Below are 55,957 nucleotides of genomic sequence, written 5' to 3'. Positions count from 1 at the left end.
GATGAAGCGCGGCAAGTAGGTCGCTCAGGCTCCGAGAGGGCGGATCGGATCGCTGCCGTCCCAGTCGACGGCTGCCTCGCGGACGAATTTGCCCATGCCGGAGGTGATTTCGTTGTCCTCCATGATCTCGATGACCTGCGAAACGTGGGTGGGCCCATTCGGCTGCTCGGCGTAGGCGAACCGCGTACCGACGTCCTCGTCACCGAGCCACACCACCGACCAGCCGGCATCCCGCACCGATGCCATCGTGGCGTCGAAATCGTCGGTCCAGTAAGCAAGTTGGTGATACCCGGGGCCACTGGCCGCCAGGAACTCGGTGTAAATGCTCGGGGTGTCACACTCCTGCTGGATCAGCTCGATCTGCATCTCCCCGCTGTTGGCCAACGCCATCGAGATCGTGACCTCGCACGGCTGGCCGCGGTAGGACGCGCGAATCGGGATTCCGCGCATGACGAAGAACGGGCCGACACCGAGGTCGATCCAGGGCCCGAGCACCGCATCCAGATCCTCGACGATGTAACCGATCTGACGGATGGGTCCAGGCAGGATGCTCACGAGCGACCGCCGGCCTGCACACGGGCGATGTTCGTTGCGCGGCGGGAGATTCGCCAGCCTTCGGACGTTCGAACGAGTTCATCGTCGTAATGCCCAAGCGCCTCAACCCAACTGCCGGGGTCATCGGGGACCGCTTGGAGAACGGCGTGAACGTAGGACCGTGCAGTGGCCCGATCCCCCTCGACGGTGATCGCGAAGTTCGTCAGCCGGTGGTACGTCGGCCCCATGGCGTCGTGCAATTGAGTCATGAGGTCGGTGATGGCGTCGACGCCCGAGTACCGCCCGACCTCGCCGTAGTCGCAGTCGACATCCTCGGTCCAGCAGGTACGCAGTAGCGCCCAGTCCTTGAAGTCGATTCCGGTGGCGTAGCGGATCAGAACGTCTGCGATCTGCGCTTTATCGGCGTCCACACGGGCAGGCTAACGCACGCCGAGGGTTTACAACGCCCGCAGTCTTCGTCAACTACCGCCACGATCGAGGCCGACATGCGCGGGCCGCGAGCAGGCCGCACCGCTGAAGCCCACATGGTTCTCTCTAGACGAGAACGTCATTTCCGATTATCGTCACCCCGTGTCCACACAGAAGGCGCTCGCCCCCGAGATCTCCACGTGGCCCGACGAGAACCCGCAGCTGATCGGCAGTCGCTGCGGTGCGTGCGGAGCGACCACATTCCCCGTCCAGCAGCGCTGCCCGAAGTGCAGCGGCGGCGACATGTCCGACGTGCGGCTTCCCCGCAGCGGCACGCTCGTCGCATGGACCACGCAGGGCTTCCCGCCCGGCGCCCCCTATAAGGGGCCCACGGGTAAGGACTTCGTGCCGTTCGGCGTCGGTCTGGTCCAGCTCGATGACGTGATTCGCGTCGAGGGTCGGCTCACCGAGAACGACCCCGAAAAGCTGCAATTCGGCATGCCGGTCGAGCTGACCATGGTGCCGTTCACCACCGACGACGAGGGCAACGAGATCGTCACCTTCGCCTTCCAGCCGGTCTAGAGAGGACTCTGGGGAATGACCAATGACGTTGCGATCATCGGGGTGGGACTCCACCCGTTCGGCCGGTTCGACAAGACAGCGATGGAGATGGGCGCCGAGGCGATTCAACTGGCGCTCACCGACGCCGGTGTCGACTGGAAGGACATCCAGTTCGGCTTCGGCGGCAGCTACGAGGTTTCCAACCCCGACGCGGTGACCCGTCTCGTCGGCCTCACCGGCATCACCTTCACCAACGTGTTCAACGCCTGCGCGACCGCGGCGTCGGCGATCCAACAGACAGCCGACACGATCCGGCTCGGCAAGTACGACATCGGAATAGCGATCGGTCTGGACAAGCACCCCCGCGGCGCCTTCACCGACGATCCCGCCAAACTCGCCCTGCCGCAGTGGTATGCCGAGAACGGCCAGTTCGTCACCACCAAGTTCTTCGGTATCAAAGCCAACCACTACATTCACAAGCACGGCATCTCGCAGGAGACGCTGGCCCGCGTGGCAAACAAGAACTTCCGCAATGGCGCGATGAACCCGAATGCGTTTCGCCGCAAAGAGATTTCGGTCGATGAGATCCTCAACTCGGCGGTGCTGAACTACCCGCTCACCCAGTACATGTTCTGCGCCCCCGACGAGGGTGCGGCCGCGGTGATCATGTGCCGCGGGGACATCGCCCACAAATTCACCGACAAACCGGTGTTCGTGCGTGCCAGCGAGATCCGTACGCGCACCTTCGGCGCCTACGAGGTACACGCCACGTCCGCCCCTCTCGACGAGGACCCCTCGCCGACGGTGTATGCGGCCAAGGCGGCCTACGAGGCGGCCGGCATCGGACCCGAGGACGTCGACATCGCCCAGCTGCAGGACACCGACGCGGGCGCCGAGGTGATCCACATGGCCGAGACGGGCCTGTGCGCCGACGGCGAACAGGAGAAGCTGCTGGCCGACGGCGCCACCGAGATCGGTGGCACCATCCCGGTCAACACCGACGGCGGGCTGATCGCCAACGGCGAGCCGATCGGCGCGTCGGGTCTGCGCCAGGTTCATGAGTTGGTGCGCCAGCTTCGTGGCGAGGCGGGCGAGCGCCAGGTCCCAGGCGAACCGAAGGTCGGGTTGGCGCAGGTCTACGGCGCGCCCGGCACCGCCTCAGCGACCATCCTTTCGGTCTGAGCAAGATCGCGCATTCGGCACACCATGCGGAAACATGGTTCTAAAATTCGGGGAATGAAGTTTCCGGCGGCAATCCGTGTTTCGAGGCCCAGAGCATTGCTCCGCCTCGCCTCGGCAACCGTTCTGGCCGCCTCGTCCGTCGCCGTCGCGAGCGTGCCGGCGCACGCACAGGGTCCGCTGCGCAACGTCAAATACACGGTGTTCACCGAGGGACCCGCGTACCTGGACATCTACTACCGCGACGTTGACCCGCCTAACTGGGCCGATTACAGCCACAACCCGTACGCGTACACGCCGAAGGTCGAGGCCGACGTCGGACCGAATCAGCAGTGGAATCTCGATGTGCAACTGGCGAATCCCGACGACTGGGCGATGGTCGTCGCAGCCGGCGAACCAGGCCTGTCCCCCAACGTCCACTGCGTCCTCGCGGTGGACGGGGTCGTCGTCGCGACCGATCAAGGTCCCAAGGGCGCGCTCTGCTCGATTCGCAACTGGTGACAGCTGATTCACGATCAGGCGTCCGGAAGTGGCTCACCCTCCAGGCGGCGAATCCACTGCTCGCAATACGCGAACGTCTCGGCGTGACCAGTGGTCATGCCCAGCGCGCGTTCCATGACCAGGCCCTGCGACACGCTGGTCGCAAAGACCGTCCACACCACCGGCGGCACATCACTGGATGCGACACCATAGCGCGCGAGCGCGGCCCCGATCGCCGCGTTCTGTTCCTCCCGGAAGCGTTCCGCGTAATAGACGATCTCGGCTCGCAATGCCTTGCGGTGGTTGGCCAGCCCCATGAACTCCATCGTCAGCCGGGTGGCCTCGGGTTGGGTGCTGAACCTCCACAGCGACCACAGCGGCTGAGGCGAGGCCAGAGCCGTCTGGAGAACGCTCAGCCCGGCTTCGGCCATGCGGCGGAACACGGCGAGGAACAGATCCTCCATGGTCCGGAAGTAGTAGTGGACGAGCTGGGGCTTCAGCCCGGCCTTCTCGGCGACACGGCGCGATGTGACCGAGGCGTATCCCTCCTCGAGAAGCAGCTGCTCTGCGGCATCGAGCAGCACCCCGCGATTCTTCGCCTCCGGCGCCCCGATCCTTCGCAGCCCCGAGATCTCGGCCATGCCATCAATCCTCTTCCCGATGTCAGTTGCGACACGCCGATCGTAGTGGCGAAGGGCGCGACGATCTTGACCCTGACCTTAACGCCATGCTAAGCAGGTGCTCAGCATATTCGGCCAACCGGCTCGTCCGCGCGGCCGTTTCAGCCACAGCCGCTACGCGGTAAGCGCCGACTTCGAAGGGCTCACAAGACGATGACCACAGATTTCGACTCGGTCGACTACTTCACCGATCCGTCGTTGGTGCCCGACCCTCACCCGTATTACGACCATGTGCGCACGAAGGATCCGGTGTGCTGCCCGATCAACAACGGCGTGCTGGCGGTCACCGGCTGGGAGGCGGCGAACGCCGTCTACAAGGACACCGAGAACTACTCGTCGTGTGTCGCGGTGATGGGACCGTTCACGCCACTCCCCTTCACGCCGGAGGGCGACGACATCTGTGCACAGCTCGAAGAGCACCGCACCGAGATCATCATGCACGAGCACATGGTCACGATGGATCCCCCGCATCACACCGACGCACGATCCGTTCTTTCGCGACTGCTGACTCCCAAGCGCCTCAAGGAGAACGAGGATTTCATGTGGCGACTCGCCGATCGTCACATCGACGAGTTCATCGCCGCGGGTGAGTGCGAGTTTCTCAATGCGTACGCCAAGCCGTTCTCGCTGTTGGTCGTTGCCGACCTGCTCGGTGTGCCCGAGGAGGACCACGAGGACTTCCGGCAGGCATTCGGCGCCCAGGGCGAGGGAACCAACATCGGCAGCCTCGACCACGAGGTGATCGCCGTGAACCCGTTGGCGTGGGCCGACGAGAAGTTCTCCCAGTACATCGAGGAGCGCCGCGAGTCACCCCGTGACGACGTGCTCACATCGATTGCGACGGCGAAGTATCCCGACGGCTCGACTCCCGAGGTGGTCGACGTTGTCCGGACTGCGACGTTCCTGTTTGCCGCCGGCCAGGAGACGACCGCGAAGCTGCTCGGTGCGGCGATGCGGGTGCTCAGCGACCGGCCCGACATCCAGCAGCAGTTGCGCGACGACCGCACCCTCATCCCGATCTTCGTCGAGGAGTGCCTGCGCATGGACAGCCCGGTGAAGAGCGTCTTCCGGATGGCCCGTAAGACAACAACACTGGGCGACACCACGGTCCCTGCGGGAACCACGGTGATGGTCAGCCCCGGCGCCGCCAACCGCGATCCCCAGCGCTTCGATAGCCCCCACGAGTTCTCACTCGAGCGCAAGAACGTGCGCGAGCACATTGCATTCAGCCGGGGTATCCACTCCTGCCCGGGCGCCCCGCTGGCGCGGGTGGAGGGCCGGGTGTCGATTGAGCGACTCCTTGACCGGTTGGCCGACATCACCGTCAGCGAGGAGAAGCACGGCCCGATCGACGCTAGGCGATACGTCTACGAGCCGACGTTCATCCTGCGCGGGCTGACGGAGATCAACATCGAGTTCACGCCGGTCGGCTAGCGATCACGGGGCGGGGCGAAGCTGTTCTCCGCTTTCCCATCTCGGGAATCCGTCCTCGCGCGTGACGCAGCTGAGGAACATGCCGTCGGGGGCTTGGGCGACCTCGCCGTCGAAGCCGGCGCAATCGCTCATGTAGTCCTTGATTCCACGCATCTCCGGTGACCGGAACCAGCGCGGTTCATAACGCCTCGGCGTTCCGCAGAACACCAGCCGCCCCCACGACGTCACGCCGAATGAGTAGTACTTGGTGTTATTGCAGTACGAGCCAAGCACCACACCCGGCATGATGCCGGGTACACAGCTGGGCTCGTTGCACAGGGTCGGTCCTGCCGACGCCGGAGGCGACGCGATGATCGAACCTGCGGTCAGGACTGCAGCAAGCACTGCGACGGTGGATCGCACGGGACTATTCTCACATGCATGGGAATCAAATTCTCGCTTTTGAAGAGGATCGCTCCCGGCCAAGATAGGGTTTAGAGCCATGGGTGGACACAAGATCGCCGCGGGCGTGGTAGCCGCAATGAGCGTCGCCGCGACGCTGAGCGCCACCCCGGCGGCGCACGCATCGGATTTCGGCGTTGAACTGAACGGCACCTACCGGTACTACGCGAACGGCGATTTCGCCTTGGTCAACGAGGTCCGAAAAACCATGCCGACGATCGACGAGACGTGGACGCTGTCCTCCAGTTGCGTCAGCCCCATCGAATGCGAGGGCACGGCAACGAGTTCGGCCGGTTGGAGCGCTCGACTGTGGTACGGCTACCCGAACGCCTACTGGGTCGTCGATCGCAACATTCCCGAGTGGCAGTTCTGCCCCGGTGGGGCGATTGCCCCCGGCGAGCAGCGGTTTCAGTTCTGGGGATTCGACCCGGTGTCCACCGAGCGCAGGATGAACATCACGAATTTCCTGGTGGGCCGCCAGCGGACGAACAGTCCGAGCGGCTCATGCGGCACGAACCAGCCCCTCGTCGTCGAGACACCCATGAAGCTGGAGCAATTGTCCTAGCGCCGATTTAGATCGGCATCAGGTCTTTCCACGACTTTGGTGCATGTCCGGCAGCAATATTTGTCAGCGTCTGCACCTGCCCGTCGGGCGTCACGAACTGTCCGGTGTTCGGGTCGTACGGCACCGCAGCAACCGACGGGCCGTCGGATGCGTTGCCGTTGAACGCACTTGGCGCTGCGGGCACGCCACCGCCGTGCGGCACCTCGGTGGCCGGCGCTGGTGCGGCAGGCGCGATGGGTACGCCGTTCAATGAGTTCCCTGCGGGCGGCGCCGGTAGTGGCAGTGGGGCCGGTGGCGGCGGAGGCAGCGGAGGCGCCGCCGGAGCCGGTGTGATCGGGGTATACAGCGGATTGGGAATTCCTGGCGGTGTCCCCGACGGCGCGGCGCCCGGTGGTAGGGGTGTGCCCTCGATCGGTGCGTAAATTCGTTCCTGGAAGTCGACCCGGTCATCGACCGGGAATCCCTGCGCGACGATGTTCGGGTCGAAGGGGTACGGGCCGGTCGTATGCTGCCGCAGCGCCGTGGGTTTGAAGCCCTCGGAGTCGTTGCATAGTTCCACGGTCGGGGCACGTTTGCCCGGGTGGCCCATGCACGGGTAGTTACGGGCGCCGCGCACCCCGATCGGGGAATCCTGAGGCAGCTTGCAGTACAGGTCATCTGGCGTGTCGATGACGGTCGTGTCGGCGGGCGAACGCCACTGTGACGGCGGCAGGAAGCCGACCGTGCACGGCACCGGATCTGAAATGGTCAACGAGAAATCGCTGATCGCAAGTCCGGTGGGATTGTTCTTCCCAAGGCCGAAGCCCTGCTGGGCGGACAACGCATTGGGAAAGACGACCAGGAGCTGCTCCAGCGAGGGGTTGTACGTGACGAGGATCTGCCCCAGTGTCGTGAGATTCGCCAGGAGCAGCGGCAGTGTCGGCTTGACCTGATTCAGCAGCGTCGAGACCTCTTGTGCGAAGCCCGGGCCCTGCTGCAGGAGCGCGCGTATCTGAGGATCGTTCTGCGCGAGTTGCGCGGTGACCCCTTCCAGACTGCGCGCCCACGTCCGGATGGAGTCGGCTGTCTCAGCTTGCGAATCCAGCAGTGGCCCACTGTCATCGATCAACCCTCGCGTCTCGTCGGAGACGCTGTTGAGTTGTTCGGCCAGCGTCGCACCGGAGTCGATCAGGGAGCTGAAGTCGGGCCCCGCACCGTTGAACGCCTTGAAGGTTTCGTCGAGCAGATCGGAGATCCTGTCCCCGGGAATGCTGTCCACCAGTGTGCTCACCTGGTCCAGCATCGGGCCGACCTGCTGCGGGATCGTGGTGTTGGACACCGGTATCCGTGAACCATCCTCCAGATACGGTCCGGAGTCGGTGCGAGGGCGCAAGTCCACGTACTGCTCGCCGACCGCTGACACACTGAGCACGTTCGCCTCGAGATCTGCGGGGACCTTCGGCGACGTGTTGAGCGACAAGACCGCTTCGGCACCGGTCTCGGTGAGCGAAACCGATTTCACTTTGCCGATCTGCACGCCTCGGTACGTCACGTTCCCGAAGCGGTAGAGACCGCCTGCGGCAGGCAGCTCCAGCGTGACCGTCAGGCGCCCGACGTTGAGCAGAGTGGGCAACTGCATGTAGGCGAACAGCATCACCGTCACGCCGACGATCGAGGCGATGGTGAAGATGATCAACTGGTTGCGGACGAAGCGGGTCAGCATCAGCCACCACCTCCCGCCGGCGGTGCCGGCAATTCAGGCGGAGCCGGCGGTGCCGGCAATCCAGGCGGAGCCGGCGGTGCCGGCAATTCAGGCGGAGTCGGCGGTGCAGCCGGCGCGGGCGCCCCCTCGGCACCGAACGGACCGGCGAAGATCTGCGACTCATTCAGCTGTGGCTCGGGTCCGAACTGGGGTCTGGCAGGTGGTGGCGGAACCATCGGCAACACGGGGCCGAACATGGTGGTTACCGGCTGGCCCGGGGCCGCCTGCGGTGCGGGAGGAAGCTCAGTGGGTGGCGGCGCGACACCGACCATGATCGGGTCGTACGCGTAGTTCATGAAATAGGGATCGCCGGGTGCGGGAATGAGTTTGGCGTTCTCGTCGCCCCAGCGGGTGCCGAGCAGGATTCCACGCTTGAGACGCGGGTACGTGAGGTCGAACGTGGCGAGCAGGTTGATGTAGTCACCCTTGGCGATCTTGTCGGCGAAGGCCGGACCGTAGGGGAACGCCGTCGCGAAGATGAGCGCCTGGCTGATATCGGGACCGATCTCGGCGAGCGATTTCAGCGCCGGCTCGAGGCCCTGCAGGTTCTTCACCAGATCGTCGCCGCTGTCGTTGACCAGCTGGGTGGCGGTGTCGCTGAAGGTTCCGAGCTTCTCCAGCGCCGTGGTCAGATTCGGCCGTTCCTTGATCAGTACATCGATTGCGGGCGGAATCTCTTTGAGCGCCCGGTCGATCACTTCGCGTTGATTCGCGAAGGTTCCGGCCACGCGGTTCAACTGCTTGATGGATTCGATGATGTCGTCGCGCTGCGCATCCAGCGTGCCGACGAATTCGTCGAGCCGGGTGAGCAATTCACGGATCTCGGGCTCGCGTCCCGACACGGCGGCGCTGAAGTTGTGGATGATGTCGCCGATCTGGCCCAGCCCGCCCCCGTTGACGATGGTCGACAACGAGGCCAGCGTTTGCTCCGTGGTGGGGTAGGTCGACGACTGGTTCAACGAGAGGGTGGCACCCGGCTGCAGCTGTCCGCTCGGCTGTTCACCCAGCGGCGGATTCAGTGCGAGATGCATCGATCCCAGAAGGCTGGTCTGCCCCACGGACGCCACCGCGTTCGACGGCACGACGACATCGGGCTTGACGGATATCTCAACGTTCGCGTGCCAGGCGTCGACGGTCATCTTGCCGACACTGCCGACGATGACGTCGTTGATCATCACCGGCGAATTCGACTCCAGCGTCGCGACATTCGGGACCTGGACGGTGTAGGTCACCGCGTCGGGCCCGCGTCCGACAGCGCCAGGAAGAGGCAGTGAATTCACCCCTTGATAGGCGCAGCCCGTCATCGCCAGGGCCACGCAGCACCCCGAGACGACCAGTGCCTTCACGCTATTGCGACGGATCATGATGGCGGCGTCCCTTCCGCGGGCAACAACGGTCCTGGAGGTGGCGCGGAGGGCGCGGGCGTTGGCGGAAGCAGCATGTCCTGAACGGACGACACCGGGCCCGGCTGGATGTTGGGCGGTCCAGGGATCGGCGCGCCAGGGAACAGCGCGGGTGACGGCGTGGCAGGCACTTCGTCGTGTCCGTACAGGCCCGGCGGCATGGCAGGCAGTCCAACGCCCCCATACCCGGGCGGCGGCGCGACATCCCCGGCGCCGGTATAGGCCGAGACCGCGGGCGGCGGCTCGGGCGGATCACCCGGTCCCGCACCTCCCGGCGCGAGCTTGGGGTCCGTGTAGATCAGGCTCTCCGGCTTGGGGCTGGGCCTCAGGTAAGGGTTGATCGGCAGCGGCAGGTTGTTGAAGTTGAGCAGCTTCAACGCCGGACCGAGGTACTGCTCGCAGAGCTTCGCCGTCTCGGGCGCGGTGGTGTTGGCGACGGCGCCGATCATGCCGCAGACGAAATACACCGGGTTGGAGAAGTTGACGAACGAGAACGCCCCGGTCACGCCGCCCGCAGGCGGGTAGTAGATGTTCTGGTAGTTGGCGATCGCGTTGGGCGCCACGTGTAGGACGTTCTCGAGTGGCAACCGGCTGTCGACCAGGTTCTGGGTGACGGCGGCCAGGCTTCTGATCTGCTCCGATGTCTGCTCGCGGCTGCCCGCGACGAAGCGTTGCACCTCGCCGATCGCGACCGAAAGATCCGACAGCGCCGAGTCCAGATCGGACCTGCTGTTGTTCACCACGCTGGACAGACTCGCCAGCCGGTTCTGGAACATGACGATCTGCGCCTTGCTGTCGCGCAGGGCGCTGACGAAGGTCTGCAGGTTCTTGATGATGTCGACGATGTTGCCGCTGCCTTCGGCGAAGATCCGTGCAACACCGGACAATTCGGACAGCGTCGAGCGAAGTTTCTCACCGTTGCCGTCCATCGCATTGGCCGCGCTGTCGATGAACCTGCCGATGGACGTGTCCGTGACACCGCCTTCCGAGCCGGGCTTGGGCCCCAATTCGGTTGCCAGCCGCATCAACTGGGTCTTGACCTCATCCCATTCCACCGGTACCGCCGTGCGGTCGCTGGGAATTACCGCGTCGTCAGCCATCGTCGGCCCGTCGCCCTGCCGGTACGCCGGAGTGAGCTGGACATAGCGGGCCGCGATCAGGTTCTGCGCGACGATCACGGCCTTGGCGCCCGCGGGCACCGGTACGTCATGGTCGACCTTGAGAACCAGTTTCGTCTGGGTGCCCTCGGGTTGGATGCTTTCGATGGTGCCGACCTCGACGCCGGAGACCCGCACCTCATCACCGGGGTAGATGGCCGTCGCGGTGGGGAAATAGGCGGTGATGGTTTTGGGTCCGAAGAACACCTGGCGCACCAGGAAAACCGCGCCCGCCGCCAGTACGACGGCCAGCACCACCGCGACCCACGTCGCGAGACGCTTACGGGTTGCCATCATCGGGGAGGTCTCCTGGTTGTGGAATCCCGTTGACGGGGAAGGGAAGTTGGGCGCGTGGCCCGGCCGTGTCCGGTGGTTGCCCGATGTTGGTGCCGTTCCTGAACCCGAATGCGTAGTCCAGGAACGGCTGCAGGAGCTGCGCCGGCTGGATGTTGGGGACCAGCGCGTTGTAGTAGGCGCCGTTGGCCACGATCTCGCCCTGGGTCACCTCGTACTTGCGCAGGCCGGCCAACGCCTTGGTGACGTTGTCGCGGTTCTTCTCCAGCATCTGGTTGACCGCGTTCATCTTCTCCAGCGCGGGCGCGAGTTCCTGTTCGTTCTCGGCGACCAAGCCGGTCAGATTCCGCGAGAGGGCCGAGGTGTTCGCCAGTAGACCCACGATCGCCTGGCGCCGGTCGTCGAGCACACCGATGAGGTCGTTGGCGTTGAGTATCAACGCGTTGACCTGCTCGCTGCGCTCGGACAGTATCCCGGTCACATCGCCCGCGGTTTTCAGCAGTTCAGCGAGGCTGTCGTTGCGTCCGTTGAGCGATCTCGATACGCGCGAGAGGCCGTCGAACGTCGGCCCCAACTGCGGAGCGACCTGATCGAGCGTCTCGGCCAGTGTGTCCAACGACTGGTTGAGAGAGTCGGTTTCGGTGTCCGCGGTGTTCGCGGTCAGCTCACTGACCGCCTCGGTCAACGAATACGGTGACGACGTCCTGGTGGCCGGGATGACGTGGTTGGGCGGCAACGTGCCGCTGCCTTCGGACTCCAGCGCCAGCACCCGCTCCCCCAGCAGGGTGCCGGTGCGGATGTGCGCCGTGGTGTCCGAGCCGAGCGCGTATTTGCCGTCGATCGTGAATCCGACCAGCGCATCGCCATTCTCGAGTTTGATCGACGAGACCGAGCCGACCTTGATTCCGGAGACCGTCACATCGTTGCCGACGCTCAGGCCGCCGCTCTCGGTGAACAGCGCTTGGTAGCGCAGTGCGGTCGCCCAGGACACCAGACGCTCCGGCTGCAGCCCGATCGCGATCACGAGAATGATCAGCACAACGCCGATGAATCCGGCTCTGATAAGAGATGCTCCGCGGTACTTGTTCATTCGTCCCGGCACCTTCCCGTCTCTTGACGGATCCAGGGGAACTGAACGGTGCGACCCTCGAGATCGCTGGCACGGAAAGCGATTCCACAGATGTAGTAGGGGAAGAACGCGCCGTAGGAGCCCACCCGAGCCAGCTTGCGGTAGATATCGGGCAGTCGCTGAAGCGTGGCGTCGAAGGTGGCCTTATCCGCATCCAGATATGTTGCGAGGTCCTTCACCTGGTCGATGGTGCCGTCCAGCGGTGGTCGCGCCTGACCGAGTAGATCCGAAAGGGAGGCGGTGCCGTTGTCGAGCGCGGTGATGGCCTCACCGATCGGGTCACGATCCTCGGAGAGACCGCGTACGAGTTGCTCGAGCTTGTCGATTGCTCCGGTGAATTCGTCACCGTCGTCGGAGATCGTTTTCAACGTGGTTTTGAGCTCGTCGATGAGTTGCTCGATCACCTGATTGTTGTCCGCCAGCGCATTTGAGAACGACGATGTCCTGGAGAACAGCGATTCGATGGTGCCGCCCTGGCCCTGCAGTATCTGCAGCAGCGATGCCGAAAGTGCGTTGACATCCTGCGGATTGAGGCCACGGATAACCGGTTTCAGCCCGCCGAGGAGAAGGTCGAGGTCCAGCGCGGGCGCGGTGCGCTCGATGGGTATCCGCGCGCCCGCCGGCATGATCTTCGTCGATCCGGGTGCATCGACGAGTTCCAGATAGCGGTCGCCGACCAGGTTCAGATACTTGATCTGAGCCTGGGTACCGTCGGTCAGCTTGATGTCCCGCCCGGCGTCGAACTTCACTTCGACGTTGCGATCGGCGTTCAACGAGACCTCCTGCACGGTGCCCACCCGGATGCCGGCGACCCGCACCGTGTCCCCGGTTTCCAGCCGCGAGGCGTCGGTGAAGACCGCTGAGTAGTCGTTGGTAGAGCCGGTTCTCACTTCGGCGAAGGTGGCGAAGAGGAACGCCGTCAAAAGGACCATGACGACGGCGAAGATGCCGAACTTGATGAATGTTCCCCGCATTCGCCTCACCCCGGCATTCCGGTCATCGCGCTGTTCCGGGGCGGTCCCGGTATCGGCCCGAACAGCCATTGTTTGAGCCCGTCGGAATTGAGCAGCAGGCCCTGATTCCCGTACTTGAACGGGTTCGACCCGGTGTCAGCCACGAGGAACGGCGGCCGGAACTCCGGTGGGACGTCGGGCAGACCCAGTTCCGTGCAGAAGGACCGGCCTCCGGTGGAGGCCGCGACCTTCGGCAGGTCCTCGGGGTAGCGGTAGCGCTCGGTACCCAGCGTGAGGCTGGCGTTGAACAGGATGTGCGAATACTGATTGATTCCTCTGACGAACGGGACGAGACCGCCGATGGTGCAGCCCAGCGTCTCGTGATACAGACCTGCCAGGGTCGTCGTCGGCACGAGCACGCGCAGGGTGTCGGACAGAGCCTGCCGATTGCCGCCGATCACATCGTTGCCGACGTCAGCCAAACCGATTGCGCTGAGGAGAAATTCGTCGAGATTCTGTTGCTCTTCGACGATGGAATTGCTGAGCCGGATGGAATTGTCGATGGTGCCGATCAGATCGGGCGCCGCGTCGCCGTAGGCGGTGAATGTCGGCACTGCCGCTTCGATGTCGTGGGCGAGGTTCGGCAGGCTCGGATTGATCTTGGCCAGAAATGCGTTGAAGTCCGCGAGACTCTGGCCGATCTTCTCGCCGCGACCGTTGAAAGCCGTCGCCACCGCACCAAGGGTCTCGTTGAGTTTCGCCGGATCGATCTTGTCCAGCACGGTGACGAGCTGCTGGAAGACGGTGTTGATCTCGGTGGTGACGTGTTGGCCCTCGATCACCTGTCCTCCGCGCAGGTTCTGCGGCGAGGGGTCCGTCGGCGGGACGAGTTCGACGTACTTGGCACCGAACACCGTTGTCGAGGTGATGTCCACCCCGACGTTGGCGGGAATCAGGTGCAGTTGCGACGGGTTCATGTCCAGCTTCAGCACGGCCTGGCCGTCGGGCTTCGTCGCGATCGAGGCGACCCTGCCGACTTCCACACCCCGCATCTTCACCTTGGCGTCAGGGTTCATCACCAGACCGGCGCGATCCGAGACCACGGTCACCGGAACGGTTTCGGTGAAGCTGCCCCGGAACAGACCGATCGCCAGCGCGATGATCGCAACGATCGCGACGATGGCGGCCAGACCGGCGAGTGCGCGCGTCGTGGTTGAGTTCATGGCTGTCTGTCGCTTATCCGGAGAGGTTGAAGTTGCCGTTGGAACCGTAGACGGACAGTGACACGAGCAGGGTGACCGAGACGACGACGATCAGGCTGGTGCGCACCGCGTTGCCCACCGCGACACCGACGCCCGACGGTCCGCCGGTGGCGAAGTAGCCGAAGTAGGTATGGATCAACAGGATCGTGATCGCCATCAACACCGCTTGCAAGAACGACCACAACAAGTCGATCGGGTTGAGGAACGTGTCGAAGTAATGGTCATACAGGCCACCGGACTGACCGAACAAGACCACCGTCGTGAACTGCGACGCCACGAAACTCAAGATGACCGCGATCGAGTACAGCGGGGTGATCGCGATCATTCCCGCGATGATGCGCGTGCTCACCAGATACTCCACCGGCCGGATAGCCATCGCTTCCAGCGCGTCGATCTCCTCGTTGATGCGCATCGCCCCCAACTGAGCGGTCACGCCCGCACCGAAGGTGGCCGCCAGGCCGATGCCTGCCACCACCGGCGCGGCGATGCGCACGTTGATGAATGCGGCAAGGAATCCGGTCAGAGCCTCGATGCCGATGTTGCCCAGCGACGAGTAGCCCTGCACCGCCAGTGTGCCGCCGGCGGCCAGCGTCAGGAAGCCGACGATCACGACGGTGCCGCCGATCATCGCCAACGTCCCGGCACCCATGGAGATCTCGGCGATCAACCGGATGATCTCCTTGCGGTAGTGCACGAAGGCGTGCGGGATACCACCCAACGACTTCAGGTAGAAGATCATGTGGTCGCCGATACCGCTCAACCACGCCACCGGGCGCCGCACCCCGGCGGTGGCCCGCGGATACCTCGACTTCAGGATCGTCGTTGTCCCCATCCCGCTATCCCGTCGTCATCCGGATGCCGATGGCCGTCACGAGCACGTTGATCACGAACAACGCCATGAACGCATACACCACTGTCTCGTTGACCGCGTTACCCACCGCTTTCGCGCCACCGCCGGTGATGCTCAGCCCCCGGTAGCAGGCGACCAGTCCGGCGATCAAACCGAACAGCGCGGCCTTCACACACGAGATGACGACCTCCGGCACCCCGGTCAACAGCGTGATGCCGGCGGCGAACGCACCCGGGTTCACGTCCTGCACGAACACCGAGAAGAAATAGCCGCCAAGGATGCCGATGATCACCACAAAGCTGTTGAGCAGCAATGCGACCAGCCCCGCCGCAAGCATCCGCGGAGTCACCAACCGTTGCACCGGGTTGATGCCCAGCACCTCCATCGCGTCGATCTCCTCGCGGATCGTCCGTGACCCCAGATCCGCACAGATAGCGGTCGAACCCGCGCCCGCCACGATCAACACGGTCACCAGAGGGCCGACCTGCGTCACCGCGCCGAACGCAGCGCCGGCACCCGAGAGGTCCGCTGCACCCAACTCACGTAAGAGAATGTTCAGCGTGAAGCTGACCAGCACCGTGAACGGAATCGCCACCAACAACGTCGGCGCCAACGCCACTCGGGCGATGAACCAGCACTGGTCCAGAAACTCGCGCCACTGAAAAGGCCGGCGAAACACAAACCGCACCGCATCGGCCGACATGGCGAAGAGACCACCAACGGCCTGCATCGGACCCGCGAAGCTGCTCAACTGCGGCAACCCCGGCGACCACCGCTCCGGCCCGCTACCCCGCGCCATAGGTGGCTCCTCCCGCGACGGTCACTGCCGACACCCCCGCCGACCGAAAGCGATTGTGCACCAAGCTGATCTGCGCTCCGTACCGATCCCCCGCCGAAAGTCGCCACCGTGGCTTTGGGTCACCAACCGTGCGCGCAGGCGGTACCCCTGTACGGCACCGCACGTGGGTGCCGGTCGAAGCGACGTAGGGCATGGGCTGTGTCCCTCTGGTCTTAGGTGACGGCCCCGGCCGTCTTCAGTTCGATGATTCGGTCCCAATCCAGTCCGAGTTCCAGCAAGACTTCGTCAGTTTGCTCCGCGAACCCTGGCGCCGGGCCGGATTGAGGCGCACTGACGTCAAATTGCACCGGGTTCGCGACCAGTTCGAGCTCACCCGCGGGCACCAGGTATTCGTTGGCACGGACCTGCGCGTCTTCGACCGCCTGCAGGGTGTCCTGCACCGGGGCCCACGGTCCGAGCAGCGTTGCGAAGCGCTCGCTCCACTCCACAAGTGGCCGCTTGCTCATCGCCGCCTTGAGGATTTCGGCTGCGACTTCGGTGTTCTCGGCGATCGACTCGACAGTCGCAAAGCGCGGATCGTCGGCCAGCTCGTCGAGGTCCATGTGTTTGCACACATCGGCCCAGAATTTGGTGGGCTGCATCATCACAAAGGAGATGTAGCGGTCGTCGGCCGTCGCATAGAGCCCGACCAGCGGATTGATCGGCGATCCGTGCACACCGGGAGGGAAGGCCTCCATTCGCTGACCGAGGTGTTTTGTCAGTGCGACGGTGTGTCCGAGCGACCACAGCCCGCTGCCCAGTAGCGAGACGTCCACCACCGACGGCTCGCCGGTGCGCTCCCGCTTCAGCAGCGCAGCGGCGATCCCGCCCGCCAGATTGGTGCCCGAGATGGTGTCGCCGTAGGCGGGTCCGGGAGGCCCGACCATGCCCGGCGTTCCCGGCGGCGTGATGGTGGCCGCGGTGCCGGCCCGGCACCAGAACGCGGTCATGTCGTAGCCGCCCTTGACGGACTCCTCGCCGCGCGGGCCCAGCGCACTGCCCCTGGCGTAGATGATCTTCGGGTTGACGGCGCGGATGTCGTCGACGTCGATGCCGAACTTCTGGCGGTGCCCCGGCAGGAAGCTCGTCAGGAACACGTCGGCGCGCTTGGCCAACTCGAACAGCACCTCTTTGCCCTCGGCCACCGTCATGTCCAGGCCGATGCTGCGTTTGCCACGGTTGGCATGCTCGATGTTGGGATTGGGGTCGCCCTCGACCCGAAGCAGCCCGGTCTGGCGCAGGCCGCGCTGCGGGTCACCCGTCACCGCGTGCTCGACCTTGATGACGTCGGCGCCCCACTCGCGCAGCACGGCGCCTGCCGAGGGTACGAAGCCGTACATCGCGACCTCGAGGACGCGGATTCCGTCGAGAGGCCCGCTCATGAACCCACCCCCGGAAGAACTACAGCGAACGTCTTGGACTCGAGAAACTCCTCGAGCCCTGCGGTGCCCATTTCGCGTCCGATTCCGGATTGCTTGTAGCCGCCGAACGGACTGTCAGGGCTGAAGTAGTTGCCCCCGTTGATGGAGAAGGTGCCCGTCCGAATGCGGCGGGCCACCGCGAGCGCGCGGTCCTGGCTGCCGAACACCGCGCCCGACAGCCCGTAGATCGAGTTGTTGGCGATGCGCACTGCGTCGTCGTCGTCGTCGTAGGCGATGACCACGAGGACCGGGCCGAAGACCTCTTCCTGGGCGATCTCGCTGTCGGGGTCAACGTTGGTCAGCAGGGTGGGGGTATAGAAGAAGCCGGGATCGACCTTCTCGCCTCCGGTCACCAGCGTGGCGCCTGCCTCGACGGCGCGTTTCACCATGCCGTCGACCTTGTCGCGCTGCCTATCGCTGATCAGCGGACCCATGTACGTGCCTGCGTCAGCGGGATTTCCGTAACGCACCAGCCCGAAGTTGTTCTTCACCAGTTCGACGATCTCGTCGTGCCGGCTTCTGGGCACGAGTAGCCGAGACGTCAGCGCGCAACCCTGTCCGGCGTGAGTAACCATGCTGAAGGCCGAGAACAGCGCGGCGGTGTTGAAGTCGGCGTCGTCCAGGACGATCGCCGCCGACTTGCCGCCGAGTTCCAAGAACACCCGCTTTAGGGTGTCGCTGGCCGCCGACATGATCCGGCGACCGGTCGGCGTCGAGCCGGTGAAAGTGACCATGTCGACGTCCGGGCTGGTCGTCAGCGCGGCACCGACCTCAGGGTCGGCGCCACTGAGTACATTCACGACGCCGGCGGGGATGTCGGTGTGGTTGGCGATCAGCTCACCAAGCGCGAGCGTGATCAGCGGGGTGTCGGGCGCGGATTTCAGGACCACCGTGCAGCCGGCGGCCAGTGCGGGCGCGAGCTTGGCCAGCGCCAGCTGGGTGGGATAGTTGTAGGCGATGATCGCGGCGACGACGCCGCCCGCCTCTTTCTCCACCCAGCGGTGGTGCTGCATACCGCGGCTCTCGATGTTTCCGAGGTCTTCGGTCATCGAATAGGTCTTGAGCAGGTCTGCGTAGTAACGGACGATCGCGATCGGCTGGTCCAGCTGGGCGCCCTGACACAGCGCTTCGGTGGCGCCGACCTCGGCGATGGTCAGTGTGGCGAGCTCGTCGCGGTGGCCGACCAGCGCCTGATGGAACTGCTCGAGGCAGCGGATGCGCAATTCGGTATTGGTCGACCAGTCGGTCTCATCGAAGGCGCGCCGCGCGGCGGCGACGGCCGCTTCAGCGTCGCCGACGGTGGCATCCGGTGCATGGCCGAGCACCTCGCCGGTAGCTGGGTTGAGGGTGGAAAACGTCCGCGACGTGTCGAGTAGCTTGCCGCCGATCAGCAGCTGCCGGTCGGCACCGCGCGTGGCGGTGTCGGTGGTGGTTCCCCCACTCGAGATGGTCGTTTCCTGCATCATCCTCCTCAGCACCCAGCCCCATGTGATGGAAACTTCATTCTCATCACCGGCGAATCATACATTCGTCTCAAGAGAACTCAAGGAAAAGGCCGGAACTCCGGCTGCCTGCACCTAACGGTGCGACAATCACCAATGAAACGTCTCACCAGTGCGAATCTGACCTCTACCGTGTCTTGCGGGATAGCAGCGCACGAGAGTACGGTTCTCATAATCGGAAGGACGATTCTTAATGCATGACCGGCAGGTGTGGAGTTGAAGAACGCTGTCGTGACCGGAGGCGGCTCCGGCATAGGACAGGCCGTCGCGCACCGGTTGCGCGCGGACGGCATGAATGTCGCGATTCTGGACCTCAATCCGTCGGACGTTGACCACTCGTACGTCGCCGACGTCACCGATCGCGCCCAAGTCGACGCGGCGCTGGACGCCGTGCGCGCCAAGCTCGGTCCGGTGACCGTTCTGGTGAACGCCGCGGGCCTGGAGAAGTTCAAGCGATTCACCGACATCTCGTTCGACGAGTGGCAGCGGGTCGTCGATGTCAACCTCAACGGCGTCTTCCACTGCATCCAGGCGGTCTTGCCCGACATGATCGAGGCCGGCTGGGGTCGCATCGTCAACATCTCGTCATCGAGCACGCATTCCGGCCAGCCGTACATGTCTCCATATGTGGCGGCCAAGTCTGCAGTCAACGGACTGACCAAGTCGCTTGCGTTGGAGTACGGCCCGAGCGGCATCACCGTCAACGCCGTGCCGCCCGGCTTCATCGACACCCCGATGTTGCGCAAGTCCGAAGAGCGCGGCTACCTGACGGTTCAGCAGAGCATCGACTCGACGCCCGTGCGGCGCATCGGCAGGCCCGAGGACATCGCGGCCGCCTGCGCATTCCTGGTGTCCGAGGAGGCCGGCTACATCACCGGACAGATCCTGGGCGTCAACGGCGGCCGGAACACGTAACCAAACAGCAGAATCGAAGGGACATCTCAGTGGGACGAGTACAGGGCAAGGTCGCTTTCGTCACCGGTGCCGCGCGCGGGCAGGGCCGCAGTCACGCGGTTCGGCTCGCCGAGGAAGGCGCCGACATCATCGCCGTCGACCTCTGTCAGGACATCGCAACGATCGGTTACCCGATGGCGACGCCCGAAGACCTCGAAGAGACCGCCAAACTTGTCGAGAAGACCGGCCGCAGTGTCTTCACCGCGCAGGCCGACGTGCGGGAGGCCTCGCAGCTGCGGGCCGCGCTCGAGGAGGGCATCTCGCAATTCGGCCACGTCGACATCGTCGTGGCCCAGGCAGGGATCGCGGGTATGAAAGGCGAACCGCCGCTACAGGCTTGGGTAGACGTCATCAACACCAACCTCGTCGGAACGCTCAACGCGATCAACGTCGCACTGCCGCATCTCACGGAGGGCGCGGCGATCGTGGCGACAGGTTCGACCGCGGCGCTGATGGACACCCACAACAAACCCAACCCCGGCGGGGACCCGGGCGGTATGGCCTACGTCCACAGCAAGCGGGCGCTGTCGGCTTATGTGCACGACCTGGCGACCGAGCTCGCACCGCGAGGAATCCGTGCGAATGTGGTGCACCCGACCAACTGCAACACCGACATGCTGCAGAGCGAGCCGATGTACAAGTCGTTCCGTCCCGACCTCGAGAGTCCGACACTGGCGGACGCCGAACCCGTTTTCTATGTCCAGCAGGCCATGAAGGTGCCGTGGATCGAACCGGTCGACATCAGCAACGCCGTGTTGTGGCTGGCATCGGACGAGGCCCGCTACGTCACAGGAATGCAGGTTCGGGTGGACGCCGGCGGCTACCTCAAGTGGTACGACTACCACAACTGACCCTAAGGCAGGAGGACACCGTGAAGGTTTTCGTCGACTCGGGACGCTGCCAGGGCCACACGCTGTGCTCGATGATCGCGCCAGATTCCTTCGAGCTCAGCGATATTGACGGCACCGCCTCGCCGGTGCACGAGGTGGTGCCGCCCGACCAGGAGGACGCGGTACGCGAAGCCGTGCAGTCGTGCCCCGAGCAGGCCATCTCGATCGAAGAGTGAGACAACCGGCGCCGGCGGTGCCGGCAATTCAGCCCCAAGTGCAGGGAGACAAGTCTTGAGTGTCGACGACATCCGCGCCGCCGACAACGAGCGGAAGAAGAATCGGTACCACTTCGACCGGCACACCCCGGAGTATCGGGTGCAGTTCGAGAAGATCACCGAGGAGATGCAGTCCAAGTGCCCGATGGCCTGGACCGACGTCTACGACGGGCATTGGGTTGCCGCCGACAGCAAGCACGTGTTCGAGCTGGCGCGTTGTCCGGTGGTGTCCAACGATCACGACATCAACGGAGAACGCAAGGGCTATCAGGGGATAACCATCCCGAAGGCGCAACGAGCGACGGTCGTGCGCGGCGGCATCCTCGAGATGGACGAACCCGAGCACGGTACCTATCGCGGGGCCTTGAACCCCTACCTCTCCCCCGCGGCGATCAGGCGCTGGCAACCGTTCGTCGACGAAATCACCCGGGCGGCGCTCGACGAGAAGATTGAATCAGGCCACATCGATTTCGTCGACGACCTCGCCAACATCGTGCCCGCCGTGCTCACCTTGGCGATGATGGGCATCGAGCTGAAGAAGTGGCCGGTCTACAGCGAGCCCGCACACCTGTCGGTATCCACTCCGGAACACTCGCCCGACGCCGCGCGCGTCGCCGAGATGAACCGGCAGATGGGCATCGACATGATCACCACCATGATGGAGGTTCGGGAGAACCCGCGACCCGGGCTGATCAATGCGCTGCTGCAGTTGCGCATCGGCGGCGAACCCGCCCCCGACCTCGAGATCCTCGGCAATCTCGGTTTGATCATCGGCGGCGGCTTCGACACCACGACGGCGCTCACCGCGCACTCGCTGGAGTGGCTGTCGGAGAACCCGGACCAGCGCGAACTTCTCAGCCGCGAACGCGACACCCTGCTGAACCCGGCCACCGAGGAGTTTCTGCGCTTTTACACACCCGCGCCGGGCGACGGCCGCACCTTCGCCGATGACGTCGAGGTCGAGGGCACAAAATTCAGAGAAGGCGAGCGACTTTGGATCTCCTGGGCCATGGCCAACCGCGACCCGTCGGTCTTCGAGAAGCCCAACGAGCTCATCATGGACCGGAAGGGCAACCGCCACTTCAGCTTCGGCATCGGTGTACACCGTTGCGTGGGCTCCAACGTCGCCCGCACGGTCTTCAAGTCGATGCTGACCGCTGTGTTGGACCGCATGCCCGACTACGTCTGTGACCCCGAGGGCACCGAGCACTACGAGACCATCGGTGTCATCCAGGGCATGAAGCACCTGCCCGCGACGTTCACGCCGGGCAAGCCACTGGGCCCGGGGCTGGACGAGACGCTGGAGAAACTTCAGCGGATCTGCGATGAACAGCAGCCGGCCAGGCCCATCACCGAACACAAGGACGCAGTCGTCATCGACTGATCTCCGACCGAGATCTCCATCGAGGTGGTTTGATGAGCACCGGCAAACGCAATTGGGAGGCCATGACGGCGATGACGAAGCCCATCAAGGTCCTGACCGCGGCCGTCGCCGCCGTCCTGGTGACGCTCGCGACGGTGGTCGCGCCTCCTGCCCAAGCGTTTTGGCATCCCGGCAACTACGACGTGATGACCAACAGGTACGAACGGGCGTCGTGGTACTGGTTCGTCGCGAGGTGCACTCCTGTTCCCACGGAGGATTGCCGGTATATCAGCGCGGCGCCACGGCTGAAGTTCTACAACTACTACAAGGGCAACGCCTACCTGGTCAACGGCCAATGGACGCTGAAGGTCGACGTGTCCGACGGTCTGCAGTGCCTTCCCGGTTACGCCATGCCCACCCACGAGACGTGGGTGTGGGACGACAACACCTTGGCCGGCACCATCACCTCGGACTACGACGTCGGCTGCTTCAACGGCCCGCCCGGACAGCAGTTCTGGACGTTCAGACTGCAGCGGCTCTAGTGGTTTCGGTGCGCTAACGTTCGCTCAGCGATCGTACGTGCGCCGAAATCACAACACGTAGCGCTGCCGAATTCCGTTGAATCGGGCCCACATCTGCGCGACGCGCTCAGCGGCGGTAACGGTCGCCGTGTCCGGCGGCAACGCATCGGCCAGATGCGCGCGTTTGACCACACGCGTGTGCAGCTCGGCGGGCGCTCCTTCGAGCATGTGCCGGTAAGTGATGTTGCCCCGCTCGAAACCCTGGGTGTCGATCCAGTTGTGATATCCCGGGTCATCGTGGGCCAGGACCAGCCGAACCTTGCCGTCGCCGTCCACTGCGGTGCGGCTCGGCGTGTAGCTCACCGGCCGGTAGAGGTAGTCCATGCTGTTGAAGAACACTCCCATGCTGGTGAACATCCACAGGCCGTCATGCGCATCGAACTCGATGACCAGCGCCTCGTCGGCGGATAGCACCCAGTACATATTCACCGCGGCGCGACCGCGTTTCGCATCCGGTCCGGTTGCGGGGGTTTGCGGAAACCGGTTGGGGTTGTCTTCGTCTACCCCGCCGTAGCGGAACGGGAACTCAGGCCAGTCATCCATCAATCCGGTGACGAAGCCACCCGCCCAGTCCATCGCATCGATCATCGACGCCGGCGTCGGCAACGGTTTCGGGGCATCCATGCCGACACGCTCGATCCGCATGCGGGCCGGCTGCTCGTCCCAGCAATCGAAACCCTGGCGGATGAACAACTTCCGTGAATCTCCGGTGGTGGGTAGCCAGTTCGCACCACGGCTTTCACCGCCGACGTAGACCTCGAACCCGCCGTCGGCTGCGGTGGTGAGTTCTTCGCCGAACAGGTTCGCCTCCGGCACATCGCCGAACGGCTCGTGGAGTACGCCCGAACCGTCGGAGCGCGGTCCCTGCACGGTGATATTGAGGAACCGTGCGGTGCCGCGGTCCCCGACAATGCGATATGTCGACTCGCCGTCGATCCATGCCTGCTGATAGATGAAATCGGCACAGTCACCACCGAGCTTGCGCGTGGGATTGCAGAAGGTGTGGATCGCCGGATAGCGGGTGTCCTTGGTCTCCAACGCCAGGTCGAACGCCTGGCCGAGGTTCTGGGTGAGGAACCGGAAGCCGTCGGCGCGCTGCCGACCCGACGCGGAGTTGTGGTCCTTGAAAACCCGCTCGCCCGCCGCCTTGAGACGTTCGCAGAACTCGGTCCACGCCATGTTCAGCGCGGCATCGTCAGTGCCGTCTCCGAAAGCCATCGCGTATTCCCCTATGCACCGCTTCTTTTCAGCATCGTCGATACCGTCTCACAGGCCCGGCGCGCTGCCTCGACTCTGCCCTCGGCCTCGATTCGCGGGCCGATCAATTCCAGATCGAAGCCGTGGGGGTAGCCACCCGCCAGTATCTGCCGGAGGAACTGCTCGATGGGAATCGCCCCGTCGGCGGGGACCGCACGTCCGGGTAGCGCGCGATCGCCGAGAACATAATCGCTCAGCTGGATCTGGACTGTCCGCGGCAACGCACGTTCGACGAGGCCCGTAAGGTCGGCTTCTGCCCAGCAGTGAAACAGGTCGATGCAGACGCCGACTCCCGCCATCTCGGCCAGGGTGATCGTGTCCCTCAGGGTGTGGGCGAAGTGGATGTCGGCATAGAGGGCGGAGGCGTTTTCGATCGCCAATGCCACGCCCGCCTGCTGTGCCTCGCGCACGCACGGCGCGATCGCGGCGCTGAAGCGCTCGGCCGCCTGCTCCCAGTTCGATTCGCGCCGGCCTCCGGTCAGCATGTAGACCACGCGGGCGCCGAGCACGGCGGCGGTCTCGATGACACGGGACAATCCATCGCCGGACTCGAACAGGTGGTAGACGGTGTCCACCGAGTACCCGTTCTGATCGATCAGTCGCGCGAGTCCCGGCTCGCCGAGCTGAGAGTCGATCAGGCTGAGGCGCGTGAGCCCGAGCGATTGCCAAACTGAGTGTTGCTCGGCGAGTGGCATGCCCAGAAACGTCACACTGTGGACCGACAGCCGGTCGTGCATGATGCTCACCCCCGCTGTTCGATCGCGACACCGAATCGCTCACGGAACGGCCGGAATTCGTCATGCAGCGCGTTGAGGTCCTCACCGATGTCGGTGAGCAACTTCGTCGAGTAGCGGAACTTTCCGTGCCGGTCGCCGGGATTGTTCGTCAGGTAGGTACGCATCTCCGTCTGGGCCTGGGCGCTCAGTGTCCGCCCGCAGAACTCGTAGTAGCGGCCGACGGTGCCCACCGGATCGGCGAGGAAATCGGCGTAGCGCACGTGCATGATTCGAGGATCGTCGGTGAGCGGATTGGTCATCGTGTTGGCGACGGAAGTCCGCGTCAGCTCGAGATGCATTTTCGCCGCGGCCTGCAGGTCGACCGGACCGACGATGCCCTCGAGAATGTCGGCCATCATCATCGTGCGCGACGCCGCAACCTGCACGGGGTCGCGGTGCAGCCAAAGCAGGCTGGCGTCCGGATAGCTGTTGAAGAACTCCTGCAGACGAAACCCGTGAAATCCCTTCAGAACCCACTGTTTCGGCTGGCGGCCGTACTGAAACTGCTGCAGCATCGCCCGGTGGATACGGTACTGAGCAGCATCGTCGGTGGGCAGACCCCCGACGACCGTCTGCATCGGAACCCGCCACCACGCGGTCGGCGTCATGACGCGAAAGTCGAACGCCCAGGTACGTTCGTCCTCAGGCAGTCCGTCGCCAAGCATGTCGTTGTAGGGGTGGCTGTGCAGCCATTTCGGCATCTTGGCGTTGATCTCGCGCCAGTCAACATCGGCGCGTGCCCGGCGGGGGTCATTGTCTCCGGCGATGCCGGGCGGCGGCGAGGGATACATCACCTCCCAAAACCGAAGTGCCCGCGCATCGGGATCCACCGACATCAGAGCGTGCATGAGGGTCGTTCCCGAACGTGGTTCACCGGTCACGAACATGGGCCGCTCGATCACTTCGGCGGCGACCGGATATCGATTCCGGTCCTCGAAGAACTTCAAGCGTGAGGTGAGCAGCCAATGACATACGTCCTCGGCCCGCCTGCGCCCATCGACATCCATACCCATGCTGTTGAGAAGGTCTACGGCCGTCGCGAATCGCTCGGGCAGGGTGGGATCGCCGTAGTCCGTCAGTCCGGTGCGAGCCTGGGCCCGGTCCAACATGTCCGCCGCGTTCAGCGCGATGCTCATCGAATGTCTCCGCATAGGCGCATCAGCTCGTCCTCCACGTCGCGGACGTTGTCGGCCGACGCGGCGGAGTACGAGAGTCCAGCCATACCGCCATAATCCAGGATCTTCGGCACCCGCAGGCCCGCGTCCACATAGTTCTTGATCTCCTGGGCGACCTGCGCGGGCGTGCCGTGCGGGACGACCGCAAGGATCGCTTCGGGATCGACGCGGTCGAGGAACTCGACGACGCGCTCGCGGGTCAACGTCGCCGGGTCGATGTCCTGATATCCGCGCCAGTTCTCCCCCATCGGATGCTCATAGCCGAGGCTTGAAAGCAACTCGGCCGACACCTGGAGGAGGAATGCCTTGACCAGCGGCGCGTCCAGAATGTCGGCGAGGGCCGCGTCGTCGCGGCCGATCAGGCACACCTGGATATAGCACGGCGTGATGGCCATCGGATCGCGACCGGCCCGCTCCGCCGAAGCCCGTACGGTGGATAGCTTTTGGGCGTAGTCGTCGGGATCCCACGCGCCGGTGGGCCACCACCCATCCGCGTGCCGTCCGACGATCTCCAGTGTCCGCGGCCCACTCCCCCCTATCCAGATCCCGGGGGTCGTGCCCTCATACGGTTCGGTGTCGAGGCGAGCATGGTGCAGGTGATAGAACCGGCCGTCGAAGTCGACCGGACCGTCGCTGTCCCAGAGCAGCCGGATGACCTCGAGTGCTTCCTCGAATCGGCTCACCGGTTTGGTGAAGTCGAACCCATAGGGAACGGTGTTCTCGGTCTCGCCGCTGCCAAGGCCGAGAACGAACCGGCCCTTGGCGAGATGGTCGATGGTCAGCGCGCTCTGCGCGAGCAGCGCCGGATGGCGGCGCACGGTGTCGACGACGCTGGTGACCAGCGGTACGTTCTCGGTCAGCACGGCCGCCGCAGCGGCGACTGCCATGGCGTCCAGGTGGCGGTGCGGCGATGGCGAAACCGTTGCCAAATCGGTGAATTCAGGGGTCCAGATCGAATCGGGCCAGAAGCTCACCATGTGATCGGGCAGCCAGATCGAGTGGTAGCGCCCGCCGTCGAGCACCTGCAGCTGCGACAGATCCAGCGGAAGTGTCGTCCGCAGATACGCGGCGGGCTGAACCCTCACAGCCAGCCGATCTCACGCAGGAAGGGCTGCGTGTGCGCGATGCGACCGGTCAGCGTCTTGGGATCGCCCGTGCACAACGTGAAAGCGGTCTGGGTGATCAGCGCGATGTCCTCGGTGTCGGTCTTGGCCAGGTCGAGTGCACCGGCGCCTTCGGTCGCGACCGGGTTCGACGGTGCCGCCGCGTTAACGGCGATACCGTCGCCGTACAGCTCGGCCGCAAGGCTTTTCGTCAACCGATTCAGCGCGGCTTTGACCGTGCCGTAGATGCCGAAGCCCGCTTCGCGGTCGAATTCAGAGAAAGGCGGTCCGTCGGGCAGATCGCCGCCGACCGATGTCACATTCAGCACCCATCCGCGCTGCCGCTCGCGCATGGCGGGGATGGCCAGTTGGGTGAGGTGCAGCGGCGCCATCACGTGCATCTCCATCATCAGGCGCACACGCCGGTCGGGGAACTCGTCGAGCGGGCGGAGGAACGTGACGGCCGCGTTGTTGACGAGAATGTCCGGGGCGCCGATCTTCTCGACTACCTCGACGAAGAGTCGTTCACGATCCTCGCGTTGGGAGAGGTCGGCAGGGACGGCGATCGCCGAACCGCCGGATTGCTCGATCTCCTCGAGCGTCTGACGCAGCGATCCCTGATACTTCGGGTCGGGTTCGGCGGTGCGAGCGGTAAGTGCCACCGTCGCCCCCTCTGCGGCCAACCGTTTTGCAATGGCCCTGCCCAATCCGCGACTGGTACCCGTCACCAGGGCGACCTTGCCGTCACACGTCATTGTGGACCTCCTAGGTGCGCGGAATGCCTGCGAGCTTTTCTGCGAACTTGGCTTCGGCTGCTTCCCGCAGCCGCAGCAGATGCTCGGACGGGAATGCGTCGGGTGCAGGTTTGACGTCCTTGAGTAGCAGCCGTGCCAGCGTCACCTTATGCACCTCGGTCGGCCCGTCAGCCAGTCCGAGCACGAACGATTCCGTCATGTATTGCACGAACGGCATCTCATGCGAGGTGCCAAGCGATCCGTGTAATTGCAGGGCGCGCGCGGAGACGTCGTGCAGCACCTTCTGCATCATCGCCTTCACCGCCGAGATGTCGCCACGCACCGCCTTGTAATCGTTGAACTTGTCGATCTTCCAAGCTGTCTGGAGGGTCAGCAGGCGGTAGGCTTCGATCTCCATCCAGGAGTCCGCGATCATCTCCTGAACCATCTGCTTGTTGGCCAGCACCTCGCCCTGCGTGTAGCGCGAGACGGCCCGTTCGGTCAGCATGTCGAAGATCCGCCGCACCAGACCGACCGTGCGCATTGCGTGGTGAATGCGGCCGCCGCCCAGCCGCGTCTGCGCGACGACGAACGCGCCGCCGCGCGGCCCGAGCATGTGGTCGGCGGGGACCCGGACGTTCTCGTACCGCACGTATCCCTCGCGCCCGCCACCCAACGGCTGGTAGCCGAGTCCGACATCGCGCAGCACGTTGATGCCCGGGGTGTCACCAGGCACCACGAACATCGAATAGCGCTGATACGGCGGTGCATCCGGGTCGGTCATCGCCATGACGATGATGAACGACGCCATCGATGCGAACGACGAATACCACTTCTCGCCGTTGATCACCCAGTGATCGCCGTCGGCCACCGCCGTGGTGGTGAACACCTTCGGGTCGGCACCGCCCTGCGGCTCGGTCATCGAGAAGCAGGAGATTATCCTGTTGTCCAGCAGTGGCTCCAGATACCGCGCCTTGAGGTCTGATGTGCCGTAGTGCGCAAGAATCTCACTGTTGCCAGAATCGGGCGCCTGGGACCCGAAGACTATCGGCGCGCATTCCGACCGGCCGAGAATCTCGTTGAGCAAGGCCAACTTGACCTGTCCGAACCCTGGACCACCGAGATGCGGGCCGAGATGGGTCGCCCACAGGCCGCGCTCCTTGACGATCTCCTGTAGTGGCGGGATCAGCGCCTGGCGCACCGGGTCGTTAAGGTCGTGCGACTCTTTGACCACGTAGTCTATGGGCTCGCATTCCTCGCGAACGAACTGCTCGACCCACGCCAGCTGTTCCGTCCACTCGGAGTCGGTCGAGAAGTCCCACGCCACTATCGAATACCGTCCATCCGTCTCGGGATCACTTCGGCCGCCGCCGTGCCTGCGCTTCGTCGGTCGCATGGCTGAGCACCTGGTTGCGATTCTCCAGTTCCAGCGCTGCGCCCAACCCCGATGCGTCGGTGTTCACCTGCAAGGCCCTTTTCGTCAACTGTGTACCGAACGGCGGCAGGTCGGCGATGGCACGGGCGAGCTCGAGTGCCCGCTGCATCAACTGTTCTGAGTCGACCAGCTGGCTAACCAGACCGCGACGGTCGGCTTCGGACGCGGGCACCGTCCGGCCGGTCACCATCCAGTCGGCGGCCACACTCGTTCCGACAATCCGGGGCAGGTGATAACTCATGCCCATCTCGGCGCCGGACAATCCCAACAGGATCGCGCCGTTTCCAAAGGTGGCCACCGTCGAGCAGATCCGGATGTCAGATGCCAGGCACAGCGCGAAGCCCGCCCCGACACAGGGCCCGTTGACCGCAGCGATGACGGGTTGCGGCAGATTCCGGATCGCCTGCGGCAGTGCTGCCATCGCTTCCTGGAAGCGCAACCGGTCGATCGCGGGGTCGGATGCCTCGAGTGCCCGCGGCGAGAAGTTGCGCACATCGATACCTGAGCAGAACCCGCGGCCCGCCCCGGTGATCACCACCGCATGAACCGATGCGTCGGACCCGATGGCCGAGAACGTCTCGATCAGCTCGTCGCGCATCGCTTCGTTGATCGCATTGAGCTGCTCAGGCCGGTTCAGTTGCAGCACAACGACACCGGCGTGGGGCCGGTCGATGAGCAGCGTCACCGGGTGGGTTGGGGTGGGAGCGGACTCGGTCACCGGTATCAGCGCCGCGGCAGACCGAGCACCTGTTGCGCGATGATGTTGCGCTGGATCTCCGACGTGCCGCCTGCGATGGTTCCGCCGAAGCTGCGCGCATACCGCTCGAACCAGCTCACGAAGTAGTGGTCGAGATTCATGTGCTCATACGGCCCGGTCGTCGACGGGTGGGTGAGCCCGTCGGAGCCCGCCGCGGTCAGAGCGTTCTCGAATGCCTGACGCTCCGCCTCAGAACCGAAGAGCTTCAGTACCGATACCGACGCGGTGTCCATCTCGCCGCGCGCAGCACGAGCCAGTGCCGCCGAGCCCATGGCCCGCAGCGCCTGGTAGTCCATGATCGTCGTCGCGTACTGGTCGCGTTCCAACTCTGTGCGCGGCCGAAAATCGGCGATCATGTTGTCGATGCGGTCGGCGAAGCCGAGCCACATCATCGTGCGCTCGTGCCCGAGTGAGCCATTGGCCACGGCCCAGCCGCCGTTCAGCGGTCCGACCAGGTTCTCGGCGGGCACTCGCGCGTCGGTGAAGAACACCTCGTTGAAGTCTTTGTTCTCCTCACCGCACATGTCGGCGAAGGGCCGACACACGACGCCGGGGGTATCGGTCGGGATGATCAGGACACTGATGCCTTTGTGTTTGGGTGCATCGGGATCGGTGCGTACGAAGGTCAACAGGAAGTCGGCGTCGTGCGCGCCCGATGTCCACACCTTCTGGCCGTTGACAACGAAATAGTCGCCGTCTTGAACCGCACGGGTGCGCAGCGACGCGAGATCCGATCCCGCGCTCGGCTCGCTCATCCCGAGGGATGCGGTGAGCTCACCCCGCAGCACAGGCACCGCCCACCGATGTTTCTGCTCGTCGGATCCGAACGAAATCAACGATGCCGCAATGATGTTCACGCCTTGGGGGTTGAAACTGTGGTAGATCCGGCGTCGACACAACTCGTCGAGGTGCACGAACTGCTGCACGACGTTGGCGTTGCGGCCACCGAACTCCGGTGGTTGCGCAGGCAGCAGCCAGCCGTTGTCGAACAGCAGTCGCTGCCAGTCGCGCGCCCACTGCGGCATGTGCGACACCGATCTCGGCCGCTCCTGGGTGACGGCGTCCGACGGCAGATGCTCGTCGAGGAAGGCCGCGAACTCGGCACGGAACTGTTCGACGTCGGAATCGAATGTCAGCTGCATTTTCGTCTAGCCCCGGTATTCCGCGGCGATCAGGGCGCGATGCTCAGCCGCCCCGCCGAGTAGCAGTTCACCGGCCTTCGCCCGCTTCAGCGCGAATTGCAAGTCGTTCTCCCACGTGAATCCCATGGCCCCGAACAGCTGCAAACCGTGCCGGAAGACCAATGCCTGCGCCTCCCCCGCCGATGCCTTGGCCATCGCCGCAGCGAGCCGGCGACGCGGATCATCGGCCGCAATGGTCAGCGCGGCGAAGTACGACAGCGCGCGGGCCCGCTCGGTCGCGACGTGCATGTCGACGGCCTTGTGCTGAACAGCCTGAAATGTTCCGATCGCGACACCGAACTGCTGACGCTGCTTCACGTGCTCGAGGACCAGGTCGAGGATCCGTTGGCACGCGCCGACCATCGTGATCGCCATCCCGGTCAGCGCGACGTGCCTGGCTCGTTCCGTGTCGACGTTCACGCGGTCGGTGTCGGGGACGGGCGTGCCGGCGAAGGAGACCTCCGCGATGTGCAGCACCGGGTCGAAGACGGCGCTGCGCCGGGTGACAGCCAGACCGGCGTCGACGACGAAGACGCCCGCCTCGGTGACCACCGCGAGCTTCTCGGCGCGGTCGCCGTCGAGGACGTGATGGGCCGTTCCGTTGAGCACCCAACCATCGGCGTCGCGATGTGCGGTCACTCCGCTGTACACGGCCGTGCCGGACATCTGCGGGTCGTACCGGTCCCCGGCGAGCGGGCCGAACTGGGTCAAGGTCGCCAGATACGGTGTCGGATCGGTGGCCCGGCCCAGTTCTTCGGCCACGATCGCCAGCTCGACCGCGTTCTCCGGGTCGGTCAGCTCGGTCCAGCCGGCGTCCACGTACGTCTGCCAGAGTGGCGTCGGGTCCTCACCATTCTCGGCCACTCCGCGCACCAGCGACGCCGGGCAGGCCTTGGTCACAGCGTCCCGCACGGTCTCCTGCCACAGCCGCTGATCGGCGTCGAACTCCAGTAACACGAGTGGCCTCCTGTGGACCTCGTCAGTACCCCGTCGGTAGGCACGAGAATAGCATTCTCCTTAGACGCTGTAACCGTTCTCTGGATTCGACTACCCCGTTTCGTCAGCGGACCGCCAAGCGACTGACCAGCGCACACCCTGACCTGCGAAGAGGTAAGCGTTCCGCTGGAGAACACAATTCTTGCCTTTGAAGAACAAGCCTTTACTATGGCTTTATGTCCGGCCCCGGAGCATGTTGCAGCCCCCCGTGTGTCCCGGCCGTCTGTGCGGACTCCGGAGGCTTTGCGTGATCACACATCCCGACGGGACGACGACCCCCGTCATCGACGCCAGCGTGCACATCTTCAGCAAATCGAACAAGGATCTGCGCGGGTTCATGCGCGAGCCGTTCAAGAGCCGCGGGTTCCCGGACTACGAGATGGACTGGTACGGCGCCCCCGGCGGCGAGTACGCGCCGAACACCGAGGGCGAACGCCGCTACCCCGGGTCGGACGCCGAGTTCGTCGGTCAGCAGTTGTTCGGCGAACGTGACGTCGACATCGCGATCCTGCACCCGATGACGCGGGGCACCATGCCCGACCGTCATCTGGGCACCGCGATCGCCGCCGCGCACAACGAGCTCATGGTGACGCGCTGGCTCGAGGACAACCCCTATGCCGATCGGTTCCGCGGCACGATCCGGGTCAATCCCGACGACATCACCGGAGCCCTGCGCGAAATCGCCAAGTACGCCGGCCACCCGCGTGTAGTGCAGATCGGGGTGCCGCTACAGTCGCGAGAGCTCTACGGCAAGCCCCAGTTCTGGCCGTTGTGGGAGGCCGCCGCCGAGGCCAATCTGCCGGTCGCGGTGCACATCGAGGTCGGTGCCGGCGTCTCGTTCGCGCCGACACCGAACGGGGTGCCGCGGACCTACGAGCACTTCGTCAGCTTCATGGCGCTCAACTTTCTGTACCACCAGATGAACCTCATCGTCGAAGGGGTATTCGAGAAGATGCCCACGCTGAAGTTCGTATGGGCCGACGGAGCCGGCGACATGCTGACGCCGTTCATGTGGCGGATGGACTGCTTCGGTCGCCCCCACCTCGAGCAGACCCCGTGGGCGCCGAAGATGCCCAGTGACTACCTGCCCGGCCACACCTACTTCATTCAGGGCGCGATGGACGGGCCCGGCGACGTCGAATTCGCCGGCGAATGGCTCGACTTCACCGGCAAAAACGACATGGTGATGTACGGGTCGAGTTATCCGCACTGGCAGCTCAACGAGCTGAAGGTGCCCTCGTCGTACTCGCAAGAACAACGCGACAAGCTCTGCTGGCGAAACGCCGCAGGGCTGTACGGCATAGACGTCGGGGCCGACGTCAGCGCACAGTAAGAGAAGACTTCGCAACAGAGGAGGCGACCATGACGGTCACAGTGAAAGAGCGAAAGGCGGCGGCAGAGCGCATCGCTGTTCGCTGCGTCGACTCCGATGTGCATCCGACGCCGAAGGCCGGCGAGCTGACGCCGTACATCCCGGAGCCGTGGCGCAGCAAGTATTTCCTGACGCGCCGGGTCGGGGACCAGATCTACTACGACGCGCCGGATTACGCGCATGCGTACGCGATGCGCCTGGACACCTTTCCTTCCGACGGCAACTTCGCGGGCAGCGACCCCGATCTGGCGTTCAAGCAGCTGATCATGGAGGCCGGTGCCGACATCGCCATCCTCGAGCCCGCCGCCTACCCGGCGCGCTTTCCCGAGGTGAACCACGCGATGAGTTGCGCGCTGAACGACTGGCAGGCCAACCACTGGCTGGACAGCCACAACAACTGGCATGAACGCTGGCGCGGTTCCGTCTGCGTCGCGATCGAGACTCCAGACGACGCCGCCCGCGAGATCGACAAATGGGCCGGCCACCCGTACATGGGGCAGGTCCTGATCAAGGCCGAGCCGCGGCCGCCGTGGGGCGATCCGAAGTACAACCCGATCTGGGAAGCCGCCACCCGCAACGACATCACCGTGAGTTGCCACCTCTCGCGCAGCCACCACGAGGAACTTCCGATCCCGCCGGTCGGGTTTCCCAGTTACAACCACGATTTCATGGTCACGTACTCGCTGCTGGCCGCGAATCAGGTCATGAGCATGGTGTTCGACGGCCTCTTCGACCGGTTCCCGACACTGCGAATCGTGTTGGTGGAGCATGCATTCACCTGGATCCTGCCGCTGATGTGGCGGATGGATGCCATCTACGAAGCCCGCAAGTCGTGGATGGACATCAAGCGCAAGCCATCGGAATACGTCAAGGACCACATCAAGTTCACCACCCAGCCGCTGGACTACCCGGAGGACAAGACGGAGTTGAGCCGGGCATTCGAGTGGATGGAGTGCGAGAAGATCCTGCTGTTCAGCAGCGACTACCCGCACTGGACATTCGACGACCCGCGCTGGCTGGTCAAGCACCTACCCGAACACGCCCGCGAGGCGATCATGTTCCGCAACGGCATCGCGACATATCACCTGCCCGAGACGGTTCCCGCCCTCGAGGGCCAGGTGCGGGTGTTCTGAGTTGAGTGAAGAAGAGAAGGCGGCACCGGCTGTCCCAAAACGACTGGCACAGGGGCGCGAGCACGTCGTCGCCACGGTCGACGAGATCCCGCCGGGTAAGCACAAACTCGTCCCCATCGGGCGGCACGGGGTGGGCGTCTACAACGTCAACGGCGCGTTCTATGCGATCGCGAACTATTGCCCGCACGAGGGCGGCCCGCTGTGTTCGGGCCGCCCGCGCGGTCGCACGATCGTCGACGACGATGTTCCCGGCGACGCGGTGATGGTGCGCGACCTCGAGTTCATCTACTGCCCTTGGCACCAATGGGGTTTCGAATTGGCGACCGGCACCACGGCGGTAAAGCCCGAGTGGAGTATTCGGACCTATCCCGTCCGGATCGTCGGCAACGATGTCATGGTGCAGGCATGACAACAACGGAGTCCTCGGGGCTGCAGCTCAAACCCGGCGAAAAGACCCTTGAGTACAAGGGCGGTCGCGTCGTATACGAAATCCTGGGCAACGACGGCGAATTCATCGCCCTGACGCCGGGTGGCCGCTTCAGCAAGGACATCCCGGGCCTGCGGCCGCTGGCGGAGGCGTTGGCCGACGGCGGTTACCGCGTCCTGCTGTGGGACCGGCCGAACTGCGGCAAGTCGGACGTGCAGTTCTACGGCAAGAGCGAATCGCATATGCGCGCCGAGACCCTGCACGCCTTGATCACCGGGCTCGATGTCGGGCCCTGCATCATCGCGGGTGGTTCGGGCGGCGCGCGCGACTCCATGCTGACCACGATGCTGTACCCGGAAATCGTGCGAAAACTGGTGGTGTGGAACATCGTCGGCGGGGTCTACGGGTCGTTCGTGCTCGGCGGGCACTACGTGGTGCCGAGCATCCTCGCCGCCAAGGGCCTGGGCGTCGAAGGTCTGCTGCACGTCCCCGAGTGGAAGGAACGCGTCGCCGAGAATCCCGACAACGAGGCACGCTTCCGCGCGCTGGACGTGGACGAGTTCCTCAAGCTGATGCGTCGCTGGCTCAACGCATTCGTGCCCAAGCCGGGCCAGACCATTCCCGGTGTCGAGGACGAGATGTTCGACAACATCACGGTTCCGACGTTGATCATCCGCGGCGGCGAGAACGACTGGGACCATCCCAAGCGCACTTCGCTGGAGGTGAGCTGCCTCATCAAGGGCTCCACGCTGATCGACCCGCCGTGGCCGGAGGACGCCTGGGAGCGCGCCGGTGAGAGGTTCGCGGCCAGCGGCGGAAAGAACTTCTGCCTGTTCGACACGTGGGTGCAGGCCGCGCCCGCGATCCTGAAGTTCCTGGACGGCTGATGGGCGAACGTGGGACACCGACCGTCGCGTGGGCCCCCGCGCACGCTGGGGATGTGCGGATTGATACGCCCTCGGCGGCGAGTCGCGTACGAAACCGCACACTCGCGCCGGAGTCGGCCGATCACACTGTGCGGATATGGACTTCGCAGTTCAGCGACGCCTCGAGCGCGGTGTGCACACGGCTCTCGGGAACACGTTCGAGGTCGGTCTTGCGCAGCGTCACGTGGATCACGTCCCAGCCGTCGTCGCCGGGAACGCGCTCGATGTCGCCGGTGAGCCCAAGCCCGGCCAGTACGCCATGGGCGTCGTCGTCGGTTCCGCGACTGATGAAGGTCAGCACGCCGGGTACCGGTGTCGTGCCGAACGCGTTGGCGCACAGGCTCACCGCCATCCGCTCAAGTTCCGTGGCGTCGTCACCGGCGATCAACAACTCCACCTCGCGTCGCTGTGGCGGCAGGCCGGCGAGGTTGTTCTCCACGATCTCGACGCCCGCTGCATCGGCCGACTCACGGAGGCGTGCCATGCCGGCGGTTAACTGCGTCGGCGTGAGTTCGCCGGCCAGATCTACGCCGACGCGCACCACAGCAATCCTCATGACCGTCAGCCTATCCAGTGGGGATTCCCGATGACCTCCACCGCAACCGAGCTCACCATCGCCGCGTGGCCCGAGTGCCAGCCGCGACTGCTTCGGCCCGCTCAGGTGAAAGCCGAGGAGCTTGCCGGCTATGCACAGACCGGTGGCTATAGGCCACTGGATGACCCCGACGCGCTGCTCGAGCAGATCGACCTCTCCGGTCTCCTCGGACGCGGTGGTGCGGCCTTCCCGCTGGGAACCAAGCTGCGCACCGTGCGCGACGCAGGCCGCCGCGGCGTGCAGACGGTCATCGTCGCGAACGGCGAAGAGGGTGAACCAGCCTCGATCAAAGACCGCTGGCTGCTACGTAACCGGCCGCACCTGGTGCTGGACGGCCTGCGCCTGGCCGCCGCGATCGTCAACGCGAGTCGCGCGTATGTCTATGTCTCCGATCAACAGTCGGCCCTCGCCGTGAACAGTGCACTTTCTGAACTGGACTCGCAGGTGTTCGGAGCAATGGACGTCGCCGTGCTGGCCGTCGAACCCGGCTACGTCGCGGGTGAGGAAACCGCGGCGGTGCGCCGTATCAACGGCGGACCCGCCAAGCCGACCGACAAACCACCCCGGCCGTTCGAGGAGGGGGTGTCGGCGCTGCCGACGACGGTCAGCAATGTCGAGACGCTCGCGAATCTGCCCCATATCCACCGGCACGGCTCGCAGAGTTACCGCGCGGTCGGCACGCCGATGTCGCCGGGAACGTTCCTGGCGACCGTCACGGGCGGCGGCAAACCCTCGGCTCTTTACGAGATTCCCCACGGCGCCGCGTTTTCCGACCTGCTGACGTTGCACGGGGTCACGTTGGACTCGGTGCGCGGAGTCTTGATGGGCGGCTACTTCGCCGGTCTGGTCAACACCGACATCCTCGATGCGACTCTCGACCACGAGACGATCCGTCGACTCGGCAGCGGCCTCGGCTGCGGCGCGATTTCGATCCTCACCGACGACTGCCCGGTCGCTGTCGCGGCGTCGGTGATGTCCTACTTCGACCGTGAGAACGCCGGCCAGTGCGGCTCATGTTTCAACGGCACGGCAGCCATGGCCGCCGTCGTCTCCGCGCTGCGTGACGGTGCCGCCACCCAAGAGGATGTGACACGCCTGGAACGCTGGTCGGTGGTGCTGCGTGGCCGCGGCGCCTGCGGCACCCTCGACGGCGCAACAAACGTCGCCGCGAGCCTGCTGCGTCAGTTCCCGCAGCTGATCAGCAGCCACCTCGCCAACGAATGCCCGTCCTGCCGAGCCGGCGCGTTCAACGCGGTGCGCCCTTACGAAGTGGAGGCGGTCGGGCAATGAGTGACGGCTTGAGGATTCGTCTCGATCGGACTATGTGCGACGGTTTCGGCATCTGCGCCAAGCACGCACCGGAGTACTTCTCGCTCGACGACTGGGGTTACGCGTCGCTGATCGGCGACGGCACCGTGCCCGAGAAGGATCGAGACGCGGTGATGCGGGCGCTGCTCGACTGTCCGGTGCACGCGATCATCTACCTGGGTGAGCATCGGCCGTCAGTTGACGGCGCTACCCACGCCGACGTTCACGAATCACCGGAGCCGGACCCGCAAACCATTGGCAACGAGGCGATTTCGGAGTTCATTCGTTGACCAGACCACTACCCGAACTCAGCGCCCAGAACGAGTTCTTCTGGACCGCAGGCGGTGACGGCGTCCTGCGCATCCAGGAGTGCCAGGACTGCGAAGCGTTGATCCACCCACCGCAGCCGGTATGCCGGTACTGCCGCAGCCGCAACATGGGTGTGCGCGACGTCTCCGGTCGCGCCACGCTGTCGGCCTTCACCGTCAACCACAGATTCGGCTTCCCCGACCTGCCGCCGCCGTATGTGGTGGCACAGGTCGCCGTCGTCGAAGATCCGCGAGTTCGCCTGACCACCAACATCGTCGAGTGCGACCCCGAAGAGCTCGAGTTGGGGCAGGTGGTCGAGGTCACCTTCGACAAGATCGAAGATGTCTGGCTACCGCTGTTCCGGCCGACCATCGACAAGCAGACCGGTCCGCTGCCCGAAGACGAGATCGCGCCAACCGACTTCGGCCGCTTCGTCAGCGCACCGTTGACCACGACGAAGTTCGAGGAGCACTCGGCAATCACCGGTATCGGCGCGTCCCGGCTCGGCCGCCGCCTGATGGTGCCGCCATTGTCGCTGACCATCGACGCCTGCGAAGCCGCGATCGCCGACGCCGGTTTGACGTTGGACGACATCGACGGTCTGTCGACGTACCCGGGACTGGACATCGCAGGCATGGGCGAAGGCGGCGTGACGGCGCTCGAGGGCGCGCTCGGCATCCGGCCGACTTGGATCAACGGTGGCATGGACACTTTCGGTCCCGGCGGATCTGTCATCGCCGCCATGATGGCCATCGCCACCGGCATGGCCCGCCACGTGCTTTGCTTCCGCACGCTATGGGAGGCGACGTTCCAGCAGCTGATGAAAGAAGGAAAGGCCAGCCCTCCCGGTGGACCGCGCACATCCAGCTGGCAGATGCCCTTCGGCGCCACGTCGGCGGCGCATGTGCTTGCACTCAACGCGCAGAGACACTTTCAGCGTTACGGAACGACGCGGGAGACGCTCGGCTGGATCGCGCTGAATCAGCGCGCCAACGCCGCGCTGAATCCCACGGCGATCTACCGCGATCCGATGAGCATGGATGATTATCTGAACGCCCGACCGATCACGACACCGTTCGGGCTCTACGACTGCGACGTCCCGTGCGACGGCGCCGTCGCGGTGATCGTGTCGGCGGTCGACGCCGCCAGGGATATGCCGCGCAAGCCGGTGCTGTTCGAGGCGGTCGGTACCCAGATCGTCGAACGCACCGACTGGGACCAGACCACGATGACTCACGAACCTCAGGTGCTGGGCCAGGCCGCGCACCTGTGGACACGAACGTCACTGCGGCCCAATGATGTCGATGTCGCCGAGCTCTACGACGGTTTCTCGTTCAACTGCCTATCCTGGCTCGAAGCGCTCGGGTTCTGCGGTATCGGCGAGGCGAAGGACTTTCTCGACGGCGGCAAGGCCATCGCCCGCGACGGTGTGATCCCGCTGAACACGCACGGCGGCCAGCTCTCCCATGGCCGCACCCACGGCATGGGCCTCATTCATGAAGCGGTCACGCAGTTGCGCGGCGACGCCGGCGAACGGCAGGTGAAAGGCGCCCGCGTCGCGGTGGTCAGCAGCGGTGGCCTCACACCCAGCGGCGCGATCCTGATGCGGACAGAAGGGTGAGCGACCCCAGGCCTGATGTCGCCGCCGGGGCGGCTCCGCAGCCTGATGTCGCCGCCGGGGCGGCTCCGCGACCACGCGTCGTCTTCGTCGACGGCGTGCCGATGTCCGGCCTGATTGCGGCCGTTGACGAGCCGAAGGCCGTCGTCGTCGCCTTCCACGGAGGGTCCAGTACCGCAGCGTATTTCGACTGCCCCGGACACCCTTCGTTGTCGCTGCTGCGGATGGGCGCCGACAACGGCTACACCATGGTGGCGCTGGACCGGCCCGGGTACGGGAGTTCTGCGCCCTACCCCGACGCCATGGAAAGGCCGGAACAACGCGTCGCGCTTGCCTACGGCGCCATCGACAAGATCCTCGGCGCAAACGCCCGCGGAGCCGGCCTATTTCTCGTCGGCCACTCGGCTGGGTGCGAGCTTGCGGTGCGAATGGCCACCGATGAGCGAGCCGAGCAAGCCGAGGTCATCGGTCTCGAGTTGGCGGGCACCGGAGTGCAGTACGACGCGGCAATGGCGGAGATCATGAAAGCCGCGACCGCAACCGGCCGCCCGACCGGGCTGCGCGAGGTGCTTTGGCAGCCTGCGGAACTGTATCCGCCCGACGTGTTGTCCGGCATGACCAACTCGTCGACCGGCGCCCTTTACGAGGTGGGCATGACGAGGACCTGGCCGCGGCGGGACTTCCCCGCGCTCGCACCGCACATCCGGGTGCCGGTGCAGTTCAGCGCCGCCGAACACGAGCGGGTGTGGCGATCAGACGCGGAGGCCATGGCGCAGATCGCCGCCATGTTCACCTCGTCGCCGCGATTCGTGACCAATGAGCAACCGGATACCGGGCACAATATGTCCCTATCGCTCAACGCCGCGGCGTACCACGGCTCCATACTGTCGTTCGTCGAGGAATGTGTTGTCGCGCAACAGAACACATCGGAAACTATGGAGGCGGGTTGATGCGCGTCGGATTCATCGGGTTGGGCAGTCAGGGCGGCCCCATGGCACGTCGGATCGTCGAAGGCGGATTCGAGACCACGCTGTGGGCGCGCCGGGCCACCAGCCTCGAACCGTATGCCGATACCGCGGCGAAGACCGCGGGTTCGCCCGCCGAGTTGGCCGCCGCGAGCGATCTGGTGTGCCTGTGCGTGGTCGGCGACGACGACGTGCGCGAGGTGCTCTACGGCGAGACGGGCGTACTGGCCGGTCTGGCATCCGGCGGCATCGTCGCGATTCACAGCACCGTGCACCCCGATACGTGTAGAGAGATCGCCGAGAAGGCTGCCGCGCAGGGGGTTTCGGTGATCGACGCGCCGGTGAGCGGTGGCGCTCCCGCCGTGGATGAGGGCAAGCTGCTTGTCATGGTCGGCGGCGAGGAGGATGTCGCCGAGCGCTGCCGCCCCGTGTTCGCGACCTACGCCGACCCGATCGTTCACCTGGGCCCACTGGGCAGCGGACAGGTGACCAAGATCCTGAACAACCTGCTCTTCACCGCCAACCTCGGCAGCGCCCTGAGCACCCTCGATCTGGGTGAGTCTCTCGGCATCCCCCGGATGCGCCTGGCCGAGGTGCTCAACGGAGGTTCGGCCACCAGCAAGGCGTTGGGCAGCATCGCGATTTTCGGCGGCACGGTGGAGGGCCTCGCGCCGATCGCCGGTGCGCTGTTGCAGAAGGATGTGCGTCACGCGTCGACCATCGCGGCCACCGCATCGGCCCCGGAAGGCTCGGTTTTCACCGCAGCAGACACCGCGCTGGAAGCGATGGAACACCCGCGGTGACACGCGTCGGATTCGTCGGGGCGGGCCGTATGGGCGGCCCGATGGTGTCGCGTCTCGTCGAATCCGGCCACGACGTCCGCGCCCTGGGGCGGACGAGCGAAAAGCGCCGAGCGGTGGAAGCGCTGGGCGCGCAGGCGGTCGCGGGACTTCACGACATCGCTCGGGACGCGGACGTCCTCATCGTCTGCGTCTTCACCGACGAGCAGGTGACCCGGGTGTGTTCTCCCGGCGTGCTCGCGGCGATGTCTCCCGGCGCCACACTCGTCGTTCACACGACCGGGAGTCCGAGCACGGTGCAGACGATCGCCGCGCACTCGCCCGGCATCGACGTCATCGACGCCCCCGTCAGCGGCGGTCCGCACGACATCGCCGCAGTTAGCCTCACTCTCTTCGTCGGCGGTCCCGACGATGCCGTCGCCCGGGTACGTCCGGTGCTTTCCGCCTACGGCGACCCGATCCTGCATGTCGGCCCCCTTGGCGCGGGCCAGGCCGTGAAGTTGACGAACAACACCTTGTTCGCCGCCCAGATCGGACTGCTGCGGCGGGCCGTCGCGCTGGGGGAAAGCCTCGGCGTGGACGAGGACAAGTTGCTGGAGGCGATCACGCACGGCAGCGGAACGAGCCGCGTCGCAGGCTTTATCGCCGCCAGTGGTTCGGTGGACGCTTTCGTGGAACGGACAGGCGAGTTCATCGGCAAGGACGTCGACGTGGTTCGCAAGATCGCGGCCGAACTGGGCGAGTCCCTCGGCCTGCTCGATGACGTCATCAACGCCGGAATTCAGCCATGAAACAGATGCGATTCCGCTGTCTCGAATGCCTCCGGTGAGGCATACTATACGTTACACAAATACAGCCATGCGTAACGGAATCAGTCGTTAGCCTCGCGGCGAAAGAGAGACCATGACCAAGCCCAAATTGGTGTTCAGCCCGGTAGCGCAGGAGTACTTCGACAATCCGTATGAGATCTACAAGCGGATGCGCGACGAGGCGCCGATCTACTACGACGAGGATGAGGACTTCTACGCGCTCACCCGTCACGAGGACGTAGCCGCCGCGCTCAAGGACACCGACGCGTTCTCGTCATCGCGCGGCTGCGACCTCGGCATGGTCCGCTCCGACGAGCGGCCGCAGAAGTCCATCATTTTCATGGATCCGCCGGACCATCGGCATATGCGCAGCCTGTTGAACAAGGCGTTCACGCCGCGGGCGATCCAGTCGCAACGCGAGACCGTCATCGAGGTCGTCGAGCACTACCTTTCGCAGTGCGACCCCGACAATTTCGACGTGGTGCAGGACTTCTCCGGTCCGTTCCCCGTGGAGGTGATCACTCGCATGGCGGGAGTGCCGGAGGACTTCCGCCAGCAGGTGCGGCATTGGATCGACATCAGCCTCGAACGCGAGCCCGGCCAGATCGAGCTGTCCGAGAAGAACATGCAGGCCAACATCGACTCGGGCATGTACTACTACAGCCTCGTCCAGGAGCGGCGCCAGAATCCGCAGGACGACATGATCAGCCGGCTGATCGCCGCAGAGATCCCCGGAGAGAACGGCGAGATGCGCCAACTCGACGACATCGAGATCACCGGCTTCTGCGCATTGCTCGGCGGAGCGGGAGCCGAGACGGTCACCAAGCTGATCGGCAGCGCGGTGGTCGAGTTCGCCAAGCACCCCGAGCAGTGGCAGCTGCTTCTCGATGACCGCAGCAAGGTTCACGACGCCGTCGAGGAACTCCTGCGCTACGTCGGCCCGGTGCAGTACAACGTGCGCTACACGTTGAAGGAAGCGCACCTCCCCAGCGGCACGGTGCCCGCGCACAAGCCGGTGTTCATCATGAAGGCCGCCGCCAACCGCGACCCCCGGGCTTACGAGCGCGCCGAAGAATTCGACATCACCCGCGACCGCACCCAATCACCGCACATGGGCCTGGGCTACGGAATCCACAGCTGCCTCGGCGCGGCGTTGGCTCGCCTGGAAAGTGTGATCGCGCTCGAGCACCTGCTCGACTTCATGCCACGTTACGAAGTCGACTTCAATGGTCTGCAGCGGGTCAACATGCAGAACGTCGCCGGATACCACCATGTCCCAGTCAAAGTTCTGAGGTGAGGTATGACGCAGAAAATCGAGGTCGACTTCGGCCTCTGTGAGAGCAATGGGGTATGCATGGGCATCATCCCCGAGGTGTTCGATCTGGACGACGAGGATTATCTGCACGTGTTGCAGGAAGAAGTGACGCCGGAGAACGAGCAACAGGTCAAGGAATCCGTGCGGCAGTGCCCTCGGCAGGCGATCTTCATCAAAGACGAGTGACGCCCACCTAGATGCGATTTGTCTTCGTACACGGCGGTTTTCACGCCGCTTGGTGCTGGGATCAGACCATCACGGAACTGGAAGCACTTGGCCATGAGGGTGTCGCCGTCGATCTGCCCGGCCATGGCGCCCGCATCGACGAGGAGTCGACGCTGGCGAATCGCCGCGACGCGATCGTCTCGGAGATGACCTCGGGTGACGTGCTCGTCGGGCACTCGGGCGGCGGATTCGACGCCACCCTGGCCGCCGACGCCGCGCCGGATCTGATCAGCCACATCGTCTACCTGGCTGCGGCGTTGCCGCGGGAGGGCCGTACCTACCCCGAGGCGATGGCGATGCGCGACTCCAGCGATATTCTGACCGGCGAGTTCGATGCTGACGTCGGAGAGATGCTGGGCTACTTGACGTTCGACGACGACGGCGCGATGTGGTTCGCGGACTTCGACGGTGCGTGGAAGTACTTCTACCACGACTGCGACGAAGCGACTGCCCGCTGGGCGTTCGACCGTCTTGGACCCGAACGGTTCGGTGACACCACGGTGACGCCGGTATCGGTGCAGGCGTTCTGGGCCGCCGATCTTCCCCGCAGTTTCATCCGCTGCCTTCAGGATCAGTCGATGCCGCAGTGGCTGGCCGACACCGTCACGCGTCGACTCGGAGTGGAGCAGTTGACGATCGACACGTCGCACTCGCCGTTCCTGAGCAGGCCGAAGGAGTTGGCGGAGTTACTCGTCCACGCCACCACGACGAAGCCGACCGGCCCGCTGGTGCCCCACTAACCTGCGCGAGTTGAGCCCACCAGCGCGGGTTCGATCAATGACCGTCGCGGTAGGCCTCGAGCAGCCGCAACCAGACCTCGCTGACCGTCGGAAAACAGGGCACCGCATGCCAAAGCCGCGCGATCGGTACCCGCCCGGCGACAGCGATGGTCGCCGAGTGCAGCATCTCGACCACGCCGGGCCCCACGAAGCTCACGCCAAGCACGGTACCGTCGTCCTCGTCGACGACCATCCGCGCCTGCCCGGCGTAGCCGTCCGCGTAGAAAGATGCGCCGGGCACCGACGCGCCCATGTCCACGTCCACCGTGCGCACGCGGTGACCGCGTTGCCGCGCCTGGTCACTCGTCAGCCCCACCGCCCCGGCTTCAGGATCGGTGAAAAACGCCTGCGGAACGGCCAACTCGTCCGCAGTCGCTACGTGAACACCCCACGGATCGGTGTCCAAGGGACGTTGGTGTGCCCTGGCACCGATGGCTGCGCCTGCGATGCGCGCCTGGTATTTACCTTGGTGCGTCAACAGCACCTTGTGGTTGGCATCCCCGAGTGCGTAGAGCCATTCGCCGTCCACGCCGCGGGCCAGACAGGTGTCGTCGACGTCAATCCATGACCCTGGCGCAAGCCCAACTGTCTCGAGTCCGATGTTCGCGGTGTTCGGTGTCCGCCCGATCGCGAAAAGGATCTCATCCACCTCGAGTTTCTCGCCGGTGTCGAGACTCACGGCTACCGGGCCTGCTCCGCCGGGTCGGCTGAGTTCGTTGACGGCGATGTTCGTCCGGACCGCGACGCCGGCGTCCTCGAGTCCCCGCCGGACATACTCGCCGACAAAGGATTCCATTCGCGGCAGCAGGCTCGAGTCACGCGCCAACAACGTGACCGAAGAACCAAGGCCTTGCCACGCCGTGGCCATTTCGACGCCCACACCGCCGGCGCCCACCACGGCGAGTCGCCGCGGCACGTCGCTACTGTCAGTGGCTCGCCGGTTCGTCCAGGGGTTGGCTTCGGCGATGCCGGGGATGTCGGGCAGTGCTGCCGTACTTCCGGTACAGATGATCACCGCATGCCGCGCTTCCAGCACCGTCATTCGTTGGTCAGCGGTCGCGATCACCACCCGGCGAGGTCCGTCGAGGCGCGCGTGTCCGCGGAAGAGATCGACGCCCATCGAGGCAACGACTTCAGCGACGGGCGCGTCGTCCCAATTGGTGACGTAGCGGTCGCGTCTGCCGAACACCGCCTTGGCGGCGATGGCACCGACCACGGCTTCGCGTGCACCGTCGACGCGACGGGCATCGGCAACGGCGAGTACCGGGCGAAGCAGCGATTTGCTCGGAACACACCCCCAGAAATTGCATTCGCCACCGACAAGCTCACGCTCCACGACCGCGGCCGATAGTCCTTCGGCGTGTGCTCGGTCAGCAGCATTGATACCGACCGGACCAGCGCCAACAACGACTACGTCGTAGAGCTGAACCTGATCGGACTGCGCGTTGGCTTCGAGTGCTTGCGGCGTAGTCATTGGCTGACTTCCTCAATTCATCAATAGATTTCGTTCTTTCGATAGCCCACGCCTCAGAGGCCAGCCGGACGGTGACCGCGCCGCATCCAAAACTGGGATATTCCCCCCAATATTTTGGGTCATATCGCCCATAATGTCCAGACGCACACGCCTGCGAATCTGCGACAGTGTCACAGACCTAAGGCTTCAAAGCCTTTTCAGCGGCGGGGCGCTGTCGCCGGCGTGAAATAGCCGACGTATTCGACTGCGGCATCAACCGCGGCACGGAAAGGATCGGCACCACCGGTGATATGCGTCAACAACGTGCCGCCCTGGTGCGCGGCGACCAACGCTGTAGCAAGATGGCGCGGATCGGCGTCGCGCGCCAGTTCACCTCGCTGTCGCATCGCGGACAAACCGTCCTGGAACAGGGCAAGCCAGCGGTCGTACCCGGCGGCCAGATCGTCGAGCACGACATCGTCGGCTTCGAGCAGTTCGCCGGTCAGCGACCCGTATACACAGCCACTTCGCAGATAGTTCTCGCCGGCCTGCGTCCAATTCAAGTCGGCCCATGCCCGTAGAGATCGCAGACTGTCCAGCTGACCCAACGCGGGCTGCAAGTGGAACGCGATGACGAAGTCGGTCCGGGCCGATATCACGTGACGAGTGAGGTCTCGCTTGTTGGCAAAATAATGTGACAGCTGCGATCCGCTGACGCCGACGGCACGGCGCACGTCGTCGAGGCTCGTCCCGTTGATTCCGCGCTCGAAGATCAACTCGGCGGCGCCGTCGACGATGCGGGCCCTGGTGGCCATGCCCTTGGGCGTGAATTTCGGGGTCTGCGCCTTGGCGGAGACAGCCTTGGTTCGCCGTACGCGACGAACCTGGCGAACAGTGCGATCCGCCGGATCCTTGGCGAAAAGACGCAGGTAGTTGACCACGAACCGGGTGACGTCAGCCAACGGCCACTCTTGCCGGTAGGTGAAAGAGAGGATGCCCGCGCCCTGATGTAGCGCGACCACCACCAGTGCGAGCTGGCGGGGCTGAGCCGAGCGCACCAGAAGACCACGACTCTTCATCCGGGAGAACGAATCTTCGAGGAGATCGACCCAGCGCCGATAACCGGCGGCGAACGTCTGCCGGATCGTCTCATCTGATTTTGCCAGCTGTCCGGCCAGTGCGTGATAGGTGGCGGTACCGCGATAGCCGATCTTGCGCAGATAGCGCATGTTCAGATCGGCCCATCGCTCCCAGTCCTCAAAGGTGTCCAGACCACCCACCTTTGGCTGTCGGTGAAAGTCCAGCACCATCTCGATCTGGCGCTTCACGACCGCGCGGATCAAGTCGTTTCGGTCGACAAAGTAATGATCCAGTTGCGAGCCGCTGACCGAGGCCGCTTGCCGCACCTTCTCCAGGTTGAACCCCGAAACACCCTCCGAGAGCAGGACCTCGGCCGCCGATCGCAGAATTCGCTCTCGGGTCGCGAACCCCTTCGCTGTGAAGCTTGGCGTATCGGAAGCATCCGCGGTGGTCATCTCGCTTATGAAGATACTCCAGCAACGTGGTCGGGCGGTCGAATGCTTCCAGCGGCGCTACCTTCACGGCGTCGTCGCCACCGGTCGTGCTCGGAGACGGAATGTCAGGACGCGGAGCCTCGACGACACACCGGCTCTCGGCAGCTATCAACCGGAAAACAGATCGGCCGACCCCGATACTCCGTACCGGCCGATGGCCAATAGTGATATATGGGTCACACATCCCATTTCAACCTGGCTTCGCTATTGGCCGCGGGACCTCTGACACATTCCCTGAAAGCGTGAGGAGTTCATGACACCAGCGGATCCGAGCACTGCGACATTCACCTACCGCTTGCTTGAACCTCTATAGTGGGCTGCCTAACCCATTTTAGGAGGAGGACAGCATGGTCGCTGGTTTGGATGGTCTGAAGGTTGATGCGCTAGCGAGGGTGTCGACCGTGGAAAGAATCGCCGCAGTGCTGGGACGGTACGGACTCGTCGTGGTCATCGGTTGGATCGGAGCACTCAAATTCGCAGACTTCGAAGCCCACCAGATCGCGCCCTTGGTCGGGAACAGCCCGTTCATGGGCTGGCTGTACAGTTTCTTGACGGAGTACACGTTCTCGGCGCTCCTTGGCGTCTTCGAAGTCGGCGCCGCCATTCTGCTCGCGATCAAACCGTTCGCCCCGAAGTTGTCGATCCTTGGCAGCCTGCTGGCAATCCTGCTCTTCGTCTGCACCATCAGCTTCCTGCTCACAACGCCCGGCGTGAGCGAGCCGGCCGGTGGCGGATTTCCCGCGCTTTCGTTGACCGGCGAGTTCCTGCTGAAGGACATCCCCCTCCTCGGGTTGTCCTTCTGGACCCTCGCCGACTCGATGAAGGCCGTCCAGCTGCGCAGCAGTCGTCGTGCTAGCGAGTAGCCCTCTGCCACAGCGGCGTTCGATCAATTCGATTCCATAGATCGCCGGACACGACAACTCGCCGAGCGTCGATTAGGTTTTCACCATGAGTTCTGTACGGGAACAACTGCGAGTGCGAAGCCTGCATCGCTATCCGGTGAAGTCGATGCTCGGCGAGTCGCTCGGCGCGCTGTTCGTCGATGCCAACGGGGCCCAGGGTGACCGCCGTTTTGCGCTGATAGACGCGGCCTCGGGGCGGGTGGCCAGCGCCAAGCAGGCTCGGCTCTGGCGCAAACTGTTGCTGTGCAGCGCGACCCTGGACACCGAAGGTGTAACCATAGAGATGCCGAACGGGGTCACTACGTCCGCCGACAAAGACGATGTCGACGAACTGCTGTCCGGACTACTGGGCCGACGGGTTCACCTCACCGACCGTCGGCCGGCGCGGGCCATGATTGAGCGCGCGGACCCCGAACAGGTCCTCGATCGTGGCGTCGACGTCGAGGTCGACGCGCCGCTACTCGAGTTGGCACAAGCGACGCCGGGCGGATCCTTTACCGATCTCGCACCGCTGCATGCGATCACAACCGCGACGTTGGAGCGGATCGGCGCGGAGGCAGAGCGCTACCGGCCCAACTTGGTCATTGCCACTCCGCCGCGTTATCGCGCCTACGACGAGAACCGATGGACGGGGCGGCTTCTCACGGTAGGGGGTACCACTCTCCGTGTGTTGGGTCCCACGCCTCGCTGCGTAATCCCGACACTTGAGCACGGCGGACTCCCCAGAGCACCTCACGCCCTGCGCTCACCGGCCGCGGACAATCGTGTCGACGCCTTTGGGTTCGGAGTCCTGCCCTGCGCTGGAACGTACCTCGAGGTGATCGCTCAAGGCACGATCAACACCGACGACGCGATTACATTCCGCTGAGACTCGCGAGGGAATTGCCGGTGTTTGCGTCTGCTCGGCAAAAAGCTCTCAGAGGCCGTGCAGGATGACGCCGTTGCAGTCGGCCGCCGCCTGACGCAGCTTGGCGGCCTCCTGATAGGCGTCGGAGTTGTACCACTCACGGGCCGCCTCGACGGACTCGAACTCCAGCAGCACCGTCTGGGTGCCGTGCCACTCCCCTTCGAGCGCCTCGGGATTCGCGTCGAATGACAGCAGCGTGGCGCCGGCCATCGCCTTGGACGCCAACTTGCCGTACTCGGCCATACCTGCCGGGTCCTTGATGTCCTCAGTGATGAGGATGTAGCCCTTGGGCATTCGATCTCCTTGGTTATCCGTCGATTTCGACAATGGCTTGTTCTGGACAGTTGGCGATGGCGTCCTTGGCCGCGCTCTCGAGGTCTGCGGGTAGCTCACCCGGAGTTGCGACCGCCCAACCGTCGTCGGACATCTCGAATACCTCGGGGCACAGCGTCAAGCACATGCCGTGGCCGGCACACCGGTCTTCGTCAACGGTGACCTTCATCGGACATCGAACTCGATGTGCAGTTGGGTCAGCCCGCGCAGGATGTAGGTCGGGATGTATTGATAGTTGCGATTGCTCGCCGGGCCATGGTGTTTTTCGCTGATGCGGATGTCGGTGGTGCGGTCGAGCAGACGCTCGAGCCCGACGCGGGTTTCGGCGCGCGCCAGCGGAGCGCCGGGGCAACTGTGGATACCTCGCCCGAACGCCAGGTGCTGGCGGGCGTTCTTGCGGTCGGGGTCGAACGTGTCCGGATCCTCGAAACGGCGCGGATCACGGTTGGCCGCACCGTTGATCACCATCAGCGTGCAGCCGGCGCCGATGGCTTCCTCTCCGACGGTGGTCGGCACCCGTGACAGCCGGAAGTCACCCTTCACCGGACTCTCGATGCGCAGGCACTCCTCGATGAAGTTGCCCAGCAGACTGCGGTCCTCACGCAACCTCCGCTGGATGTCGGGCTGATCCCCCATCACCTTGAGCGCGGTGCTGAGCAACCGTACGGTCGTTTCCTGACCGGCCGAGAACACGTTGGTGGCCACCCGTACGACGTCGGCGACCTCGGGCATTGTGCCGTCCGGAAAGGTCGCCGTCGCCAGTCCGGTCAACACGTCGTCGCGGGGTTCCGCCCGCCGCTCCTCAACGTACGTTGCGAAGACTTCGTAGAGGTGCTCAAGCGGGGTCTTGTTCATCGTCTTTTCGGCATTTCCCACCGCGCTGCCGTGGGTGCCGCGTGCGAGCCGCTCGAGGAGATCGTCGCGATCCGCTTCGGGCACGCCCAGCAGGTCGGCGATGACGCGCAGCGTGAAGGGGCCGGCGAAGCCCTTGATGAACTCGCCCTCACCCGGAGCCAGGAACTCGTCGAGGATCTCGTCGGCGAGACCCCACATCGCGTCCTCGTTCTCTTTGAGGCGCTTGGGAGTGATCAGCCGCATCAACAGCGCGCGGTGATTCGTGTGTGTCGGTGGGTCCAGCGTCGGCAGTTGATCGCTGAACGGAATCTCGTCGCGGTGCTTCACGATCAGGTCGGTGACGTCGTCGCCGTCGAGCGGAACCGGAAAACCCGGGAACGGGCCGGTCACCGAGAGGCACGACGAGAACGTCTCGGCGTCGTTGTAGACGTCGACCGCCTCCTGCCAGCCGGTCACCATCGTCACGCCGTAGTGGTCCTCGCGGCTGACCGGGCACTTGTTGCGAAGTGCCTCGTAGAACGGGAACGGGTCATCCGTCAGTCGACTGTCCCGAAAGAAATCGACCGAGGTGAGGTCCTCCGTCATGCGCAACTCCGTTCACTGATCTCTGGTCACGAGAACGTGATTCTCATATGTGGGTATTAGATTTCCACAGCGGACACGTCGGCGTCAACGAGGGGGCTGTGCACCCGCACAGCGGATCAGCACCCGCTATTGGATCGGCTCGTCACCCAGCACCGTGGTTCGCAGCATCTCCCGAGGTGAATCGGGGTCGTAGGGCGCGGCCCTGTGCAAGACACCATTGTTGTCCCAGATGACGGTGTCACCGACGGACCAGCGATGGCTGTAGACGAGGTGGGGCGCAGTTGCCCGGTCGAGCAGGTCGGCCAGCAGGGCGCGCCCCTCGTCGAGGTCCATCCCAACGACGTAATCCGCCGAGGCGCCGAGCACCAGCGACCTGCGTCCACTGCGGTGCGTCCACACCAACGGATGTTCATGGGTGGGGCGGGCCCGCCAGCGCGCCACCAGTTCCCGCGAGGGGTCGGGGTTGATCCTGCGCTGCGATGCCTCCAGCGAATGCACCACCCGCAGCGACGCCAGCCGCGCCTTCTCCTGGTCGCTGAATGCCTCGTAGGCCGAGTAGGAATTCGCGAACTCCGTCTCGCCGCCACGTTCGGCCACCTGCTTGGCGGATAGCACCGTCGCCTTCTGCGGACACTCGTCGTTGGTCGGGGTGCAGCCGTCGATATGCCAGTCGAAAGTCGCGCGCAGGTAGGCCGCCGAGGCGTTCTTGGACTTGTCCAGCGTGACGGGATAGATGCCCGCGACCGGATGATGTCCGTCAGCGGAGTGGTCGATCTCGCCCAGTCTGCGGCAGAACGCCACTTGCGCCTCGGGTGTCAGGCCGAGGCCGGGGAACACCAGCACTCCGTTGTCCTCGAGCGCGTCGAGGACGGCCCTACCCAGCAGGTCATCGCTCGCGAGACGGTCGGAATCGACACCGGTGACTTCGGCGCCTACCGACGCGGTGAGCTTGTTGATGGTGAGCACACTCATGACTGTCCTGTCGTCACGGCACCGGCGCGCTGACGCGGTGCATGATCGCGTCGGCGGAGTCGGCGGGTTTCTGGGTGCCGAAGACCTCGACGGCCATCGACACCATGATCATCGAATAGACAAGGTGGAGCAGGTTCAGCGCATCCTCCGGGACATCGTCGAGCGGGAACTTGTCGCAATAGTCGATCGCCTCTTCGAAGCGGGGCGTGAACGCGTCGTAGAACTCCCGAATCTCTGGCATGGGCGTCGTCAGCCTGGTGGCCCACCGCTCGGGCTCGGTTGCCAGGCACCACTTCTCGGCAAACTGCTCGAACTCTGCGAACGCGCTCGGCAGTCGGGACTGGACCATACTCACACCTCCACCGGCCTGCGCTCGGCCTTGTACTCATCGACCCAGTCCACGGCAACTTTGTGCAGATGCCGAACCAGGATCTCCTGATCCGACAGCGGGTACTCGTCGACGACGTCGAACTCCAGCGCGGCCTGGGTGCCGCCGAGCATGCCGGCATCCTGCAACGCGAACTCCTTGAGCACCACGGAAGCGACCTCGTGTTCGATGCGTTCGCGAACGGTGCGCGCGGGGTGAAATGCGTTGTAGGCCTCGAACTTATGGGTGTTGTGCGAGGTCGGCCAGTAGCGGTACAGCAGATACCAGCCGTGGTAGATCAGGATCTCGAGGTTCGGGAAGATCTGGAAGTTGGTGATGCCCCACGGTTCGATTCCACCCGGGTTGAGGCCGGCCGACTGATGGGTCTCCGGCGTACGCCATGGGCCTACAAGTCCACTGCGGGTAGCCCTTTCAACCGGATACATGAATTCCGGGTCGAGCAGCCACCGCCGGGTGCCTGCCGTCGAGACCAACCGGTGCGGCCCGTCGATCTGGAAATGTCCGCACTCGAAAGTGGCGTTGGGCTGGCGCACCGCCGACGGAACCTGCTGCGAATGCAGCGACGGCACGTGGTAGTACTCCTGGAAGGCGTCGGCGAAGATCTTCCAGTTGCTGTTGTTCTGCGCGGTGAATTCATAACGCTCGGTCATCAATTCGAACGGATAGTCGTCGAGTGCGGTGATCGTCGGCCCGAGGAACTCCCGCAGGGTCTGACGCGGCTCGGGATCGAAGTTGATGAAGATGAACCCGTTCCACACGTCGCAGTGCACCGGCTTCAGCCCGTACTGGGCACTGTCCAGCCCGAAGAACTCACCCGCCTGCTGCACGAACGTCAGATCACCCTTGAGGTCGTAGCGCCACCCGTGGTACTTGCAGGTGAACTGACGGCAGGTGCCCTTGACCTCCTCGTTCGGATAGTCGTTCCACACCAGCTTGTTTCCGCGGTGACGGCAGATGTTGTAGAAGGCGCGGATCTGCTGATCCTTGCCTCTGACGACGATCACCGACGTCCTGGCGGCTTCGATCTCCTTGGTGAGGTAACTACCGACCCGCGGCAGTTCCTCGACGCGGGCGACGTTGAGCCACGCACGTTTGAAGACCGCCTCGCGTTCGAGTTCGTAAAACTCCGGCGAGATCGAGTCGCGGAACGAGACCGGCCCGGTGCCAAGGTCCGGGTAGTGCTCGGTCCAACTGCCCTCTGCCGGTTTGGGCCACTTAGGCATTCGAAACTCCCTGTCGTAGTTCGGCCCTCGTCCACGTGCGCGCCACCATCACATCACCGACCCACCGTTGACACCGAGCGTCTGGCCGGTGATGAATCCAGCCTCATCGGAGCACAGGAAGCCGACTGCCGCGGCGATATCGTCGCCGGTGCCTAGATGGCCGACGGGAACACTCGCGGCCATCTGCTCATTCGACGGTAGGTGTCCGGCCACCTGTCCGGCATGCTGCATCGGCGTCTCGATGGCAGATGGCGGGATGTTGTTGACCGTGATCCCGGACAGGCCGTACTCCCGCGCAAGCGATCGCGTCAAGGAGAGCAGCGCGCCTTTCGACGCGGCGTAGTGCGCCATACCCGGCGATCCGCGCTGGGCGCTGGACGACGAGATCATCACGATGCGGCCCCAGCCGGCCTTCAGCATGTCTGGCACCGCGACCTGACAGCAGTGGAATGTGCCGGTGAGATTCACGTCGATCAGCCGCTGCCAAGCACCGACGGTGATGTCTGTGAACGGCGCGAAATCCACCACGCCGGCGCTGGTCACCAAGATGTGCACCGGCCCCAACTCGGTCCGTACCTTCGCGAAGGCCTCCTCGACGGCCGAACGATCGCTGACGTCGACGGCCGCCGCAAAGGCTGTGACTCCCTCGGCGCGCAACTCCTCGCTGACCCGTTGCGCCGCTGCGCCATTGAGGTCCAGCACAGCTACGGCGTGGCCGCGCTTACCGAGTTCGTGACAGGTTGCTTCGCCCATGCCGGACGCGCCGCCGGTCACCACGGCCACCCGCGTCATCTGATCCGACCTTTCACTGTTACTCATAAACCACGTGGACCGTCTGACTCGTGGGGAGAGACTGGCATGTCAGCACCCATCCTTCGGCGACTTCGTCGTCATCGAGCGCATCGTTATTGAGCATCCTGACGCTGCCGGCGACGATGCGCCCTATACACGTTCCGCACGAACCTGTTTCGCAGGACGACGGCGCTCTCAGACCCGCCATGCGCGCGGTCTGCAGCAGAGTGTTACCCGACCGATAGTCAGCGGTGGTCTTCTTGCCGTCCAGGTCGATGACAACCACTTCGGTTGCCTGGCCGGCACTGTCGGCGAGGTCCAGCGGCACCGGCGCCACGGTGAAGCGCTCGATGTGTACACGTTGCGATCCCACACCGGATTTGGCGACCGCCTCCTGCACAGTGTCCATGAACGGTCCTGGACCGCAGATGTAGTAGTCCGCCTCGCCCACACTCGCGACAAAAGACGCGACGGCCTCTGGGGTCACCACGCCGCTGTCCTCATCGATGTGCTGCGCCACCACCAAACGGTCCGCATACTTATCGGCGAGTCGGCGCAACGCATCGGCGAATATCACCGAATCGTGACTGCGGTTGGCGTAGAACAGCCGGATGCGCCGGGAAGAATTCGCCAACGCGGTCCGGACGAGCGACATGATCGGCGTGATGCCACTACCGCCCGCGAACGCCACGATCTCGTCGGCGTTGTCGCGCAGACAGAATCGCCCATCCGGCGGGGTGGCGTGGATCTCGACGCCCTCCGACGCGGTGTCGTTGAGCCAGTTGGATACCACTCCGCCGGGGTCGCGCTTGACAGTGATCTGGAGTTCGTCTTCGGCGGGCGCGGACGACATCGAATAGCAGCGATGCAGATCCTCACCGTCCACCGTGACCCGAAGCGTCAGAAACTGGCCCGCCTGATACCGGAACCTTGCCGAGCAATGCTCGGGTACCTCCAGCACCAGTGAGACGGCATCGCTGGTCTCGCGCACCACTCGCTTGACGCGGAGTGCGGCGAAGTCTTCTGCCCGATCTGACATCGAGGTCCAGAGTATCAAGTACTTGTCATTAGTATCAAGCACTTTATACTCCCCTTTCGTCGGGTGGTTTCAGTCGCCGATGT

General features: G+C 64.5%; 61 protein-coding genes (2 of these 61 only partly in view). 26 read left to right on the top strand and 35 right to left on the bottom strand.

What is annotated here, in order from left to right; translation table 11 throughout:
* A protein-coding gene (locus CSQ99_RS09290) for an enoyl-CoA hydratase/isomerase family protein (protein ID WP_099038823.1) crosses the window boundary here: on the top strand, positions 1-19 show its end. 698 nt of this gene lie to the left of the window's left edge; the window shows 19 of its 717 coding nt (coding positions 699-717); the start codon falls outside the window, past its left edge; it ends in the stop codon at positions 17-19.
* Between the two features lie 5 nt (positions 20-24).
* Here CSQ99_RS09290 and CSQ99_RS09285 read toward each other — a convergent pair whose 3' ends face one another.
* Both CSQ99_RS09285 and CSQ99_RS09280 read right to left on the bottom strand, forming a co-directional pair.
* Positions 25-555 carry a VOC family protein gene (locus CSQ99_RS09285; RefSeq protein WP_099038774.1) on the bottom strand — a complete coding sequence of 177 codons (531 nt, stop codon included), beginning with the start codon at positions 553-555 and terminating at the stop codon, positions 25-27.
* Positions 552-965, bottom strand: a complete 414-nt coding sequence (locus tag CSQ99_RS09280; protein WP_099038773.1) for a nuclear transport factor 2 family protein — start codon at positions 963-965, stop codon at positions 552-554. The genes CSQ99_RS09285 and CSQ99_RS09280 overlap by 4 nt, the downstream gene beginning before the upstream one ends.
* Before the next feature lie 160 nt (positions 966-1,125).
* Between CSQ99_RS09280 and CSQ99_RS09275 the strand changes: the two genes are divergently transcribed.
* Genes CSQ99_RS09275 through CSQ99_RS09265 form a run of 3 tightly spaced genes read left to right on the top strand, consistent with a single transcriptional unit; the run spans position 1,126 to position 3,204 of the window.
* Positions 1,126-1,545 carry a Zn-ribbon domain-containing OB-fold protein gene (locus CSQ99_RS09275; RefSeq protein ID WP_176560941.1) on the top strand — a complete coding sequence of 140 codons (420 nt, stop codon included), beginning with the start codon at positions 1,126-1,128 and terminating at the stop codon, positions 1,543-1,545.
* 15 nt (positions 1,546-1,560) lie between these two features.
* The gene (locus tag CSQ99_RS09270; RefSeq protein WP_099038771.1) at positions 1,561-2,706 is read left to right on the top strand and encodes a thiolase family protein; all 1,146 of its coding nucleotides are present in this window, start codon (positions 1,561-1,563) and stop codon (positions 2,704-2,706) included.
* A 54-nt stretch (positions 2,707-2,760) separates the two neighbouring features.
* A complete protein-coding gene (locus CSQ99_RS09265; protein ID WP_099038770.1) occupies positions 2,761-3,204 on the top strand; it encodes a hypothetical protein in 444 nt (147 codons plus the stop codon).
* 14 nt (positions 3,205-3,218) lie between these two features.
* Here the strand turns inward: CSQ99_RS09265 and CSQ99_RS09260 are convergent, their stop codons facing one another.
* Positions 3,219-3,824, bottom strand: coding sequence for a TetR/AcrR family transcriptional regulator (locus CSQ99_RS09260; RefSeq protein ID WP_099038769.1), 606 nt, complete (start codon positions 3,822-3,824; stop codon positions 3,219-3,221).
* Between the two features lie 192 nt (positions 3,825-4,016).
* On the opposite strand from CSQ99_RS09260, the gene CSQ99_RS09255 reads away from it, so the two are divergent.
* A complete protein-coding gene (locus CSQ99_RS09255) occupies positions 4,017-5,297 on the top strand; it encodes a cytochrome P450 (RefSeq protein ID WP_099038768.1) in 1,281 nt (426 codons plus the stop codon).
* A gap of 3 nt (positions 5,298-5,300) precedes the next feature.
* On the opposite strand, the gene CSQ99_RS09250 is transcribed toward CSQ99_RS09255, so the two are convergent.
* A complete protein-coding gene (locus CSQ99_RS09250; RefSeq protein WP_099038767.1) occupies positions 5,301-5,699 on the bottom strand; it encodes a hypothetical protein in 399 nt (132 codons plus the stop codon).
* A 79-nt stretch (positions 5,700-5,778) separates the two neighbouring features.
* On the opposite strand from CSQ99_RS09250, the gene CSQ99_RS09245 reads away from it, so the two are divergent.
* Positions 5,779-6,303, top strand: coding sequence for an Rv2253/PknI dimerization domain-containing protein (locus CSQ99_RS09245; RefSeq protein WP_176560940.1), 525 nt, complete (start codon positions 5,779-5,781; stop codon positions 6,301-6,303).
* A 7-nt stretch (positions 6,304-6,310) separates the two neighbouring features.
* Here the strand turns inward: CSQ99_RS09245 and CSQ99_RS09240 are convergent, their stop codons facing one another.
* The 10 genes from CSQ99_RS09240 to CSQ99_RS09195 all read right to left on the bottom strand — a co-directional run bounded on the left by CSQ99_RS09240 (position 6,311) and on the right by CSQ99_RS09195 (position 18,814).
* Positions 6,311-8,005, bottom strand: coding sequence for an MCE family protein (locus CSQ99_RS09240; protein ID WP_099038766.1), 1,695 nt, complete (start codon positions 8,003-8,005; stop codon positions 6,311-6,313).
* A complete protein-coding gene (locus CSQ99_RS09235) occupies positions 8,005-9,408 on the bottom strand; it encodes an MCE family protein (RefSeq protein ID WP_099038765.1) in 1,404 nt (467 codons plus the stop codon). The genes CSQ99_RS09240 and CSQ99_RS09235 overlap by 1 nt, the downstream gene beginning before the upstream one ends.
* Positions 9,405-10,901 (bottom strand): MCE family protein, encoded by a 1,497-nt coding sequence (locus CSQ99_RS09230; RefSeq protein WP_099038764.1) that lies wholly within the window; start codon positions 10,899-10,901, stop codon positions 9,405-9,407. The genes CSQ99_RS09235 and CSQ99_RS09230 overlap by 4 nt, the downstream gene beginning before the upstream one ends.
* Positions 10,885-11,988 carry an MCE family protein gene (locus CSQ99_RS09225; RefSeq protein ID WP_099038763.1) on the bottom strand — a complete coding sequence of 368 codons (1,104 nt, stop codon included), beginning with the start codon at positions 11,986-11,988 and terminating at the stop codon, positions 10,885-10,887. The genes CSQ99_RS09230 and CSQ99_RS09225 overlap by 17 nt, the downstream gene beginning before the upstream one ends.
* The gene (locus CSQ99_RS09220) at positions 11,985-13,001 is read right to left on the bottom strand and encodes an MCE family protein (RefSeq protein ID WP_099038762.1); all 1,017 of its coding nucleotides are present in this window, start codon (positions 12,999-13,001) and stop codon (positions 11,985-11,987) included. The genes CSQ99_RS09225 and CSQ99_RS09220 overlap by 4 nt, the downstream gene beginning before the upstream one ends.
* 5 nt (positions 13,002-13,006) lie before the next feature.
* The gene (locus CSQ99_RS09215) at positions 13,007-14,203 is read right to left on the bottom strand and encodes an MCE family protein (protein WP_099038761.1); all 1,197 of its coding nucleotides are present in this window, start codon (positions 14,201-14,203) and stop codon (positions 13,007-13,009) included.
* Positions 14,204-14,216: 13 nt separating this feature from the next.
* Entirely contained in the window at positions 14,217-15,074 is an 858-nt protein-coding gene (locus CSQ99_RS09210) for an MlaE family ABC transporter permease (RefSeq protein WP_099038760.1), read from the bottom strand.
* 4 nt (positions 15,075-15,078) lie between these two features.
* Complete coding sequence (locus CSQ99_RS09205; RefSeq protein ID WP_099038759.1) at positions 15,079-15,891, bottom strand: MlaE family ABC transporter permease; 813 nt, start codon at positions 15,889-15,891, stop codon at positions 15,079-15,081.
* 212 nt (positions 15,892-16,103) lie between these two features.
* Positions 16,104-17,312 (bottom strand): CaiB/BaiF CoA transferase family protein, encoded by a 1,209-nt coding sequence (locus tag CSQ99_RS09200; RefSeq protein WP_099038758.1) that lies wholly within the window; start codon positions 17,310-17,312, stop codon positions 16,104-16,106.
* Positions 17,309-18,814: an aldehyde dehydrogenase family protein gene (locus tag CSQ99_RS09195; protein ID WP_099038821.1), complete on the bottom strand. Its 1,506-nt coding sequence runs from the start codon at positions 18,812-18,814 to the stop codon at positions 17,309-17,311. Before CSQ99_RS09195 ends, CSQ99_RS09200 begins: the two co-directional genes overlap by 4 nt.
* A 255-nt stretch (positions 18,815-19,069) precedes the next feature.
* Here CSQ99_RS09195 and CSQ99_RS09190 point away from each other — a divergent pair, with 255 nt between their 5' ends.
* From CSQ99_RS09190 to CSQ99_RS09170, 5 genes are read left to right on the top strand one after another with little or no spacing between them, the layout of a single operon-like run.
* The gene (locus CSQ99_RS09190; protein ID WP_099038820.1) at positions 19,070-19,768 is read left to right on the top strand and encodes an SDR family NAD(P)-dependent oxidoreductase; all 699 of its coding nucleotides are present in this window, start codon (positions 19,070-19,072) and stop codon (positions 19,766-19,768) included.
* 29 nt (positions 19,769-19,797) lie between these two features.
* Positions 19,798-20,658, top strand: coding sequence for a mycofactocin-coupled SDR family oxidoreductase (locus tag CSQ99_RS09185; RefSeq protein WP_099038757.1), 861 nt, complete (start codon positions 19,798-19,800; stop codon positions 20,656-20,658).
* Between the two features lie 20 nt (positions 20,659-20,678).
* A complete protein-coding gene (locus tag CSQ99_RS09180) occupies positions 20,679-20,873 on the top strand; it encodes a ferredoxin (RefSeq protein ID WP_083125735.1) in 195 nt (64 codons plus the stop codon).
* A 55-nt stretch (positions 20,874-20,928) separates the two neighbouring features.
* The gene (locus CSQ99_RS09175) at positions 20,929-22,296 is read left to right on the top strand and encodes a cytochrome P450 (RefSeq protein ID WP_099038756.1); all 1,368 of its coding nucleotides are present in this window, start codon (positions 20,929-20,931) and stop codon (positions 22,294-22,296) included.
* Positions 22,297-22,328: 32 nt separating this feature from the next.
* The gene (locus CSQ99_RS09170; protein ID WP_245908826.1) at positions 22,329-22,817 is read left to right on the top strand and encodes a hypothetical protein; all 489 of its coding nucleotides are present in this window, start codon (positions 22,329-22,331) and stop codon (positions 22,815-22,817) included.
* Between the two features lie 48 nt (positions 22,818-22,865).
* Here the strand turns inward: CSQ99_RS09170 and CSQ99_RS09165 are convergent, their stop codons facing one another.
* From CSQ99_RS09165 to CSQ99_RS09125, 9 genes are read right to left on the bottom strand one after another with little or no spacing between them, the layout of a single operon-like run.
* The gene (locus CSQ99_RS09165; RefSeq protein ID WP_099038755.1) at positions 22,866-24,074 is read right to left on the bottom strand and encodes a DUF1214 domain-containing protein; all 1,209 of its coding nucleotides are present in this window, start codon (positions 24,072-24,074) and stop codon (positions 22,866-22,868) included.
* An 11-nt stretch (positions 24,075-24,085) separates the two neighbouring features.
* The gene (locus CSQ99_RS09160; RefSeq protein ID WP_099038818.1) at positions 24,086-24,850 is read right to left on the bottom strand and encodes a sugar phosphate isomerase/epimerase family protein; all 765 of its coding nucleotides are present in this window, start codon (positions 24,848-24,850) and stop codon (positions 24,086-24,088) included.
* Between the two features lie 5 nt (positions 24,851-24,855).
* Positions 24,856-26,025, bottom strand: coding sequence for a sulfotransferase family protein (locus CSQ99_RS09155; protein ID WP_099038754.1), 1,170 nt, complete (start codon positions 26,023-26,025; stop codon positions 24,856-24,858).
* Positions 26,022-27,149 carry an LLM class flavin-dependent oxidoreductase gene (locus CSQ99_RS09150; protein WP_099038753.1) on the bottom strand — a complete coding sequence of 376 codons (1,128 nt, stop codon included), beginning with the start codon at positions 27,147-27,149 and terminating at the stop codon, positions 26,022-26,024. The genes CSQ99_RS09155 and CSQ99_RS09150 overlap by 4 nt, the downstream gene beginning before the upstream one ends.
* On the bottom strand, positions 27,146-27,922 hold the full coding sequence (locus CSQ99_RS09145; protein ID WP_099038752.1) for an SDR family NAD(P)-dependent oxidoreductase: 777 nt from the start codon (positions 27,920-27,922) through the stop codon (positions 27,146-27,148). The genes CSQ99_RS09150 and CSQ99_RS09145 overlap by 4 nt, the downstream gene beginning before the upstream one ends.
* A 10-nt stretch (positions 27,923-27,932) precedes the next feature.
* Entirely contained in the window at positions 27,933-29,228 is a 1,296-nt protein-coding gene (locus tag CSQ99_RS09140; RefSeq protein ID WP_099038751.1) for an acyl-CoA dehydrogenase family protein, read from the bottom strand.
* A 28-nt stretch (positions 29,229-29,256) separates the two neighbouring features.
* Entirely contained in the window at positions 29,257-30,054 is a 798-nt protein-coding gene (locus CSQ99_RS09135; protein WP_099038750.1) for an enoyl-CoA hydratase/isomerase family protein, read from the bottom strand.
* Between the two features lie 5 nt (positions 30,055-30,059).
* A complete protein-coding gene (locus CSQ99_RS09130) occupies positions 30,060-31,235 on the bottom strand; it encodes an acyl-CoA dehydrogenase family protein (protein WP_099038749.1) in 1,176 nt (391 codons plus the stop codon).
* A gap of 6 nt (positions 31,236-31,241) precedes the next feature.
* Positions 31,242-32,231, bottom strand: coding sequence for an acyl-CoA dehydrogenase family protein (locus CSQ99_RS09125; protein ID WP_099038748.1), 990 nt, complete (start codon positions 32,229-32,231; stop codon positions 31,242-31,244).
* 286 nt (positions 32,232-32,517) lie between these two features.
* Between CSQ99_RS09125 and CSQ99_RS09120 the strand changes: the two genes are divergently transcribed.
* The 4 genes from CSQ99_RS09120 to CSQ99_RS09105 are packed head-to-tail and all read left to right on the top strand — an operon-like array spanning position 32,518 to position 36,089.
* Positions 32,518-33,603: an amidohydrolase family protein gene (locus CSQ99_RS09120; protein WP_176560939.1), complete on the top strand. Its 1,086-nt coding sequence runs from the start codon at positions 32,518-32,520 to the stop codon at positions 33,601-33,603.
* A gap of 29 nt (positions 33,604-33,632) precedes the next feature.
* The gene (locus CSQ99_RS09115; protein ID WP_099038746.1) at positions 33,633-34,775 is read left to right on the top strand and encodes an amidohydrolase family protein; all 1,143 of its coding nucleotides are present in this window, start codon (positions 33,633-33,635) and stop codon (positions 34,773-34,775) included.
* Position 34,776: 1 nt separating this feature from the next.
* Positions 34,777-35,184, top strand: a complete 408-nt coding sequence (locus CSQ99_RS09110; RefSeq protein ID WP_099038745.1) for a Rieske (2Fe-2S) protein — start codon at positions 34,777-34,779, stop codon at positions 35,182-35,184.
* Positions 35,181-36,089, top strand: coding sequence for an alpha/beta fold hydrolase (locus tag CSQ99_RS09105; RefSeq protein ID WP_099038744.1), 909 nt, complete (start codon positions 35,181-35,183; stop codon positions 36,087-36,089). The genes CSQ99_RS09110 and CSQ99_RS09105 overlap by 4 nt, the downstream gene beginning before the upstream one ends.
* A gap of 121 nt (positions 36,090-36,210) precedes the next feature.
* Here CSQ99_RS09105 and CSQ99_RS09100 read toward each other — a convergent pair whose 3' ends face one another.
* Positions 36,211-36,684 carry a hypothetical protein gene (locus CSQ99_RS09100; protein ID WP_099038743.1) on the bottom strand — a complete coding sequence of 158 codons (474 nt, stop codon included), beginning with the start codon at positions 36,682-36,684 and terminating at the stop codon, positions 36,211-36,213.
* A gap of 30 nt (positions 36,685-36,714) precedes the next feature.
* On the opposite strand from CSQ99_RS09100, the gene CSQ99_RS09095 reads away from it, so the two are divergent.
* From CSQ99_RS09095 to CSQ99_RS09055, 9 genes are all read left to right on the top strand, one after another.
* On the top strand, positions 36,715-38,013 hold the full coding sequence (locus CSQ99_RS09095) for an NADH-ubiquinone oxidoreductase-F iron-sulfur binding region domain-containing protein (RefSeq protein WP_099038742.1): 1,299 nt from the start codon (positions 36,715-36,717) through the stop codon (positions 38,011-38,013).
* Entirely contained in the window at positions 38,010-38,321 is a 312-nt protein-coding gene (locus CSQ99_RS09090) for a ferredoxin (RefSeq protein ID WP_099038741.1), read from the top strand. Before CSQ99_RS09095 ends, CSQ99_RS09090 begins: the two co-directional genes overlap by 4 nt.
* Entirely contained in the window at positions 38,318-39,961 is a 1,644-nt protein-coding gene (locus tag CSQ99_RS09085; RefSeq protein ID WP_099038740.1) for a thiolase C-terminal domain-containing protein, read from the top strand. The genes CSQ99_RS09090 and CSQ99_RS09085 overlap by 4 nt, the downstream gene beginning before the upstream one ends.
* A gap of 101 nt (positions 39,962-40,062) precedes the next feature.
* Positions 40,063-40,908: an alpha/beta hydrolase gene (locus CSQ99_RS09080; RefSeq protein WP_099038817.1), complete on the top strand. Its 846-nt coding sequence runs from the start codon at positions 40,063-40,065 to the stop codon at positions 40,906-40,908.
* On the top strand, positions 40,908-41,726 hold the full coding sequence (locus CSQ99_RS09075) for an NAD(P)-dependent oxidoreductase (RefSeq protein ID WP_099038739.1): 819 nt from the start codon (positions 40,908-40,910) through the stop codon (positions 41,724-41,726). The genes CSQ99_RS09080 and CSQ99_RS09075 overlap by 1 nt, the downstream gene beginning before the upstream one ends.
* Entirely contained in the window at positions 41,723-42,514 is a 792-nt protein-coding gene (locus tag CSQ99_RS09070; RefSeq protein WP_099038738.1) for an NAD(P)-dependent oxidoreductase, read from the top strand. The genes CSQ99_RS09075 and CSQ99_RS09070 overlap by 4 nt, the downstream gene beginning before the upstream one ends.
* A 112-nt stretch (positions 42,515-42,626) precedes the next feature.
* Entirely contained in the window at positions 42,627-43,829 is a 1,203-nt protein-coding gene (locus CSQ99_RS09065; RefSeq protein ID WP_099038737.1) for a cytochrome P450, read from the top strand.
* A gap of 3 nt (positions 43,830-43,832) precedes the next feature.
* Complete coding sequence (locus tag CSQ99_RS09060; protein ID WP_099038736.1) at positions 43,833-44,033, top strand: ferredoxin; 201 nt, start codon at positions 43,833-43,835, stop codon at positions 44,031-44,033.
* An 11-nt stretch (positions 44,034-44,044) separates the two neighbouring features.
* Positions 44,045-44,812, top strand: a complete 768-nt coding sequence (locus CSQ99_RS09055; protein WP_099038735.1) for an alpha/beta fold hydrolase — start codon at positions 44,045-44,047, stop codon at positions 44,810-44,812.
* Between the two features lie 34 nt (positions 44,813-44,846).
* Here CSQ99_RS09055 and CSQ99_RS09050 read toward each other — a convergent pair whose 3' ends face one another.
* Positions 44,847-46,325, bottom strand: coding sequence for a dihydrolipoyl dehydrogenase family protein (locus CSQ99_RS09050; protein ID WP_099038734.1), 1,479 nt, complete (start codon positions 46,323-46,325; stop codon positions 44,847-44,849).
* Between the two features lie 197 nt (positions 46,326-46,522).
* Positions 46,523-47,839 (bottom strand): TetR/AcrR family transcriptional regulator, encoded by a 1,317-nt coding sequence (locus CSQ99_RS09045; RefSeq protein ID WP_099038733.1) that lies wholly within the window; start codon positions 47,837-47,839, stop codon positions 46,523-46,525.
* A 386-nt stretch (positions 47,840-48,225) separates the two neighbouring features.
* Between CSQ99_RS09045 and CSQ99_RS09040 the strand changes: the two genes are divergently transcribed.
* Positions 48,226-48,741, top strand: a complete 516-nt coding sequence (locus CSQ99_RS09040) for a YkgB family protein (RefSeq protein ID WP_099038732.1) — start codon at positions 48,226-48,228, stop codon at positions 48,739-48,741.
* An 85-nt stretch (positions 48,742-48,826) separates the two neighbouring features.
* Positions 48,827-49,648, top strand: coding sequence for an MOSC domain-containing protein (locus CSQ99_RS09035; RefSeq protein ID WP_099038731.1), 822 nt, complete (start codon positions 48,827-48,829; stop codon positions 49,646-49,648).
* Positions 49,649-49,696: 48 nt separating this feature from the next.
* Here the strand turns inward: CSQ99_RS09035 and CSQ99_RS09030 are convergent, their stop codons facing one another.
* The 9 genes from CSQ99_RS09030 to CSQ99_RS08990 form a co-directional block, all read right to left on the bottom strand.
* On the bottom strand, positions 49,697-49,981 hold the full coding sequence (locus CSQ99_RS09030; RefSeq protein WP_099038730.1) for a DUF1330 domain-containing protein: 285 nt from the start codon (positions 49,979-49,981) through the stop codon (positions 49,697-49,699).
* Positions 49,982-49,994: 13 nt separating this feature from the next.
* On the bottom strand, positions 49,995-50,189 hold the full coding sequence (locus CSQ99_RS09025; protein WP_099038729.1) for a ferredoxin: 195 nt from the start codon (positions 50,187-50,189) through the stop codon (positions 49,995-49,997).
* Positions 50,186-51,460: a cytochrome P450 gene (locus CSQ99_RS09020; RefSeq protein ID WP_099038728.1), complete on the bottom strand. Its 1,275-nt coding sequence runs from the start codon at positions 51,458-51,460 to the stop codon at positions 50,186-50,188. Before CSQ99_RS09020 ends, CSQ99_RS09025 begins: the two co-directional genes overlap by 4 nt.
* A 126-nt stretch (positions 51,461-51,586) precedes the next feature.
* Positions 51,587-52,432, bottom strand: coding sequence for a TauD/TfdA dioxygenase family protein (locus tag CSQ99_RS09015; RefSeq protein ID WP_099038727.1), 846 nt, complete (start codon positions 52,430-52,432; stop codon positions 51,587-51,589).
* A 13-nt stretch (positions 52,433-52,445) separates the two neighbouring features.
* The gene (locus CSQ99_RS09010; RefSeq protein WP_099038816.1) at positions 52,446-52,781 is read right to left on the bottom strand and encodes a hypothetical protein; all 336 of its coding nucleotides are present in this window, start codon (positions 52,779-52,781) and stop codon (positions 52,446-52,448) included.
* Between the two features lie 2 nt (positions 52,782-52,783).
* Positions 52,784-54,043 carry an aromatic ring-hydroxylating oxygenase subunit alpha gene (locus tag CSQ99_RS09005; RefSeq protein ID WP_099038726.1) on the bottom strand — a complete coding sequence of 420 codons (1,260 nt, stop codon included), beginning with the start codon at positions 54,041-54,043 and terminating at the stop codon, positions 52,784-52,786.
* 48 nt (positions 54,044-54,091) lie between these two features.
* Positions 54,092-54,835, bottom strand: a complete 744-nt coding sequence (locus tag CSQ99_RS09000; RefSeq protein ID WP_099038725.1) for an SDR family NAD(P)-dependent oxidoreductase — start codon at positions 54,833-54,835, stop codon at positions 54,092-54,094.
* 19 nt (positions 54,836-54,854) lie between these two features.
* The gene (locus CSQ99_RS08995; protein WP_099038724.1) at positions 54,855-55,874 is read right to left on the bottom strand and encodes a ferredoxin--NADP reductase; all 1,020 of its coding nucleotides are present in this window, start codon (positions 55,872-55,874) and stop codon (positions 54,855-54,857) included.
* Between the two features lie 69 nt (positions 55,875-55,943).
* Positions 55,944-55,957 carry the final stretch of a MarR family winged helix-turn-helix transcriptional regulator gene (locus CSQ99_RS08990; protein ID WP_099038723.1) on the bottom strand. The gene runs 439 nt beyond the window's last position, so the window shows 14 of its 453 coding nt (coding positions 440-453); its start codon lies off the right edge, out of view — the gene reads right to left on this strand; it ends in the stop codon at positions 55,944-55,946.

The sequence above is a fragment of the Mycobacterium neglectum genome, from assembly GCF_002591975.1.
Taxonomy (GTDB): Bacteria; Actinomycetota; Actinomycetes; order Mycobacteriales; family Mycobacteriaceae; genus Mycobacterium; species Mycobacterium neglectum.
This window is presented reverse-complemented; position numbering and strand designations above follow the sequence as displayed.

Bases quoted from the DNA above. Each gene is read 5' to 3' on its own strand.
- CSQ99_RS09130 (WP_099038749.1), bottom strand. From the start codon at position 31,235: ATGCAGCTGACATTCGATTCCGACGTCGAACAGTTCCGTGCCGAGTTC.
- CSQ99_RS09100 (WP_099038743.1), bottom strand. From the start codon at position 36,684: ATGAGGATTGCTGTGGTGCGCGTCGGCGTAGATCTGGCCGGCGAACTC.
- CSQ99_RS09015 (WP_099038727.1), bottom strand. From the start codon at position 52,432: ATGAGTGTGCTCACCATCAACAAGCTCACCGCGTCGGTAGGCGCCGAA.
- CSQ99_RS09055 (WP_099038735.1), top strand. From the start codon at position 44,045: ATGCGATTTGTCTTCGTACACGGCGGTTTTCACGCCGCTTGGTGCTGG.
- CSQ99_RS09260 (WP_099038769.1), bottom strand. From the start codon at position 3,824: ATGGCCGAGATCTCGGGGCTGCGAAGGATCGGGGCGCCGGAGGCGAAG.
- CSQ99_RS09230 (WP_099038764.1), bottom strand. From the start codon at position 10,901: ATGATGGCAACCCGTAAGCGTCTCGCGACGTGGGTCGCGGTGGTGCTG.
- CSQ99_RS09240 (WP_099038766.1), bottom strand. From the start codon at position 8,005: ATGCTGACCCGCTTCGTCCGCAACCAGTTGATCATCTTCACCATCGCC.
- CSQ99_RS09020 (WP_099038728.1), bottom strand. From the start codon at position 51,460: ATGACGGAGGACCTCACCTCGGTCGATTTCTTTCGGGACAGTCGACTG.
- CSQ99_RS09205 (WP_099038759.1), bottom strand. From the start codon at position 15,891: ATGGCGCGGGGTAGCGGGCCGGAGCGGTGGTCGCCGGGGTTGCCGCAG.
- CSQ99_RS09160 (WP_099038818.1), bottom strand. From the start codon at position 24,850: ATGCACGACCGGCTGTCGGTCCACAGTGTGACGTTTCTGGGCATGCCA.
- CSQ99_RS08995 (WP_099038724.1), bottom strand. From the start codon at position 55,874: ATGTCAGATCGGGCAGAAGACTTCGCCGCACTCCGCGTCAAGCGAGTG.
- CSQ99_RS09210 (WP_099038760.1), bottom strand. From the start codon at position 15,074: ATGGGGACAACGACGATCCTGAAGTCGAGGTATCCGCGGGCCACCGCC.
- CSQ99_RS09030 (WP_099038730.1), bottom strand. From the start codon at position 49,981: ATGCCCAAGGGCTACATCCTCATCACTGAGGACATCAAGGACCCGGCA.
- CSQ99_RS09165 (WP_099038755.1), bottom strand. From the start codon at position 24,074: ATGGCTTTCGGAGACGGCACTGACGATGCCGCGCTGAACATGGCGTGG.
- CSQ99_RS09195 (WP_099038821.1), bottom strand. From the start codon at position 18,814: ATGCAGGAAACGACCATCTCGAGTGGGGGAACCACCACCGACACCGCC.
- CSQ99_RS09050 (WP_099038734.1), bottom strand. From the start codon at position 46,325: ATGACTACGCCGCAAGCACTCGAAGCCAACGCGCAGTCCGATCAGGTT.
- CSQ99_RS09255 (WP_099038768.1), top strand. From the start codon at position 4,017: ATGACCACAGATTTCGACTCGGTCGACTACTTCACCGATCCGTCGTTG.
- CSQ99_RS09170 (WP_245908826.1), top strand. From the start codon at position 22,329: ATGAGCACCGGCAAACGCAATTGGGAGGCCATGACGGCGATGACGAAG.
- CSQ99_RS09005 (WP_099038726.1), bottom strand. From the start codon at position 54,043: ATGCCTAAGTGGCCCAAACCGGCAGAGGGCAGTTGGACCGAGCACTAC.
- CSQ99_RS09155 (WP_099038754.1), bottom strand. From the start codon at position 26,025: ATGAGCATCGCGCTGAACGCGGCGGACATGTTGGACCGGGCCCAGGCT.
- CSQ99_RS09095 (WP_099038742.1), top strand. From the start codon at position 36,715: ATGACCTCCACCGCAACCGAGCTCACCATCGCCGCGTGGCCCGAGTGC.
- CSQ99_RS09235 (WP_099038765.1), bottom strand. From the start codon at position 9,408: ATGATCCGTCGCAATAGCGTGAAGGCACTGGTCGTCTCGGGGTGCTGC.
- CSQ99_RS09045 (WP_099038733.1), bottom strand. From the start codon at position 47,839: ATGACCACCGCGGATGCTTCCGATACGCCAAGCTTCACAGCGAAGGGG.
- CSQ99_RS09220 (WP_099038762.1), bottom strand. From the start codon at position 13,001: ATGCGGGGAACATTCATCAAGTTCGGCATCTTCGCCGTCGTCATGGTC.
- CSQ99_RS09145 (WP_099038752.1), bottom strand. From the start codon at position 27,922: ATGACGTGTGACGGCAAGGTCGCCCTGGTGACGGGTACCAGTCGCGGA.
- CSQ99_RS09025 (WP_099038729.1), bottom strand. From the start codon at position 50,189: ATGAAGGTCACCGTTGACGAAGACCGGTGTGCCGGCCACGGCATGTGC.
- CSQ99_RS09225 (WP_099038763.1), bottom strand. From the start codon at position 11,988: ATGAACAAGTACCGCGGAGCATCTCTTATCAGAGCCGGATTCATCGGC.
- CSQ99_RS09090 (WP_099038741.1), top strand. From the start codon at position 38,010: ATGAGTGACGGCTTGAGGATTCGTCTCGATCGGACTATGTGCGACGGT.
- CSQ99_RS09080 (WP_099038817.1), top strand. From the start codon at position 40,063: ATGTCCGGCCTGATTGCGGCCGTTGACGAGCCGAAGGCCGTCGTCGTC.
- CSQ99_RS09010 (WP_099038816.1), bottom strand. From the start codon at position 52,781: ATGGTCCAGTCCCGACTGCCGAGCGCGTTCGCAGAGTTCGAGCAGTTT.
- CSQ99_RS09075 (WP_099038739.1), top strand. From the start codon at position 40,908: ATGCGCGTCGGATTCATCGGGTTGGGCAGTCAGGGCGGCCCCATGGCA.
- CSQ99_RS09215 (WP_099038761.1), bottom strand. From the start codon at position 14,203: ATGAACTCAACCACGACGCGCGCACTCGCCGGTCTGGCCGCCATCGTC.
- CSQ99_RS09065 (WP_099038737.1), top strand. From the start codon at position 42,627: ATGACCAAGCCCAAATTGGTGTTCAGCCCGGTAGCGCAGGAGTACTTC.
- CSQ99_RS09270 (WP_099038771.1), top strand. From the start codon at position 1,561: ATGACCAATGACGTTGCGATCATCGGGGTGGGACTCCACCCGTTCGGC.
- CSQ99_RS09040 (WP_099038732.1), top strand. From the start codon at position 48,226: ATGGTCGCTGGTTTGGATGGTCTGAAGGTTGATGCGCTAGCGAGGGTG.
- CSQ99_RS09265 (WP_099038770.1), top strand. From the start codon at position 2,761: ATGAAGTTTCCGGCGGCAATCCGTGTTTCGAGGCCCAGAGCATTGCTC.
- CSQ99_RS09035 (WP_099038731.1), top strand. From the start codon at position 48,827: ATGAGTTCTGTACGGGAACAACTGCGAGTGCGAAGCCTGCATCGCTAT.
- CSQ99_RS09060 (WP_099038736.1), top strand. From the start codon at position 43,833: ATGACGCAGAAAATCGAGGTCGACTTCGGCCTCTGTGAGAGCAATGGG.
- CSQ99_RS09000 (WP_099038725.1), bottom strand. From the start codon at position 54,835: ATGACGCGGGTGGCCGTGGTGACCGGCGGCGCGTCCGGCATGGGCGAA.
- CSQ99_RS09115 (WP_099038746.1), top strand. From the start codon at position 33,633: ATGACGGTCACAGTGAAAGAGCGAAAGGCGGCGGCAGAGCGCATCGCT.
- CSQ99_RS09245 (WP_176560940.1), top strand. From the start codon at position 5,779: ATGGGTGGACACAAGATCGCCGCGGGCGTGGTAGCCGCAATGAGCGTC.
- CSQ99_RS09105 (WP_099038744.1), top strand. From the start codon at position 35,181: ATGACAACAACGGAGTCCTCGGGGCTGCAGCTCAAACCCGGCGAAAAG.
- CSQ99_RS09200 (WP_099038758.1), bottom strand. From the start codon at position 17,312: ATGAGCGGGCCTCTCGACGGAATCCGCGTCCTCGAGGTCGCGATGTAC.